The sequence below is a fragment of the Mycobacterium sp. D16Q16 genome (genome assembly GCF_002013745.1).
Taxonomy (GTDB): domain Bacteria; phylum Actinomycetota; class Actinomycetes; order Mycobacteriales; family Mycobacteriaceae; genus Mycobacterium.
Genome location: NZ_MAEY01000019.1, coordinates 114,783 through 158,182 on the forward strand (window position 1 = coordinate 114,783; position 43,400 = coordinate 158,182).

Below are 43,400 nucleotides of genomic sequence, written 5' to 3' on the forward strand. Positions count from 1 at the left end.
CACCGCGGGCTGGCCTGCACCCGGATCGCGTCGAACACGGCCGGATCTACCAGCGCTGTGGTGTCACCGGGATCGCGCCCCTCCGCGATGTCCCTGAGCAATCTGCGCATGATCTTGCCGCTACGGGTCTTAGGCAGCTCTGGCACGACATACAGGTCCCGCGGCCTCGCGATCGGTGATATCTGGCGAGCCACCTCGCGACGCAATTCACCAACCATGTCTTCCCGAGGCATGCCGTCATGATGGGACTTGAGGATGACGAACGCGCAGATGGCTTGGCCGGTGTGGTCGTCCGCGACACCGACAACCGCAGCCTCGGCGACCCCGGCATGCCCCACCAGCGCGGACTCGACCTCCGCCGTCGAGATCCGGTGGCCGGACACGTTCATGACGTCGTCGATGCGGCCCAGAACCCAGATCTCCCCGTCGCTGCCGTAGCGGGCACCGTCGCCGGCGAAATACCAACCCTGCTCGGCGAATCGTGACCAGTAAGTCTCCACGAACCGGTCCGGATCACCCCAGATGCCGCGGGCCATCGCCGGCCATGGCTGGTCGAGGACGAGGTATCCGGTGCCCTGCGCGGCATCACCGGAATCGACGGGCAGCCTGTTGCCATCGTCGTCAACGATCATCGCCGAGATGCCCGGCAACGGCCGCATCGCCGAGCCTGGTTTACAGAAGGTGACGCCGGGCAGCGGCGAGATCATCGCCGCTCCGGTCTCGGTCTGCCACCAGGTGTCCACGATCGGTGCGGTGTCGTTGCCCAACACCGTCCGGTACCAACGCCACGCCTCCGGGTTGATGGGCTCCCCTACGGAACCGAGCAGTCGCAGACTCGAGAGGTCGTGCGCGCCCGGGATCTGCCTGCCCCATTTCATGAAGGTGCGAATCATCGTCGGCGCGGTGTAGTACAGGGTGACACCGTACTTCTCGATGATCTGGAAATGCCGACGCTCGTCTGGCCAGGCGGGTGTCCCCTCGTACACCACCTGGGTGGCGCCGTTAACCAGCGGACCGTAGACGATGTACGTATGCCCCGTGATCCACCCGATATCGGCTGTGCACCAATAGATATCGGCATCCGGCTTGATATCGAAGATGGCACTGTAGGTGAACGCCGCCTGTGTTAGGTATCCACCGCTGCTGTGCACGATGCCCTTTGGCTTTCCCGTCGTGCCCGAGGTGTACAAGAGGAACAGCGGCTGCTCGGCGTCGAAGGCTTGCGGGCGATGCTCGATGGAAGCGCACCCGACGGTCTCGTGCCACCACGAGTCGCGCGAGCCGTTCCAGGCCAACGCGATACCCGTGCGGCGGACAACCAGAACATGCTCGACGCCCGGCTGCTCGACAATCGCCTCGTCGACGGCCTCCTTGAGTGGAGCCGCCTTCCCGCGCCGGTACTGACCATCGGCGGTGATGACAATCTTGGCCCCGGCATCGGCGATGCGGGCACGCAGCGCGGACGCGGCGAATCCCGCGAAAACGACCGAGTGCATGACGCCGAGCCGTGCACACGCCAGCATCGCAACAATCGCCTCGGGGATCATGGGCATGTAAATCACCACACGGTCACCGGTGACGGCCCCCAATTCCGTGAGCACATTGGCCGCTCGGGATACCTCGTCCTTCAGCTCGGCGTACGTGATGGCACGCGCTTCGCCCGCTGGCTCACCCACCCAGTGGATCGCCACCCGGCCGCCGTGGCCTGCCTCGACGTGCCGATCGACACAGTTGTAGGCCACGTTGAGGGCGCCACCCACGAACCACCGCGCGAACGGAGGGTTCGACCAGTCGAGTACCTCGGTGAATGCGCTGTGCCACGAAAGTCTTTCGGCTTGATCGGCCCAGAACTGCAGCCTGTCGGCCTCTGCCTGGGGGTACAGCTCCTCGGTCGCGTTGGCCTGGGCGGTGAAGTGCGGCGCCGGCGGATAGTGGGCAACGCCCGAGCAGGGTGTGTTGGCGTGACGAATAGAGGTTTGCGCGGGCACCGGATCTCCTTGAGTCGCCTCGTTGACAGCACCCGGCAGGGGAAATCGCCAGGCCGGCGGCCCACGGGTTATGTCATTGGTGGCGGCACGTTATCGCCGGAAAGGTTGCAACAAGGCTGCACATCACGGCGGCGAGAACGTGCCGCCGTGTACACCCGGCAGCCGGCTAGGCCGTGGATTGATCCGTGTACTTGACGACCAGCCCGCGCAGCGCATCCATCGCGTCGACTGCACGCTGCTTGTCGACCGCCTGAATGGCCATCATCGGCTCGTATTCGTAGTCATCCAGATCCAGCCGCGCCCATTGCGCACCGGCCGGAAATGAGATGCCGACCACCTCCGGCCACGGAATGAGCTTGGGGCCCAAAACATTGCGAACCTCGATGCCTGCCGCACCGGCGCGTACCCGAGGGCGAGCGAACATGAGCACCACGCCCGCGATGACGAAGCCCACCAGAGCGATTCCAACCTGGTCGGAGGTCTTGAAGATCACCCCGCTATTGGGCGAGATCTTCAGCAGCAGGCCCACCGCGACATGCGCAGCCGCGATGACGAACGCAGCCGCGTATACGAAGTACGGCGACAGGTGGGGTTTCAGGACGAGCTCCCATTCACGGTCACCCGGCGATTTGGTCACGCCTCAGTCCAGGGCTGACGGAGCCGGCGCAGCGTCAGCGCGGTATCCAGTGCAGCGGCTGCCGCCTGAGCGCCCTTGTCCTCAGACGACCCCGGCAGGCCGGCACGATCGAGTGCCTGCTGCTCGTTGTTCACGGTCAACACCCCGTTGGCGACCGGAGTGCTGGTATCCAGGGAAACACGGGTCAGCCCGGTGGTCACCGCATCGCAGACATAGGTGAAATGCGGTGTCTGGCCTTGGATCACAACTCCGAGCGCGACAACGGCGTCATGGGTACGGGCCAGGGCCTGTGCCACCACCGGTATCTCGATGGCGCCGAGTACCCGCACCACCGTCGGACGGTCGATGCCCGCATCGGTCGTGACACGCTTGGCGCCTTCCAGGAGCGCGGTGCAGATTTGGTCATGCCAGGTGCTGGCAACGATCGCCACGCTCAGCCCCGATGCGTCACCAACTTTCAGTGACGGGATGCCATCGCCGCCGCTCACGCGCCGTCTGCCTCGGGGTGATCGTCCAGATCAGCCAGATCGTGCCCCATCCGGTCCCGCTTGGTGCGCAGGTATCGAATGTTCTCCGAGTTGGCACGCACCGGCAGCGGCACCCGCTCGATGATGTGCAGCCCATACCCGTCCAACCCCACGCGCTTGGCGGGGTTGTTGGTCAGCAGCCGCATGGACTTCACGCCCAAGTCGACCAAAATCTGCGCACCCAAACCATAGTCGCGCGCGTCGGCGGGCAGGCCGAGCTTGAGGTTCGCATCTACGGTGTCCTCGCCGGCATCCTGCAGCTGGTAGGCCTGCAGCTTGTGCATCAGTCCGATGCCTCGCCCCTCGTGGCCGCGCATGTACAGCACGATGCCACGCCCCTCCTTGGCCACCATCTCCATCGCGGCGTCCAGCTGCGGACCGCAATCGCAACGGCGCGAACCGAATACATCGCCGGTCAGGCATTCGGAGTGCACGCGCACCAGCACATCGTTTCCGTCGCCCTCGGGTCCGGAAATGTCCCCCAGCACCAGCGCCACGTGCTCGACGTCGTCGTAGATACTCGTGTAACCCACCGCCCGAAACTCGCCATGCTGGGTGGGAATCCGCGCCTCGGCGATCCGCTCCACGTGCTTCTCGTGCTTGCGGCGCCACTCGATCAAGTCCGCGATCGAAACCAGGGCGAGGTTGTGCTCGTCGGCGAAGACCCGTAATTCCTCGGTCTGCGCCATCGCGCCCTCGTCCTTCTGGCTGACGATCTCACAGATCACCGCGGCCGGCCGCAGCCCGGCCAGCTTGGCCAGGTCGACGGACGCCTCGGTGTGGCCGGGTCGCCGCAGCACCCCACCTTCCTTGGCGCGCAACGGAACAACGTGTCCTGGCTTGGTGAAGTCATCGGGGGCGCTCGCCGCGTCGGCCAAGAGCCGCATCGTCGCCGCGCGGTCGGAAGCCGAAATCCCGGTCCCAATACCGTTTTTCGCATCGACGGTGACCGTGTACGCGGTTCCGTGCTTGTCCTGATTCACCGCGTATTGGGGAAGCAGCCCGAGCCGGTCACAGTCCTCCCCGGCCAGCGGCACACAGAGGTACCCCGACGTGTACCGCACCATAAACGCCACCAATTCCGGGGTGGCCTTCTCCGCGGCGAATATCAGATCGCCTTCGTTCTCCCGATCCTCATCGTCGACGACGACGATGGCCTTACCGGCGGCGATATCGGCGACAGCGCGTTCGATGCTGTCCAACCTGGTCATGGGGACCACTCTCGTTAGGGGCGTGTGGGCAACTCAATTATGAACCACCGGGAATTCAATGATTCGAGCGCTGCTCACTCAGCGGAATCAGGAGCTAAGAACGGTGCTCGAGCAGGCGTTCGACGTACTTGGCGATGACATCCACCTCGAGATTCACCGTCGTCCCCACCACCGCCGATCCGAGCGTCGTCAACCCCAGCGTGGTGGGAATGAGCGATACCTCGAACCAGTCCGGCCCCAGCCCGGACACGGTCAGCGACACCCCGTCCACCGTGATCGAGCCCTTGTGGACCACATAGCGGGCCACGGCCTCCGGCAGTGAGACGCGCACCACTTCCCAGTTCTCCGACGGTGTACGGGTGAGCACCTCTCCGGTGCCGTCCACGTGTCCCTGCACGATGTGCCCGCCGAGCCGGCTGTTGACGGCGGCGGCTCGCTCCAGATTGACCTTGGTGCCGGTCACGATCTTGTCCAGGCTCGACCGCGACAGCGTCTCCCCCATGACGTCGGTGGTGAAGACGCCACCGGCGCGCACATCGACAACCGTGAGACAGACCCCGTTCACGGCGATCGAGTCGCCATGTTTCGCATCCTCGACAACGAGCGGGCCGAGCACGGTGAGACGGGCAGAGTCGCCGAGATCTTCTCTACCCAGGATCTCGCCAAGCTCCTCAACGATTCCAGTGAACATGCAACAAGAGTAGGGCGCGTGCCGCCGAGTTAGGCGTGCGTCCCCGCCTGAGCACAGGCCATCTGGACATTGTGCGCATCGGTGTTCAGGTCGTTCGCCTTGCCGTTCACACCATCGACCGAGGCACGAACGCCCATGAGAATCATCAGCTTGTTCGCGTTTGTCGCCCATGAGCGCATCGGATCGGCAATCGCCGGGTCCAGCTCCGGGGTGTTCGCCGCCTCATTGGCGAACGATGCGGCCTCACGGAGAGCGGTCCGGCCCGTGCCATTGCTCGAGTTCACGTAGACGTCGCTGTAGTTGCCTTCCATGCCGGCCAAGTTCTCGGCGAAGTCGGAATAGTTGGTCGCCGCGTAGTCGAGTGCCGTCGCGAACTTCGCGCACGCCTCGATGGCTGCCGGGGCGGCGCTATCGGAGGTCGGGGCAGGTGCGGACACCACGGCGGGGCCGGGCGCCTGAACGGTCTGCTGAGCCGGCTGTTCGACTTGATCCTGGCCATCTGGCTCGGCGTACGCCACGGGAAGTGTTGCCAACCCCATGCCGATCGCCAGCAGCGACGGCACCGCCGCCTTCCGGCAGAGATGTAATGGCCTCATCGATTCCTCTCCAGATTCTCTGGTGCTGTTCGGCCGTGACCGTACCGGTAATTCGATACGGAGTCGCGTCGTGACAGCACCAATATCTGATAGTGAGTTGCGGAATTGTCACGAGTCTGAACGACCGTTGAACAACTGGTATACGAAGAGAAATTCGACTGACCGTTGAAAAGTGTGCTGGATACCCCTACCGGGTAGTCCCAAACGGCCTCGCTCAGGCAGTAGCGACACCAGTGGTTTTCGTCACAATCGCCGAGGCAGAAGGCTTTTCACGTTTCAAATCATCGCGGTTGGAACGGTGTGTACCGACGTACGAAATGGATAGACATTGGGCGATAACTGTTGTCCGTCCATTCACCCTTTGGAAACACAGCACCCCCAACATTCGTCGGGACAGCTTCCTCACAGAAGTCACACGGACATCACCAACAATTGAGAGGCGCTACCGCACCATGCTGAAAAGTCTTGTCACTCTGACTGCAGTCTGCGCGCTTGCTGCTTCGGCGCCCCTCGCCTTAGCAGAACCCGGTGATGATCCGGCCCCAGTCCAGCCGGTGGCCGACGCACCGCCGCCCCCTCCTGGCGATCCTGGCTTCATGCCCTCGGCAGAGCCAGGTACCTTGCCCACTCCGGATGGCTGGATCCTCGCTGTCGCCGCTAAGGACGAGAGCATTCTGCCGGTGGCTCCACTGACCACCGCGCTGTCCTCACGCGAGTACATCGTCGGTGGCACGTTCATCGGTGGAGTGAAGGGTTCGGGTAAGACCAAGCTCGCTGGTGGAACACTCGAAGCCGGGTACCAGATCGGCTGCGGCATCACCGGTGGTCCCGTGGAGCTCATGGGTGGTGTCAGCCTCCAGCCATCGATCAGCATGGCGGGTGTCCCGAGCGCCAGCGCCGGCATCGTCGGCCAGATCAAGGTCGGCCTGAAGCCCGGTACGGTGACCATCGTTCCGGTCAACAAGAAGACCTTCGAGGGCACCACCACGCGCACCACCATCACCGGTTTCCGTATCAAGATCGACGGCTGCGTCGGTCAGTCCTTCATCCGGTCATACGCCACCTTCACCAGCTCAACGGAAAACACCGATGACGTGGTCACCTACATGGGTATCACCAAGGCCGTCTGACGTCGATGCCCCACACGCTTACAGCCACCCCAATGCAAAAGACCACGAGAGGCCTCACTCCCATGTTCAAGAGTCTCGTCACCCTGACCGCCGCGTGCGCGCTCGCCGCGTCGGCGCCGCTCGCCCTGGCGGACCCGGACGACCCACCACCCGTGCAGCCCGTGGCAGATGCCCCGCCGCCCGCGGACGGCCCGCCGCCCGACAATGGCGTGGTGGGCTCTGAGGACCCGGGCATCGTCAAGACACCCGACGGCTGGGTACTGACCGTCGGCGCCAAGGATGAGACGCAGCTGCCCATCCCGCCGCTGACCACCGCCACCTCGTCCCGTGAATACCTCGCCGGTGGCACGTTCACCGGCTCAGCTAAGGGCGGCGGCAGCACCAAGCTGTCCGGCGGCACCCTGGAAGCCGGCTACCAGATTGGTTGCGGCATCAGCCTGAACACCGTGAAGCTGAACGGCTCCATCGGCCTCAACGCCGGCCTCGGTACGGCCGGTATCACCAGCGTCGGTATGCCCATTCAGGGCCAGATCGAGGTGCACCCCCAGCCCGGTGAGGTCATCAACGTCTCGGTCGACAAGAAGAAATACAAGGGCAGCGAAGTGCGCATCACTCTCAAGGACGTGCACATCAAGATCGACGGTTGCATCGGGCAGTCGTTCCTGCGCTCGTACGCCGTGCTGACCAGCTCGTCAAAGGACAACGACGATATCGTCGCGTACTACGGCGTCACGAAGACCGTCTAGCTAGACCGTCCGAACCACATTCAGTACAGAGGAGAGACGCAGCCATGAGGAACCCCGATCGTCCGTCCATCGTGAAGGTCGGGGTGGCTGCGGCTCTAGCCGCCAGTGCGCTGCTCGCGTCGGCGGCCACCGCCACCGGCGATCCCGGGGAACCAGACCCGGCGCCGGCGCCCGCGGCCGCCCCTGCCCCTCCCGGTCCGCCAGAACCACCGCCGGCATCGCAAATCGGCAACCCGCTCGCGCTATCCGGAACCGAACAAGGCCCCGGCGGCATACCCAACAACCTCGCTATTGTGGGTAATCCCAACCTGATTGGGCAGAACCCGGTACCGGCGGCGCCGACGGCCCCGGGCGCCGAGGCTCCGGTCATCACTCCGAACACCAGGGCGCTGAATAACCAGTACCTGCTGCCGCAGAACCTCAAGCCCGCGGAGCCCGGCAAGGGCGAGATCTACGGGGTAAACCCCGGCGAAGAGAACGCTGATATCTCGGGCGGCGACTACCTGGGGCGGCTCGTGCGGGGTGTTCAGGACGGCCAGTGGCGAGGCGGCATCGTGGGGCGAGGAACCAAGGAGTCGCTGAACCAGCCGTTGCCCGGAACCGCCCCACCTCCCGGCACACGCATCCCCGGCCTGGGTGATGACTCGCAGGGTCCGGCGCCTGATCAGTGGCACTGGACCCCGCCCGAGGCACCCGAGGGCGCCGCACCCGGTGCGCCCCCTGCGCCGGTGGCACCGGCAGTGCCGGCACCTCCCGCCTAACTATCGCCGAAGCGCCTTGCGCGCCAGATAGTTTCCCAAGAACTGTGCTGCCTGCACCAGCGCGATGATAATGACGGTCGACACGATTGTCACCTGCCAGTTGAAGCGCTGATACCCCTGCACGATCGCGAAGTCGCCAAGCCCGCCGCCGCCTACCAACCCTGCCATCGCGGACATGTCGACAATCCCGATCAGCACAAAGGTGTAGCCGAGAATCAAGGGCCCCAACGCTTCCGGCACCAAAAGCGTCAGGATGATTCGCAGCGGGCCAGCGCCGACGGCGCGCGCCGCCTCGATGACCCCGGGGTCGATGGTCACCAGATTCTGTTCGACGATGCGGGCGATCGCGAACGATGCCGCGACGATCATTACGAACACCACCGCCGTGGTGCCGATGGTCGTCCCCACCACTCCCAGCGTGATCGGCCCAAGGGCGGCGATCAGCACCACGAACGGTATGGGCCGGACGATGTTGACCACCACGTTGAGGAGTGTGTGCAGCACCCGGTTCTGCAGCAACCCACCGGATCTGGTGGTATACAACAACACTCCCAACCCCAGGCCGATGAGGCCGCCCACCACCAGGGTGATCGACACCATGTACAGGGTGTCACCAAAAGCCTCGAACAACTGTGGCCGCAGCCGCTCCCAATTCGTCGTCATCGCCTCACCGACTGGATGGTTGTCACTGCCGACAGATCCGAAATAATCTGCGCCACTTGATCATCAGGGCCTTCGAGTTCGAGCGTCAGATTGCCGAAGGAACGCGACTGCAGCGTGGTGATGCCGCCGTAGACCACCTCGAAGCGCACCCCGAGCTCGGTGGCACGTGCCAGCGCCGGGCCGATCTGTACGCCCTCGCTGATCTCGACCGAAACGATGCTCCCCTTGTGCCGCTGGACTATTCGTGCCACATCTGCGGCGCTGGGGGTGTTCTGCAAGACGGTGCCCACGAAGCGCTTACCCGCCTCACTCTGGGGGGTGGAGAACACATCGAACACGGTTCCCACCTCGACAACCCTGCCATCGGCGAGAACCGCGACTCGATCGGCGACGGTACGCACCACGTCCATCTCGTGGGTGATCACCACGATGGTCACCCCGAACTCGTCGTTGACCGCGCGCAGCAGCTGCAATACATCACCGGTGGTTTCGGGATCCAGGGCGCTGGTGGCCTCGTCGGCCAACAGAATGGACGGTGACGTCGCGAGCGCCCGCGCGATGCCGACACGTTGCTTCTGCCCACCGGAGAGCTGATCTGGATAGCTCTTGGCCTTATCGCCGAGTCCCACGAACTCCAACAGTTCGGCGACCCGTGCGTTGCGCTTCTCGGGGGTCCATCCCGCCACCCGCAGCGGATACGCGATGTTTCCCGCGACGGTTCGGGACCGGAAGAGATTGAACTGCTGAAAGATCATGCCGATATCGGTGCGCAGACGCCGCAGTTCACGCTCTCCCAACGCGCTCACCTCGGCTCCGTCCACGACGACGCGACCAGAGCTGGGCCGCTCCAGCCCGTTGATGAGACGCACCAGCGTGCTCTTGCCGGCTCCCGAGTAACCGATCATGGCGAACACGTCACCCGCGGCGATATCGAGCGACACATCGTCGACGGCGGTCACGGTCTTCTTGCCCACCCGAAAGGTCTTGCTGACGTTCTCGAATCGGATGAGCGGTGTCGCGCCGGTCATTTCCGTCGTCATTTTTCGCTGCGGATCTGCTGCTCGATCCTGGCCAGGATCGACGCGCAGTCCGCGCCACTCTTTGTTACCGTCAGTTGAGTTCCCTTGCTCTCCTTGGCATATGCCTCGGTGACGGCCGGGGAATGGAACACCTCGACAAGTTTCTGGTACGTCGGGTTGTCCTTCTCTTCGGCGCGCGCAACGATGACGTTGATGTACGGCTCGGCGCCCGGACTCGCTGGATCATCGGCGTAGAGCGCGCTCTTGGGGTCAATATTCGACTGCGCCAGATAGGTGTTGTTGATGACGGCTCCGTCGATCGACTTGAGCGACAGCGCCGTCTGCGCCGCGTCCACTAGCGTCACCGTGACTCTGGAAGCGCCCTTGTCGATATCGGCGGCACTCGGCGTCACCCGTCCGCCCTTGAGCGTGATGAGCCCGGCGGCCTTCAGCACGAACAGCGCGCGTGCCTGATTGGGCGGATCGTTAGGGATGGCGATCTGCCCACCCTGTGGAATGTCGGCGAGGGTCTTATGCTTCTGCGAATAGAGACCGAGCGGCACGATGTAGGTGGCGCCGACCGGTGCAAGTGTTGCGTTATCGGCGACGTTGTATTCAGCCAGAAAACGTAGATGCTGAAACAGATTCACATCGATCTGTTTTTGGGTGAGTGCCACATTCGGCTGGCTGTAGTCGGTGAAATTGGTGGTGACGAGCTTGATTCCCGCCTTCCCTGCCTCATCGACGAAAACGTCCCAGGATTCCTTACCAGCCTCTGACGTGCCGATACGAACGATGTTTCCGCCTTGGCCATCGCCTCCAGAACACCCGACGCTCCCCATGGCTATCGCGAATGCGGCGAGAGCAATGGCAATGCGTTTCATGTCTACCTTCCAAAATTCAGTGTGATCACAATGATTGACATTGTGGAATTTCTGAAGGCACAGCAAATTTCTTAGTGGCCCCAGAACGGCGCCACAGTACCAGAATGGAAAGCGCAATGCGCCCTACACGAATACGAAAATGAGCCGGCTGCGCCTAGGACGCCGCAGGGGCCGCGGCGGTCGCCGTGACAGGCACGCTAGGCAGCTCGGGACCACCATTGCCCGGTCCGGCAGCAGGAATCTGCGCCACCAGCTGCGACTGCATCTGAGCCGATATCGCCGACCAGGACATGGCCGCCGGCTTCCCTCCCCAGCGCAGCGAATAGATTCCCACCAGCAAGGCCTGGCCAGGCTGGGTGATGGTGTACACCGGGCCACCCGAATCACCGTGTTGCCCACCGATATCCGACATGGTGAACCAACCGTTGTTAATCGCGTCGACCTTGCCGCACGTCTCGCCTGACACCGATCCCATGAGGCATACCGGCAGCCCCGGCTCCGGCCCGGCGTTCTGCGCCATCCGCAGCGCAAGACCATTGGGCAGGGTGCTGCTCAACTCCACCCCGGGCGCGAACGAAATGCCTTCGTAGTCCGAAACGACATCTCCGGGACCGATCGCGCCTCCGGTGGGCAGGTTCCGGCTCATCAGCAGCACTTCGCCGACACGGTTCCCGCCCAGGTCGGTCACCGATCCGGTGGCATTGCAATGGCCCGCCGTCAGGCCGATTCGAGATGCCGGGTCGACGTAGCCAAGAGTGCAACGGCTATCCCCCTGGACAATCGACATGCCCGGGAAAGCGACAATCTTCGGAGGAGTTTCCGAGGCTGGATCGGCGGCCGAAAGCGCAGGTGAAGCAACAAGTATGCCGACTACCGCGGCGACCGCGGACACACCACATGCCAGAGCTCTGCTCACGTTTTTCACAACAACCAGCCCTCGGTTGACAATCCCGCCCTGCAAACGAGCATGGCGGCGGATTGCTGGAGTGTCAATTTCATCGCCAGCAACGCTGCCGTGTCGCGAGCCTCCCCCGGGGTCGCACTCAGCCTCTACGATCGGACGCATGCGCAACCGCATCCGCCTCGCCCTTATCCCTGTCGCAGTCGCCGCCATCGCCCTGGCCGGCTGCTCCAAGACCGAGAAGGCCGACGTCAACTTGCCCGAGGCCGCCACACTCCTGAGTGAGTCGGCAGCCACCACCAAGACACAGACGAGTACTCACCTCGTCCTCAAGGTCACCGGCGACAAGCCGACCATCAAGCTCTCCGAGCTCACCGGCGATCTGACCACCACGCCTGCCCTTGCCGCCAAGGGCACCGCCAAGACCGGTGGACTGGAGCTGCCCTTCGTGGTGGTCGACGGCGAGCTGTTCGCCCAGCTCGGCAGCGCTTACTCCAGCATGGGCCCCGTCAAGGATGTCTACGACGTCGGGATCATTCTCGATCCCAACAAGGGGTTGGCCAATCTGCTCTCGAACTTCACCGGCGCCAAGTCGGAGAAGACCGAGACCGTCGACGGTGTCGATTCCGTGCTCGTGACCGGGACCGTGAACAAGGACGCCATCAACACCTTCGCCGGCTCCAAGCTCACCTCGGACATCCCGGGCAAGGCCTGGATCGCGAAGGACGGCAATCACGCACTGACCAAGGTCAGCGTCGACACGTCCCCGGGCAACACCATTGAGATGTCGTTGTCCGATTGGGGCAAGCCAGTCACGGTCGACAAGCCCGCCTCGTGATCGATACAGCCAAGGAGACAACTCTCCCGCTGCGGCATCGCGGCATCGCGATCGGCGCCGGAAGCCTGGCGGTGCTGTTGGGCGCCCTCGACACCTATGTCGTGGTCAGCGTTATCACCGACATCATGCGCGACGTCGGCATTGCGCTGAACAACATCCAGCAGGTCACCCCGATCGTCACCGGGTACCTGCTGGGCTACATCGCCGCAATGCCGCTCTTGGGGCAGGCCTCCGACCGATTCGGCCGCCGGTTGATCCTGCAGCTGGCACTGGTGGGCTTCGCGATCGGCTCTGTTGTCACCGCGATGTCGACCGATCTCACGATGTTGGTCACGGGCCGGGTCATCCAGGGTGTCGCGAGCGGCGCGCTGCTGCCCGTCACCCTGGCTCTGGGAGCCGATCTCTGGGCGGCACGCAACCGCGCGACGGTTCTCGGCGGCATCGGTGCCGCGCAGGAACTGGGCAGCGTGCTGGGCCCGCTCTACGGCGTTCTGTGTGTATGGCTGTTCGGCTCCTGGACCGCGATCTTCTGGGTCAACGTGCCGCTGGCGATCATCGCCATCGTGTTGGTTCAGTTCAGTGTCCCCGCGCACCAGCACGACGCGAACCGCCCGAAGGTCGACGTCATCGGAGGCGCACTGCTTGCCATCGCCCTGGGCCTGCTGGTCGTGGGCCTGTACAGCCCCGACCCCAAGGTCTCCGCGCTACCGGACTGGGGTCTGCCGGTACTGACCGGGGCCGCGGTCGCGTTCGTGGCATTCATCCTCTGGGAATCGCGCGCCAAGACTCGGTTGATCAGCCCCGAAGGGGTTCGGTTCGGTCCGTTCTTCGCGGCGCTGGCCGCATCGCTGGCCGCCGGAGCCGCCCTCATGGTGACGCTCGTGAACATCGAGCTGCTGGGGCAGGGCGTGCTGCAGATGGACAAGGCCGACGCCGTGTTCCTGCTCTCGCGGTTCCTCGTCGCACTGCCGATCGGCGCGGTGATCGGAGGCTGGCTGGCGACACGATTCGGCGACCGGATCATCGCGGTCGCCGGTCTGTTGATCGCCGCATTCGGTTATTACCTGATATCGGGCTGGCCGGTGGATGTGTTGGCCGCCCGGCACGATTTCGGGTTCTTCACACTGCCCCGGCTCGATACCGACCTGATCGTCGCCGGCGTGGGTCTGGGCCTGGTGATCGGCCCGCTTTCCTCGGCAGCGCTACGCGTGGTGCCCGCCGTACAGCACGGCATCGCGTCGGCGCTGGTGGTGGTGGCTCGAATGACGGGCATGCTGATCGGGATGGCGGCCCTCGGCGGCTGGGGCATCCATCGCTTCTACCAGAACTTCGACGCACTGGCAGCCAAGGAGCCCAAGCCGGAAGGAAAGCCGAATCTCCTTGTGCTGCAACAACAGCTCCTGGACCGATCCATTCACGCCTACAGCCAGATGTATAGCGAGATGTTCGCGATCACGGCCGTCGTCTGCGTGATTGGTGCGGCCATCGCGATTTTCGTTGGCTCACAACGCAAGTCGGGGGACGAGGCTCAGTAGCACATCGGGCCCCATTCGCTCGATGTGGTCGTACTCCCAGCGCAACGCGCGCGACAGGGTGGTGACGCCCACGTCCTCCACGGCGGGGACGTTGCCACCCAGGAGCATCGGGGCGAGGTAGGCCAGGATCCTGTCCACCAGACCGGCGCGCAGGAAGGCCCCGGCCAGCGTCGGTCCACCCTCCAAGAAGACGTCGGTTCGGTCCGCCAGCGCCGCGATCACCTCGGCCGGGTCGTGCGTCCGGATCACCATGGTGTGCGAGTCATCGTTCAATACCTTGGCGTCCGAGGAGACCTCGCGCATACCGACGACGACGCGCAATGGCTGATGCGGGCACAACACGTTCTCGGGGGTGCGGGCGGTGAGTTGTGGGTCGTCGGCGAACACGGTGCCGGTACCCACCAGAACGGCATCGGCGAACGCCCTGCGCCGATGCACGTCGGCCCGTGACTGCTCACTGGTGATCCATTGACTGGTGCCGTCATTGGCGGCACTGCGCCCATCCACACTGGCGCCGTACTTCCAGGTGACATGCGGCCGTCCGGTGCGTTGTTTGTGCAGCCATTCTCGCAGTGGACCTGCCGCCACCCGGTCGGCAGCCACGCCTCCGAGAACGTCCACACCCAGCGCGCGCAAACGCTGGGCTCCCCCGGCCGCCTGCGGATTGGGATCATCGACTGCGTAGACAACACGTGAAACGCCAGCCAATGCAAGCGCATCCACACATGGCCCGGTTCTCCCCTGGTGATTGCACGGCTCCAGGGTGACGACGGCAGTACCCCCTGCCGCGGCATCTCCGGCCTGGGCCAGCGCGACCACCTCGGCGTGCTCCTGCCCGGGCGGGCGAGTACCGCCTACCCCGACGACCACGCCAGTGGCATCCAGGATTACCGCGCCGACAGGCGGATTCGGATAGGTGCTGCCCTTGACCTGCTCGGCGGCCCGGATCGCCAGATCCATCGCGGCATCAAGACCGATCGGGTTGGTCATATCAGCGGGCCAAATGTGTTGCTGCCCTGGCGGCTTGTTCACGCAGCGCCCGCACCGCCGCTTGGGGGTCCTGCGCGCCATAGACAGCCGAACCCGCGACGAAACAGTCGACGCCCGCCTCGGCGGCTTGCTCGATAGTGTCGGCATTGATGCCGCCGTCAATCTCCACAAGCACGGTCAGCTCGCCGGAGTCTACGAGCTTGCGCACCGCGCGCACCTTGTCGAGTACGCCTGCGATGAATGATTGTCCACCAAATCCTGGTTCCACCGACATCACCAGGAGCGTGTCAAAGTCCTTGAGCACCTCGAGATATGGGTCCAGGGGTGTGCCCGGTTTGATGCTGAGACCGGCCTTGGCACCCGCGGCACGAATGTCACGGGCGACGGCGACGGGATTATCCGTGGCCTCGGCGTGGAAGGTCACGTTGTGTGCCCCCGCCTCGGCGTATCCGGGTGCCCAACGATCCGGGTTATCGATCATCAGGTGGCAATCAATGGGGATATCGGTTGCGGCCAGCAGACTGTCGACGACGGGAAGACCCAGCGTCAGATTGGGTACGAAGTGCCCATCCATGACGTCCACATGCAGCCAATCGGCCCCTTCCACGGCCGCCATCTCGTCGGCAAGACGTGCGAAGTCGGCGGACAGGATCGATGGGGCGATCATGGGAGCGCGGTGAGACATGCCGTTCAGCTTATGTGCCGCTTTATGCGTGTTTGCGCAGGAGGGCAGTGAACATGGCATCGGTGCCGTGCCGGTGCGGCCACAATTGCACCGCATCGGCATCGCCGAGCCCATCCACACCGGGGAACGCCGCACGGGCGTCCTCGGCGGTTACCGGGTGACGCCGCACCGCATCGGACACCACACCCACTGTTTCCGCCAGGTGCGGCGAGCAGGTGCTGTACACGATGACGCCGCCCGGTCGAGTCAATTCGATGGCGCTGGAGAGCAATTCGCGTTGCAGCTTGACTAGCGCCGGGATGTCGCCTGGTTGACGCCGCCAGCGAGCCTCGGGGCGGCGGCGCAGCGCACCGAGCCCCGTGCACGGTGCGTCAACCAGCACGCGGTCGAAGGATGCGGGCGCCAGCCCGCTTTGACGCCCATCCGCGGTGAGCACCGTCACCGGCAACGATTTCGCGGCGGTGGCCACCAACCCGGCCCGATGCGCGGCGATCTCGACCGCCGTGACATGGGCACCGCGCTGGGCAGCCAGGGCTCCCAGTAGCGCCGTCTTGCCGCCCGGCCCGGCACACAGATCAAGCCATCGTTCGTCGGTGCCGTCGAGCGGAGCCAGCGCTGTCGCGCGCGCGACCAGCTGGCTGCCTTCGTCTTGTACCTGTGCCTGGCCGTCGCGGAGGGCCTCCAGTCGGCCCGGGTTTCCGCCGGGTAGATACACCGCGTAGGGCGAGTAGCGGCCGACGGTGCCGCCCACCTCTTCGGCCAGCGTTTCCGCATCCATGTGGCCCGGACGTGCGGCGAGGTGAACGACAGGGCGCTCGTCGTCACTGGCGAGCACGTCACCGAGCTCAGCGGCCGCTGGGCCCAGCGCATCGGAAAACGCCTGTGCGATCCACCGCGGGTGGGCGGTCGCGAAGGCGAGCCGGCCGATCCTGTCGGATTCCGGCGGGGCCAGCTCCTGTACCCATTCTTCTTCGCTGCGGCGGGAGATCGTCCGCAGTACCGCATTCACGAAACCGGCTCTGCCCTGGTCGAATTCGACGGCTACCGCATCGACGGTGGTGGACAGTGCCGCATGGGGTTCTACGCGGGTGCGTAGCAGCTGATAGGCACCCAGCCGCAGCGGATCGCGCAGCCCCTCGTCCACCTCGTCGATCGAGCGGCCCGCTGCCGAGGCGATCACCGCGTCGAGAAGGCCACGGGCCCTCGATGTTCCATAGGTGAGCTCGGTGGCGAAGGCCGCGTCGCGCCCGGCTATGCCGCGCTCACGCAGCAACGCGGGCAGCGCCAGATTGGCATACGCGTCGTGACGAGATACCGCGCGCAGCACATCGAGCGCTGCCTGACGTGCCGGATCGAGCTTGCGGCGCGCACGCTCGGGCGGACGTGCATCCTGGTTGGGCCGCCTACGCGGCGGTCGTGTGCTCACAGTGCGCGAACCTCCGCATCCAGTCTGGCGCCGCGCGCCCAGTCGACAGCGTTCATCAGCTTCTTACCTTGGGGCTGCACCTCGTTGAGCGCGATCGCCGTCGTGCCGGTGCCGACCAGTACGTCTCGTTTGCGAACCGCGAGCACTCCGGGCGGCAGTTGTTCGGCGTGCTCGTCAACATCGACCCGCACCGGCCCCACCTTGACCCGCGTCTCGCCGATGGTTGTCCAGGCGCCGGGTTCGGGGGTCATGGCTCGCACATGGCGATCGATCGCATGCGCCGGAAGCTCCCACCGGATTCGAGCGTGCTCCACGGTGATCTTCGGTGCGGTGCTCACTCCGTCGGCTACCTGCGGAACGGCGATCAGTGCCCCGTCTTCGATCCCGTCCATTGTCGATTCAAGAAGGCCCGCACCGGTTTCGGCGAGCCTGCCCAGCAACGCACCAGCGGTGTCGCCGGCGCTGATCCGCTCGGTGACCACGCCGTAGACAGGCCCGCTGTCCAATGCGGGCTCGATAAGAAACGTGGTGGCACCGGTTATCTCGTCACCAGCGGCGATGGATGCCTGCACGGGCGCGGCGCCACGCCACGCGGGCAACAGTGAGAAATGCAGATTCACCCAGCCATGCGTGGGCACGGCGAGCAACTCGGATTTCAGCAGGGCCCCGTAGGCGACCACCGCGCAGCAGTCCGGAGCGAGTTCAGTGAGCTCACTGACGAACTCGGGGGCGTTCGGGCGCGATGGGGCAAGCACGGTGATCCCATGCTCGTGGGCCAGCTCGGCCACGGGCGACGCCGCCGAGGCTCGTCCCCTGCCTGAGCGGGCGTCGGGCCGGGTCAGTACCGCGACCACCTCATGACGGGAGGCCAACAGCCTTCGCAGAGACGGCAACGCCGGGGCCGGAGTACCGGCGAACACTATGCGCACCGCGTCAGTCTAGGAACGATGCGCCGTCTACATCGAATCCCCGGTGGACCGGCCGCGCCCGGGACGGCCCGTTGCGTTCGCCGAGGATCGCGATCCCAAGTCTGGATACATCCGATACCATAATCTTGATGGCTACCAGAGGACGAGGCCGGCCGAGTGGCGCTCCCTACGATCGCAAGTTGCGAACTGAGGACCTGCTCGACGCCGCGGAGCGCGCGATTCGCAACAGCGGGGGCAGCGTGTCCATTGCCGAGGTCGCCAGGGAGGCAGGATTCGCCCGGTCCGCCTGCTACGCGATCTTTCCCACCAAGGCGGACCTGCTGCGGGCGTTGAGCCGCCGTCACGCAGATCGGCTGATCGCCGGTTCGTGGCGCGACAGCATGGTCGGCGATATACGCGATCAAACCCGGGCTTTTTCGGACATCGTTATCGACTGGATCATCGCGGAACCGGAGCTGTACGTCGCGCTCGATCGCGACCTCACCGCCCAGGAACGACTCGACCACGGCGTCTTCGACCTCATCGCGCAGGTGACCGAAGAGCATTTGCAGGCCGAGTTCCCCGGCGCACACATGCGACAGCTGGCGCCTATCTGGTCACGGCTCGCGGTCGGCGGCGTGCTCATGACCATCAACTGGTGGACAAACACGAGCGATATGACTCGCGAGGAGCTCCTGGGCTACATCGTCGATACCTTCGCCCACGGTATCGGTGGTGGCCCAGCGCTCACCGCCGCTAATGCCTGACGTTCGCCGGATCAACCCACGTGGAGCGGATCGATCTGGATTCTGACGGGCTCGGCGTCACGTCGCGCACTCAGCGTTGCCACTCCCCGGCGCAAAGCCGCGGCCATCTCAAGTCCCGCCGTGCGCTCGACCCGAATGAGCATGCGCACCACCTCGACGCCATCGGATATCCCGGCCGGGCGGCGTGCCCCTACCGGTAGATCGACGGGTCCCAACAGCTCGGCACCCTCGGGAAGATCAGCAGTGTCGATGAGGGCCGCCACCGCCACGGCGGGCCCGTCGATGGCCGCGATATGCACCTGCGGCGGCAATCCCACCTCCGCACGGGCAGCCAGTTCGGCGGCGGCATGCCCCACCGGATCCCACCGGATCAGTGCCTGCACCGTCGGTAGGGTCGAATCCGCCACGACAACGACGGTTCCGCCCTCGTCGGCTCCGCGCACCAGCGCGGCGGCAGCCATCCACTTGCGCAAGGTGTCTTCCGCGGCCCGCAGGTCCTGACGTCCGAGCAATGCCCACGCATCCAGGAGCAGTGCCGCGCCATATCCGTTGGGTGTCAGGGGTTCTGCCCCTGGCGTGCACACCACCAGGCTCGGCGGCCCGGTGACCGTGGTGTGCACCTCGCCGCCGCCGGATGTCACCACCGGAACTCCCGGCAGTGCTCTACCGAGCTCCTCGGCGGTCCTGCGCGCGCCCACCACCACGGCGCGCACCGCACCCGAGCCGCAGCGGGCGCAACGCAGATCGGCATCGACGCGTCCGCACCAGCGACAGCTGGGGCTCGAGGTATCACTTGGTCCTTCCAGCGCCAGCGGGCCGGTGCAATGACGACACCGCGCGACAGTGCGGCAGCGAGTGCAGGCCAACGCGGGCACATACCCACGGCGCGGGACCTGCACGAGCACCGAATGCCCACGCTTCAACGCATCCCGTGCGGCAGTCAGCGCCACCATGGGGAGTCGAGCCGAACGTGCTGCCGGATCGCGTTCCTGCGCATATCCACTGTCGTCGAGGGCACTGATCCGGGCGGAGGCCTTGCGTACCACCGCACGGGCCGCGACCAAGTCATGCGCCCAGCCGCTCACCACCAGTGCCTGAGACTCAGCGGTGCGCGCATACCCCCCGATCACCGCAGCACACCGCAGCTGATGCGCACGCAGCATCGCCACCTCGCGGGCGTGCGGATAAGGAGAACGGGGCTCGGCGAGGTTGTCATCACCGTCGTCCCAGACCATCACGAGCCCCAGATCGGACACCGGCGCGAACACCGCGGCCCGGGTACCGATCACCACCGTGGCGTCTCCGCGCAGCACCGCGAGCCAGCGCCGATACCGCTCAGCGGGGCCGAGCTCCGCCGAAAGTGCGATAACACGTTGTGCACCAACATGTTTCACACATTCAGCGGCCAACGCATCGATATCGCGCTGATCCGGGACGACCGCGAGCACTCCCCTGCCGGTACTCACCGCGGCTACCGCGGCCTCGGCGAGCCGGGTGCACCACGCCTCCCCGGGCAGTGCCTGCCACACCGCACGCGCGGCGCGGCCCTGCGCGAGCGCCTCGAGAAATCGCTCACCACGTTGATAGCGGCCCCATCCCGAGCCGTCGACCGGCGCCGCCACGACATCATCGGCCGCCGCCGCGCGGATTTCCTTTTCGACGCGCGCGTGACGAGGCGGCAGCGCCAGACGCAACACGTCCGCGCGGGTTCCCGCGTAGCGGGCCGCCACCGCGTCGACGAGCCTGCGCACATCCGGCGTCAGCACTCGCGTAGGCGATACGACACGATCCAGCCACCCGAGCTTGCCGGGGTGATCAGTTTCCGAGCGGCGTTCCAGCAGGATCGCGTCCACCAGCCGACCGTGGAATCGCACCCGCACCCGCACTCCCGGCTGGGCGTCGTCGGACTGCTCCGCCGACACCAGGTAGTCAAACTCGCGATCCAGATGAGGCACGGTGAGCAGCGGCAGTACCCGAGCCACCGGCTCGTGCTCGGCCACCACCCGCGTCGCAGTCACCTGGTGGTTCTAGCAGACGCCCCCGACTCGCAGGTCAGCACCCGATACAGTGACGACATGACCGCCACCGAAACCGGCATCGACCCGATCATCCTGAAGATCCTGGAAGCTGTTCCGATTCAGCTCGTTTCGCCGGACGGCCCGCAGGCTTCCCGGGACGCCTATCGGGCGATCGCCACCGCACGCCCACCGTGGATCGAGGTCGCCAAGGTGGAGGACCGCACCATCCCCGGCCCCGCCGGTGAGATACCGGTGCGTATCTACTCCCCGTCCGCGGACGGGGTACACCCGGTGTTCGTGCTGATCCACGGGGGTGGCTGGGTAATCGGCGACCTGGATACCCATGATGCGGTCGGCCGTGCGGCGGCCGTGCAGGCCGACGCCGTGGTCGTGTCGGTGGACTATCGACTGGCACCGGAGCATCCCTATCCGGCCGCGGTCGAGGACTGCTGGGCCGCGTTGCAATGGGTGCACGAACATGCCGCCGACATTGGCGGCGACCCTGATCGTCTTGCCGTCGGTGGCGATTCCGCCGGCGGAAACCTCTCCGCGGTGCTGGCCCAGCTGGCCCGCGATCACGGCATTCCATTGGCTTTCCAGGTGCTGTGGTACCCAGCGACCACCTTCGACGTGACGCTGCCATCGATGATCGAAAATGCCGAGGCGCCCGTCCTGGACGTCAAGGCAGTCGCCGGGCTGAGCAAGTGGTATCTCGGAGACACCAATCCCGCCACCGCCGGCCCGACGCTGGTGCCGGCCCGCGCCGAAAGCTTCGAGGGGCTGGCCCCGGCATTCATCGGTACCGCACAGTTCGATCCGCTGCGCGATGACGGCGCCAAGTACGCCGAGCTGCTCAGCGGAGCTGGCGTGCCGGTCGAGCTGCACAACGCCCCCACGTTGATTCACGGCTACCTGGGGTACGCCGATATCGTGCCCGCCGCCACCGAAGAGCGGGATCGGTCATTGGCCGCTCTGAGGGCGGCGCTGCACGGCTAGCCCGATGCGCGACAAGCTCAACACGTACATCAGCACGCCCCCCAACAGCGCACCGGCGGGCCATGACAGCGCGGTCAGGCTCTGCGACGAGGGCACAAGCGCAAGAGCGACCGCTGCCGCACCCGAAACACCCAGCGCGATCAAGGCCGCGGGGTTGAACCCGCGAATGTAGTAGTAGGCGCCCTCGGTGGACTCGGAGTACAGGTCGGCCGTATTGGTGCGTTGGCGGCGCAGCAGGTAGTAGTCGACGACGAGGATCCCGAACACCGGCCCCATCAGTGCGCCGACCCCGCCGAGGAAGTACACGATGGCGGCTTCGTTTCCCCAGATCTTCCAGGGAAGCACCGCGACCGAAAGGACCGCGGTGATGATGCCCCCGGTGCGAAATGAGATGTACTTCGGTGCGACGTTCGAGATGTCGTACGACGGCGAGACGAAATTGAGCACCACATTGATGCCCACGGTGGCGACGGCAAAGAGCACCGCCGCGACAATCACGACGGCATCCGAATCGATATCGGCGACCAGCTCCACCGGATCGGTCATCACACTGCCGTATTTCTTCAGCGCGGCAAGCGAAATGACGATCGAGATCACCACGAACGCGGTCTCGTTGAGCGGGATGCCCAGCGCATTCCCGCGCAGGATCGCCCCGCGGCTGGGCGCAAACCGGGCGAAGTCCGCGTAGTTGACCAAGGGACCGGCCATGAAGGCAACCATCAAGAACGCCACTCCGGTGAAGGCGAGCACCGTGGCTCCCGGTGTGAGCGGCGCTCCGACGCGCGCACCGAAGTCGATGCTCCAGTCCACCCGGGCCAGCATCCATATCGCCAGGGCGATCATCCCGATCCACACGACCGGACCCGCCACGTCGGAGGCCTTGCGGACTATCTCCATGCCGTAATTGAGGATCACCAGCTGCACGGTCCACAGCGTCAGGAAGGCGGCCCACCCCAAGACGTGTAGGCCCAAGAATGTCGGCTCGGTCCACGCCCGCAGCCCGGGATCCAGCCGCAAGAGCAGCACGATCACCGCCGTGGACGCCAGGTAGGTCTGGATTCCGTACCAGAAGATCGCGACCATTCCACGCAGCAGCGCCGGGACATTGGCGCCGAAGATCCCGAACGTGGCGCGCGCGAACACCGGGAACGGCACCCCCAGCCGTTGGCCGGCGATCCCGATCAGGTTGCTCCCGAACCAGAGCACCAGCACCCCGGCGAAGAGCGCCAGCATGGTCTGCCAGCCCGTCAGCCCCAGGGCCAACATGCCCACAGCGAAGCCGTAGCTGCCCAGGCTGTGTGCCGAGGTCATCCAGAGGCAGAAGATGTCCCAGGTGCGCCAGGTCGCCTGCGCCGCGGTGGTGGGCGCCAGGTCCTCGTTAATCAGCCGGCTCGCGGCCGCTGCCGGCACCAGCTCCCCCTCTGCTGTCGTCATCAGCTCTTCGCCGTGATGTGTTGTGACAGAGCGGGAATAACCGTTTCCCCGTATACGCGCAGTGTTTCCTCCTTGTTGTCGTGCTGCAGGTATCCAGCGAACTGGTCCACCCCGAGCGCCTTGAGCTCCAACAACTTTGCGATGTGGTCTGCCGCGGTGCCGAGCACACAGAAGCGCTCGACGATGTCGTCGCTCACGAACTCCGCATGGGTATTCCCTGCCCGACCGTGCTGGTTGTAGTCGTATCCCTCACGGCCGGCGATGTAGTCGGTAAGCGATTGTGGTACCTGACCGTGGGAGCCATACCTGGTCACGATGTCGGCCACGTGATTGCCCACCATGCCACCGAACCATCGGCATTGGTCGCGCATATGCGTCCAGTCCGATCCCACATACATGGGTGCGGCCACGCAGATCCGCACATCCGCCGGATCACGCCCGGCCGCCACGGCCGCTTCCCGCACGGCGCCGATCATCCACCGCGCGATGTCGATATCGGCGAGCTGCAAGATGAAACCGTCCGCTACTTCGCCGGTCAGGGCGAGGGCCTTGGGCCCGTATGCCGCGACCCATACCTCGAGCGTGGAGGAGCGGCTCCACGGGAATTGCATAGTGGCACCGTGGTATTCGACGGGTCGCGAGTTCGCGAGCTCTCTGATGACGTGGATCGAGTCACGCAGCGCGGCCAGGGTCGTGGGCGCGCCGCCGGTCACCCGGACGGCCGAATCGCCGCGGCCGATGCCGCAGATAGTGCGATTGCCGTACATGTCGTTCAGGGTCGCGTACAGCGATGCGGTCACGGTCCAGTCCCGGGTGGCGGGGTTGGTGACCATGGGCCCCACGACGATCCGCTTGGTCTCATGCAGAATCTGGCTGTAGAGCACATAGGGCTCCTGCCACAGCAAGTGCGAATCGAAGGTCCACACATGGCTGAAGCCATGTGCCTCGGCAAGTTTGGCCAGCTGCACCGTTCGCGCGGCCGGTGGATCACATTGCAGGACTACTCCGAAATCCATCGCGGGCCCTCTCTATCGACCAGCCTCAGATGAGGTATTGACACAGGCCGCGGCGCAGAAACGCACCGTCTCCCTTGCTGCCCAGATACTCGTCGCCGTCGACGATCACCTTTCCACGGGAGAGCACGGTGTCGACGTGTCCGTCAATCTCGTACCCCTCCCACGCCGAGTGGTCCATGTTCATGTGGTGGGTCTTGCCCAACCCGATCGAGGTGTGCCCGTGGGGGTCGTAGACAACGATGTCCGCGTCGGCACCTGGCGCGATCACTCCCTTGCGGCCGTAGAGCCCGAACATCCGGGCCGGAGTCGTCGAGGTGATCTCTACCCACCGCTCCACGGTGATCCGGCCGTCCACAACTCCCTGGTACAGCAGATCCATCCGGTGCTCGATCGAGCCGATCCCGTTGGGAATCTTCGAGAAATCCCCGACGCCCATGTCCTTCTGTCCCTTCATGCAGAACGGACAATGATCGGTCGACACCATCTGTATGTCGTTGGTCCGCAGCGCGCGCCACATCTCATCCTGGTGATGTTCATGTTTGGACCGCAGCGGTGTCGAGCAGACCCACTTGGCGCCCTCGAACCCCGGCGCACCCAGGTTGTCCTCGAGGGACAGGTACAAGTACTGCGGGCAGGTCTCCCCGTATACGTTCTGGCCCGCGTCTCGCGCGGCGGCCAACTGGGCGACGGCCTGTTTCGCCGAGACGTGCACGACGTACAGCGGCGCGCCCGTCAGGTTGGACAGCATGATGGCGCGGTGCGTCGCCTCCTCCTCGAGCTGCCAGGCCCGCGCGATCCCGTGGTAGTACGGATCGGTCTTGCCCGCCGCGAGCAGCTGAGCCACCAAAACATCTATGGCAGGACCATTCTCGGCGTGCATCATGGTCATCAGCCCGGTGTCGGCACCCACCTGCATGGCGCGCAATATCTGCGCGTCGTTGCTGTAGAAGACCCCCGGGTACGCCATGAACATCTTGTAACTCGTGATGCCCTCGTCGGCCAGGCCGCGCAGGGCCGTCAGCGAGGCATCGTTGACGTCACCCACAATCTGGTGAAAGGAATAGTCCACCGCGCACCGGCCCGCCGCCATCTCATGCCATGTCTGCAGCGAATCTTGCAGCTGCTCACCGTATTTCTGCACAGCAAAGTCGATGATGGTAGTGGTGCCGCCCCAGGCCGCGGCCCGCGTCCCCGTCTCGAAGTCATCCGAGGCGGTCGTGCCACCGAAGGGCATCGACATATGAGTGTGCGCGTCAATCCCGCCCGGGATGACGTACTTGCCGGCCGCCTCGATCACGGTGTCGACGGCGCGGGCCAGATCCACCCCCAGCAGCGTGCTGCCGGGTTGCAGCACGGCAGCGATCTTCTCGCCGTCGATCAGGACATCCGCGTCGCCACGTCCGGTCGCCGTCACTACGGTGCCGCCTCGGATCAGGGTCGTTGTCATCGACAGCCTCCTACGGAGCGACGATCGGGCCGTACGTGTCGGGCCGGCGATCCCGATAGAACTGCCAGTCGGCCCGCACCTCACGGACCACGGACAGGTCCAGGTCCCGTATCACGATCTCCTCGGCACTCTCGGAGGCGATCTCGCCGACGTAGTTGCCGCGCGGATCGACGAAGTAGGAACTGCCGTAGAACGTGACGGCCTGATCCCCGAATTCGCCGTTCTCAGTTCCTATTCGGTTATTGGCACCGACGAAGTACTGGTTGGCCGCCGCCGCGGCAGGCTGCTCCAGCTCCCAAAGTCTGTTGGACAGACCGGGTTTGGTGGCCGAAGGGTTGAAAACCAGCTCTGCTCCGGCGAGCCCGTAGTTACGCCAGCCTTCCGGGAAATGCCGGTCGTAACAGATGTAGACGCCGATCTTCCCGACCGCGGTGTCGAACACGGGGTACCCGAGGTTCCCGGGCCGAAAGTAGAACTTCTCCCAAAATCGGTCGAGATGCGGAATGTGGTGCTTGCGATATTTGCCCAGGTAGGTGCCGTCGGCATCCACCACCGCGGCGGTGTTGTAGAGAACACCCGGCCGCTCCTCCTCATATACCGGCAGCACCATGACCATGCGGTGCTCCCTGGCGAGCGCCGCGAACCTCTCGGTAACCGGTCCGGGCACTGACTCGGCGTATTCGTAGTACTTCTTGTCCTGCACGATGCCGAAGTAGGGACCGTAGAAGAGCTCCTGGAAGCAGATCACCTGAGCGCCCTGGGACGCTGCCTCGGCGACAAAGCGCTCGTGCTTGGCCAGCATCGATTCCTTGTCGCCAGTCCAAGTCGCTTGCGTCAGTGCGGCTCTGATCACCGACGAGCCGCTCGCACGAAGAGCATCAGACACCGTCATTGGCAGACTCTATGCGCACCTCGCCCGGCGCGCGCGCCAATCCGCACAACACCGGCGCAGAGGCCCGGCGGTTGGCCACTTCCGTCCGGGCCCGATACGCGCGTGGTAGAACACGTTACAGTTCTGCGATTCGCATCCGGGCGATGCCGCCCGCTCACCGAGGGAAACGTCATGCACTGGTACACCGGCAACACCGTTTACGACACCGTGCTGACGGCGGCACTCGGCTTCGCGGCATTCGTGATCATCGGAGGCCTCTTCGCCCAGAGTTCGTATGGGCGCTTCTCGACAACAAAACTCGGGCTCAATCTGAATCCGAAACTCGGTTGGTGGCTGATGGAGATTCCGGCGACCGCGGTATTTCTCATCTGCTATCTGACCGGACCGGCCCGCTTCGAGCCGACGTCACTGGTTCTTGCCGGGATATGGATGCTGCACTACGCCAACCGCGGCTGGTACTTCCCTCTTGCCATCCGCCAGGTACCCGGCAAGCGCAGCACGTTCAACGTCTCGGTTGTCGTCATGGGCATGCTCGTGACGTCGATGCATGGGTACCTCAACGGAACGCTCTTCAGCCACGACTTCTTCGGGCAATACGACAGCGCCTGGCTGCGGGACCCACGATTCCTGGCGGGCCTGGCCATCTACCTGTGCGGATTCGCGCTCCTACTCAGCTCTGAGTCGATCGTCCGTAACCTTCGTAACAAGCAGAACCCCGGCGGTGTCGAGTACCGCATCCCGTTCGGCGGCGGGTTCCGATGTGTCACCAGCCCCGCGTATCTGGGCGAGCTGATCGCCTGGTCCGGATTCGCCCTCCTCACCTGGGCGCTGCCCGGGATCGCCATCCTGCTGATCACCGCCGGCAATCTGATTCCGCGCGCGCTGGCCACCCACCGTTGGTACCACGAGAAATTCACCGACTACCCGACCGACCGGAAAGCCCTGATTCCCTATCTGATCTGAGTGCCGGTGCGACAAAAACGCCGAGTGTGAGCAGTTCTGCTCACACTCGGCGTTCTTTGTGGGAAAGCTAGATGGCGGCTTTGAGCGCGTCGACCCGGTCGGTTCGCTCCCATGGCAGGTCGACGTCGGTACGGCCGAAGTGGCCGTACGCGGCGGTCTGCGCATAGATCGGCCGCAGCAGGTCCAGATCGCGGATGATCGCTCCCGGCCGCAGGTCGAACACCTCGTTGATGGCCTTCTCGATCTTGACCTGGTCGATGGTGTTCGTGCCGAAGGTGTCGATGAACAGGCCCACTGGAGCGGCCTTACCGATCGCGTAGGCGACCTGTACCTCTACCCGGTCCGCCAGCCCGGCGGCCACCACGTTCTTGGCCACCCAGCGCATCGCGTACGCGGCCGATCGGTCCACCTTTGAGGGATCCTTACCGGAGAACGCGCCGCCGCCGTGCCGGGCCCAGCCGCCGTAGGTGTCGACGATGATCTTGCGGCCGGTCAGGCCGGCATCACCCATCGGGCCACCGAGCACGAACTTGCCGGTCGGGTTCACCAACAGCCGGTAGTCGGAAATGTCCAGCGACTCCTGGTCCAGCTCGTCCAGGACCGTGTTGACGACCTTCTCCCGGATATCCGGGGTCAGCAGGTTGTCCAGGTCGATATCGGCGGCGTGCTGTGTGGAGAGCACCACCGTGTCGAGCCGCACGGCCTTGTAGCCGTCGTATTCGATGGTGACCTGGGTCTTGCCGTCAGGACGCAGGTACGGCAGCAGGCCTTCCTTGCGGACCTCGGTCAGCCGGCGCGCGAGGCGGTGCGCCAGCGCGATGGGCAGCGGCATCAGCTCGGGGGTGTCGTTGATGGCGTAACCGAACATCAGACCCTGGTCACCGGCGCCCTGAGCGTCCAGCGGGTCGGCGGCACCCTCGACACGGGCCTCGTGAGCGGTGTCGACACCCTGGGCGATATCAGGAGACTGCGCGCCGATGGCGATGTTCACACCGCAGGAGTGCCCGTCAAAGCCCTTGGATGACGAGTCATAGCCGATCTCCAGAACGCGATCACGCACGATCTTGGGGATGTCGGCATACGCGGAGGTGGTGACTTCACCGGCGACGTGCACCTGACCGGTGGTCACCAGCGTCTCCACCGCGACACGGGACTTGGGGTCCTGTGCGAGCAGCGCGTCGAGGATCGAGTCGCTGATGGCATCACAGATCTTGTCCGGATGCCCCTCGGTCACCGATTCGCTGGTGAAAAGCCGTCCCGCTGAGCTCACAGCGCAGCCCCTTTCAGATCGTTACGTGTCCTAATCATTATGGCCGACGAATTGAGATCGGGGCCACACCCGGTTGTCAGGTTCACTGACAAAGCCCGGCGACGGCATCCACAATACGGCTTGCCATCAGAACTTTGGTGCCGTGCTCGAGGACAACTTCAGAGACCGCACCGCCGCTTTGGACCGAGAGCAGCCAACCATCGTTGCTATCCACTTCGAACGCTCGTCCTTCACCAACGGCGTTGACTACCAACAGATCACAGCCCTTGCGCTTTAACTTGGTGCGGGCGTGGTGGAGCACATCGCCGTTGGCGTCGCCGGTTTCGGCGGCGAATCCGACGATGGCCCGCATCTTGGGCAGCTGCCCGTCTGTGCGCGCACGGACCACGCCGGCCAGCACGTCAGCGTTGCGCAGCAATTCGATGGGCGCATCGACGGGGTTCTCACCGTCGGGACTGTGGCTCTTTTTGATCTTGCTGGTCGCAACGTGGGCGGGCCGGAAGTCGGCCACGGCCGCGGCCATAATCAACGCCTCTGCCTCGGGAGCATGTTTGGTGACCGCGTCCTGCAGTTGCGCCGCGGAGCTGATGTGCACCACATCGACCCCGGCCGGATCTGGCAGCCCAACGGTGTGCGCCGCGATAAGCGTGACCTCGGCTCCGCGTTGGGCGGCGACCCGGGCTATCGCGTATCCCTGCTTACCGGAGCTGCGGTTCCCGATGAAGCGCACGGGATCCAGCGGCTCGCGCGTGCCACCGGCGGTGACAAGGACGCGTACCCCGGCCAGATCGTGCGGCAGCGCGTCCGCGCGGGCCAGTAGCAGTTGCGCCAGGGTGGTGATTTCTTCCGCCTCGGGCAGACGGCCAGGACCGGTGTCGGCACCGGTGAGCCTCCCCGACGCGGGCTCGAGGACAACGGCGCCGCGCTCACGCAGTGTCGACACGTTGTGCTGGGTCGCGGCGTGCAGCCACATCTCCGTGTGCATGGCAGGGGCGAAGAGCACCGGACAACGCGCAGTCAGCAGGGTCGCGGTCAGCAGATCGTCGGCGCGACCCGTGGCCGTGCGGGCCAGCAGATCCGCGGTGGCAGGCGCGACCACGACCAGGTCCGCGTCCTGCCCGAGCCGTACGTGCGGAACCTCCGGAACGTCATCGAAGACCCCGGTTCGGGCCGGCTCACCCGAGAGCGCCTCGAACGTTGCGGCACCCACGAACTGCAGGGCCGACTCGGTGGGAATGACCCGGACGCTGTGTCCGGCCTCCGCGAGCTGGCGTACCACGGTGCAGGCCTTGTAGGCGGCAATTCCCCCGCCCACTCCGACGATGATCCGCTTACGGTCGGCCATGACCGGCGTCCTGGCTTCTACTCGCCTTCGGTGTGCTCAAGCAGGTCGCCGTGGATCTCGCGCAGCGCGATCGACAGCGGCTTCTCCTGCAGACCCGGCTCGACCAGCGGACCCACGTACTCGAGGATGCCGTCGCCCAGCTGGTTGTAGTAGTCGTTGATCTGGCGGGCGCGCTTGGCTGCGTAGATCACGAGCGCGTACTTGCTCGATGCCCGCGCCAGCAGCTCGTCAATCGGCGGGTTGGTGATACCCAGCGGCGTGTCGAGAGCGGCGTCGTAGCTTTCGGTGCCCGGTTCGACGATGACGTCGGTCTGGGAGGTGCTCACTAAGAAATCTCCTGGATAGGTAGATGGCGCTGAGTATGGCTGGCGCGGTGTTCGCAGTGTCTGTTGATGCGCTGCCGGTTAACGTCCGACCAATAACGATACCAACTGTGCGCAGGCATTTTCCAACTGGTCATTGACGACGACGACATCAAAGTCACTTTGAGCCGCCATTTCGACCTCGGCAGTTTGCAATCGCCGGGCGATCACGGCCTCTGATTCGGTGCCTCGGCCGGTAAGGCGCTGCACCAGCGCGTCCCAGCTCGGCGGAGACAGGAAGACCGTCAGAGCCTGCGGAAGTGCGGCCTTGATGGCACGGGCCCCGGCCAGGTCGACCTCGATGAGGGTCGGGCGACCGGCCTCCATCGCTTCGCGGACCGGCGCGGCCGGAGTTCCCGAACGCTGCAATCCACCGTGGATATCGGCCCATTCCAGCAGCGCACCGGTGTCAATGAGCCGCTGGAACTCTTCGGCGGTGACGAAGTGGTAGTCGACGCCGTCCACTTCCCCGGGCCTCGGGGCCCTGGTCGTGGCGGAGACGCTGAAGAAGAGGCCTTGTACGTCATCGCGCAGGCGACGCACGACGGTGGACTTGCCGACGGCTGAGGGGCCGGATAGGACTACTACCCGGCCCCTCATCGAAGCTGTCATCTGGAGAAGATCAGGAGAAGTCGAACCGCTCCAACAGCGCCTTGCGCTGACGGTCACCAAGACCACGCAAACGGCGGGTCGGGGCGATCTCCAGCTCGGTCATGATCTCCTGCGCCTTGACCTTGCCGACCTTGGGCAGGGCTTCCAGCAGTGCAGAAACCTTCATCTTGCCCAGGACCTCATCGGTCTCGGCGTCCTTGAGCACCTGCTTGAGATTGGTGCCACCTTTCTTGAGCTTTTCCTTGAGCTCGGCCCGGGCGCGGCGGGCGGCAGCCGCCTTCGCCAACGCGGCGGCACGCTGCTCGTCAGTCAACTGTGGAAGGGCCACGATTCCTCCGTCTCATACGAAACTCGTCGGTTTTTCTGATCGGCTGGAAAACAACCAGCCAGCGACAGCGACCGTACCCACGCCAACCGACATATGTGAACCCCACCCCCCTGTTCTCGGTGAAAATCGCCTGCTAGAGGGGCCGCGGGCGATCCTGCCGAGCAACCATCGCGTTCACCCGTTCCCACCCGGCATTTCTGCAGGTCGCCAATGAAAGCTATTGCCTCCCTGCGTATTTCGGTCAGAGTTGACAATACCAGTAATTCTTGTCCCTGAACCGGAGACAAGCAAACCGTGATTGCCGTGAGGGCAAACTGAAAATCTTGTGTGAATCTCGTGTTGCGCGTGTCGCGACCCGTCAACGTCCAGTTGAAGAGACGCAGGTGAGAAAGCCGGCGACGAGGCACCCCGTGAAGCTGCTGAGCAAGGCACGGCAGTTGCTGGGTAGGGTGCGCCATATGGGTGACGTCATGCACCCATCACGTGAGCGTGATCGGGTATTGGATGCCGTGAGGCTCGTGTCACTGGCCACGGTCGTGGCCTACCACGTCCTCGCGGGCAGCCCTACCCTCATCAAGGGCAAACCGGCTATGTCAGCGAATTACAACGTGCACTGGCTGTTTTGGCTGATCCCACTGATGCCCCTGTTCTTCTTCGCGGGCGCCGCAGCTAATCTTCACTCCTGGGAGTCCGGTAGGTCGTGGGGGCAGTTTCTGATGAGCCGGACGACGCGGCTCTTCCGTCCGGTCTTCTACTTCCTCGCATTCGTGGCGCTGGTGACCACCTTGCTGCGCATCACCATGGGCAACTCCCGACAACTCTTGTATCTCGAGATGCGCCATATCGAGCTGCTCTGGTACGTCGGCGCCTATCTGCTGACGCTGGCGTTCATGCCCTGGCTGGCCCGCATTCGCACGGGACGCCGACTCGGCGGGTTCATCGCGGCAATGTGCCTGTTCACGGCCCTGATCGACACCATCAGCGTCGTTACCGACACCTGGGTGATGACCGGCTGGATCAACATGATCTTCATGTGGCTTGTCCCCGCCGCGTTGGGCATCGCCTATCAGCGCAGGCTCATCCCCCGCCGGGTGGCGCTGGCAGCCGCGGCCGTCGCCCTCGGCGCCACCGTGGCACTGGCCATCCTGGGGCCGTACCCGACGGGACTGATCGCCAACATGCCGCCGACCTTGCTCCTCGCGACGAGCGCAATAGTCGAGTGCCTGGTGGTGATCGCGCTGGCACCGGCCATCAATCGCCGGCTACAGGGGGCACGCACCTGGAGATTCGTGGAGCTGTGCACCAGCGGCAGCATGACGATCTACCTGTGGCACTGGGTGGTCACGTTCCTGTTGTCCTACGGGGTCTACCTGGCCCTGCATATCGGATTGGTGAGCCCGCGCGATGGCTGGTACTGGCCCGGAAACGTGCTGCGCCTGGCGATCGTATGCGCCATCGTGGCCGTCTTCTTCGTCCCGCTGCGGGCCACCGAACGCCGCGCGCTGCCGTGGTGGGACCGCCCCATCCCGCCGATGAGTAAGGGGCGCGATATCGCGGTCGGCGTCCTCGTGCTGATCGGCGCCATCCTGACGCTTGTCTATACCCGGATCTACGTCATCAATCCGGGCTGGGGCGGATTCACACCCGCAGGACGGTGGGTCGTTGTCGCGTCACTGATACCACTGGCCGCTGCGCGCATACTCTGCCGAAAGACGTTGCCCGGCACAGTGAATAGATCAGAAGCTCAGCTTCCGCTTGTTCACTCGTCAAGCAGATAGGCCACGCTGTCCCGCAGCCGTGACACCGCCGCACGCAGCGCCGAGACGTCAGGGCCTTCGCGTAGCACCTCGCGCGAGACCGCGGGCAGCAGAAGCGATCCCGGCGCCCCGCCTAAGCCACGCAGATCGCCGGGCCTACCCCCCTGGGCGCCGAGCCCCGGGACAAGCACGGGGCCGCCAATCGACGACAAGTCCGGCGGATCGGTGACGGTTACCCCGACCACCACACCCATGGATCCCGGACCGGTCTCCTCGGCGTTCAGCGCGGCCACCTGATCCACCATCGCTTGCGCGACGGTCGCGTCTCCGGTGCGCGCCCGCTGTACGGGAGGTGCTTCCGGATTGGAGGTCGCGGCGAGGACGAAGACACCACGATCGCGTTCACGCGCCAGGTCCAGCAGCGGAGATAACGACCCGAAGCCCAGATACGGCGAGGCGGTGACGGCATCGGAGCTCAACGGAGAATCACCCAGCCAGGCCTGCGCATATGCAGCCATGGTCGATCCGATGTCGCCGCGCTTCGCGTCGGCCAGCAGCAACACCCCGGCCTCACGCAGCCCGGCGATAACTCGTTCGAGTACCGAATACCCTGCCGCACCATAGGTTTCGAAAAACGCCACCTGCGGTTTGACGATCGCCACCTCGGCGAAGGCCTCCACGCAGATATCGCTAAATCTGGCCAGGCCCGACGCATTGACATCCAGCCCCCAGGCGCGCAGCAGCTCCGGATGCGGGTCGATGCCCACGCACAGCGGGCCGCGGGATGCGGTGGCCGCCCGCAGCCGTGCGCCGAACGTCACCGCAGGCCCGCGTGGAGTTCCTGCAGCGAGCGCACGCCGATGTCGCCGCGGATACCCGCCTCGATCCCCTGCACCGCGGCCGAGGCGCCCTGCACCGTCGTAATGCACGGGATGTTCATCGACACCGCGGCCGATCTGATCTCATAACCGTCGACGCGGGGGCCCGAGTTCCCGTAGGGAGTATTGATGACCATCGCGACCTTGCCGGACTTGATGACGTCTACTGCCGACTGGACCGGACGTCCCTCCCCCGCGCTCTCATAGTGCTTACGCACCTCTTCGCACGGTATTCCATTGCGGCGCAACATCTCTGCCGTGCCCTCGGTGGCCAGCACCTTGAATCCGAGATCCGCCAGACGCTTCACCGGGAACACCAGGGAGCGCTTGTCGCGGTTGGCCACCGAGACGAAGATCGTGCCCTCCTTGGGCAGCGAACCGTATGCGGCGGTCTGGCTCTTGGCGAAGGCGCTGCCGAAATCGGCGTCGATGCCCATGACCTCGCCGGTGGACTTCATCTCCGGTCCCAGCAGGGAATCCACTTGGCTACCGTCGGCCTTACGGAATCGGTGGAACGGCAGCACGGCTTCCTTGACCGCGACGGGAGCGCCGGGCGGCATCGTCGCCCCATCGCCGGCGGCCGGCAACAATCCCTCCTCGCGCAGACCGGCGATGGTGGCGCCCAGCATGATCCGCGCGCATGCCTTGGCCAGCGGCACGGCCGTGGCCTTGGAGACGAACGGCACGGTGCGGCTCGCACGCGGATTTGCCTCCAGGACGTACAGCACGTCGTCCTTGAGCGCGTACTGCACGTTGAGCAGGCCGACCACACCAATTCCGTGCGCGATGGCCTCGGTGGCGGTGCGCACCTTTTCGACATCGCTGCGGCCCAGGGTGACCGGCGGCAGCGCGCACGCCGAGTCGCCGGAGTGAATGCCGGCCTCCTCGATATGTTCCATCACGCCGCCGAGGTAGACCTCGGTCCCATCGCATAACGCATCGACGTCGATCTCGATGGCGTCCTCGAGGAAGCGGTCCACCAGCACCGGGTGCTCCGGCGAAAGCTGAGTAGCGCGAGTGATGTAACCGTGCAGGGTGTCCTCGTCATAGACGATTTCCATGCCCCGACCGCCCAGCACGTAGGACGGTCGCACCAGTACCGGGTAGCCGATGTCCGCCGCGATCTGCCTGGCCTGCTCGAAAGTCGTCGCGGTGCCGAACCGTGGCGCCGGCAGACCAGCCGACACCAGCAGGTCCCCGAACACGCCCCGGTCTTCGGCGCGGTCGATGGCCGCCGGGCTGGTGCCCACCACCGGCACACCCGCATCGGCCAAACGCTTGGCCAGGCCCAACGGGGTCTGCCCGCCGAGCTGCACGATCACACCGACGACACCCGGTCCACCGCGGCCGGATTCACTTTCGGCGTGGTAGACCTCGAGCACGTCCTCGAAGGTCAGCGGTTCGAAGTACAGGCGGTCAGCGGTGTCATAGTCGGTGGACACCGTCTCCGGGTTGCAGTTGACCATGATGGTCTCGAACCCGGCCTGCGACAACGTGGTTGCCGCGTGCACGCAGCTGTAGTCGAATTCGATGCCCTGCCCGATGCGGTTGGGGCCCGAGCCCAGAATGAGCACCTTGGGCCGCTCGGTCTGCGGGGCCACTTCCGACTCCGCCGCCGGATCCAACTCGTAGCTGGAGTAGTGATACGGGGTCCTGGCCTCGAATTCGGCGGCGCAGGTGTCGACGGTCTTGTACACCGGCCGGATACCCATCCGGTGCCGCAACGACCGCACTCCGTCCTCCCCTGCCAGTTCCGGTCGCAGCGCGGCGATCTGGCGGTCCGAGAGTCCATAGTGCTTGGCACGGCGCAGCAGTTCCTCGTCAAGGATCGGCACATCACGCAGCTCAGCACCGAGGTGGTGAATCTGCGCTATTTCTTCGACGAACCACGGATCGACGCCGGTGATCTCGGCCACCTGCTCGACGGGTACACCAGCGGCCAGCGCGTGTTCGATGCCGTAGAGGCGCCCGTCACGTGGCACCCGCAGCTCCTGCAGGAACGTGTCCAGATCCTCGATGGGACCGGCGTTGTCGGTCCAGAAGCCCGCCGCGGAGGTCTCCAACGAGCGCATGACCTTCCCGAGTGCCTCGGCGAAGTTCCGCCCCAGGGACATCGCCTCACCCACCGATTTCATGGTGGTGGTCAATGTCGCGTCGGCACCGGGGAACTTCTCGAAGGCGAACCGCGGTGCCTTCACCACGACGTAGTCCAGAGTCGGCTCGAAACAGGCCGGGGTCTCCTTGGTGATGTCGTTGACGATCTCGTCGAGCGTGTACCCGATGGCCAGCTTGGCGGCGATCTTGGCGATCGGGAACCCGGTTGCCTTGGAGGCCAACGCACTGGAGCGCGACACACGCGGATTCATTTCGATGACGATCAAGCGACCGTCCCGCGGGTTGATGGCGAACTGGATGTTGCAGCCACCGGTGTCGACACCGACCTCGCGCAAGATCGCGATACCGAGGTCGCGCATCTTCTGATACTCGCGGTCGGTCAGCGTCATCGCGGGAGCCACCGTCACCGAGTCTCCGGTGTGCACACCCATCGGATCGACGTTCTCGATCGAACACACGACCACCACATTGTCGCGGCTGTCGCGCATCAGTTCGAGCTCGAATTCCTTCCACCCGTAGATGGATTCTTCGATCAGCACATTCGCCGAGGGAGACGCCGAGAGGCCCTCCCCTGCCATCCGCTCAACGTCCTCAGGGGTGTACGCCATGCCGGAACCCAAGCCGCCCATGGTGAACGACGGCCGTACCACCACCGGCAATCCGAGGTCCGAGACGGTGTCGCGGACCTCGTCCATGGTGAAACAGACGCGGGACTTCGCCGACTCGCCACCCACCTTGGCGACGATGTCCTTGAACCGCTGCCGGTCCTCACCGCGCTGGATGGCCTCGAAGTTCGCGCCAATGAGCTCCACGTCGTACCGGTCCAGTGCGCCGTTCTCGTAGAGGGCGACCGCGGTGTTCAACGCGGTCTGACCGCCCAGCGTCGGCAGCAGGGCATCGATCTTGTTGCCCTTCTCTGCCTGTGCGGCAAGGACTTTCTCGACGAACTCGGCGGTGATCGGCTCGACGTAGGTGTTGTCGGCGTACTCCGGGTCGGTCATGATCGTGGCCGGATTCGAGTTGACGAGACTGACCTGCAACCCCTCCGAACGCAGCACACGACAGGCCTGAGTGCCCGAGTAGTCGAACTCGCAGGCCTGGCCGATCACGATGGGCCCGGAGCCGATGACCAGGATGTGGTTGAGGTCTGTGCGACGTGGCATCAGCGGTTACCCCGATTCTCAAGTGACGTAACGAACTGATCGAACAGGTACTCGGCGTCATGAGGTCCGGCCGCCGCCTCCGGGTGGTACTGCACCGAGAAAGCCGATCCGTCCAACAGCCGGATCCCTTCCACCGTGCCATCGTTGGCGCAGGTGTGGCTGACCTCGGCGCGCCCGAACGGCGTGTCGAACTGCTCGCCTGCTTCACCTTCGAGGGCGAAGCCGTGGTTCTGCGCGGTGATCGCGACCCGGCCGGTCGAGTGGTCGATGACCGGGATGTTGATGCCGCGATGCCCGAAGGTCATCTTGTAGGTGGACCGACCCAGTGCCCGGCCCAGCAGCTGATTGCCGAAGCAGATGCCGAACAGCGGGATCTTCTGTTGCAGCACCGCCTGCGTCACCGCCACCACATGATCCGCGGTGGCCGGGTCGCCCGGCCCGTTGGACAGGAACACGCCGTCGGGCGCCAACGCGAGCAGCTCGTCCGGGCTGATGGACGAGGGCACCACCTGCACCCGGATACCGCGTTGCGTGAAGTTGCGTGGAGTGTTGGTCTTGATCCCCAGGTCCAGAGCCGCCACGGTAAACCGATGCGCACCTTCGGGTTCCACGATGTAGGTGTCGTCGGTGCTCACCTCGCCGGCCAGGTCCGCACCCAGCATTGAGGGCTGGCCGTTGACGCGCGAGAGCAGGAAGTCGGTGGGCGCGTCGGCGACGGTACCGCTGAAGATCCCCGCCTTCATCGAACCGCGGGTACGCAGGTGACGGACGACGGCGCGGGTGTCGATTCCGGCGATGCCGACGACGTGCTGCTTCTTGAGGGCATCGTCGAGGGAACCCGTGGCCCGCCAATTCGATACCCGGTTGGAGGGATCTCGCACCGCGTATCCGGCAACCCAGATCTTGCCGCCGCGACTCTCGTCATCCTCGTCGTTCCACCCGGTGTTGCCGATCTGCGGCGCTGTCGCCACCACAATCTGCCGGTGATAGCTCGGGTCGGTCAGGGTTTCTTGATAACCGGACATGGCCGTGCAGAACACCGCCTCGCCGAGGGTTTCACCCACCGCACCGAACGGCTTACCGGTGAACACCCGCCCGTCTTCGAGAACGAGCACCGCCTTGTCACTCATGACGCCTGCTTCCATTCCTCGTATTCGCTTCGCGGTCGTGCCAAAAATCCGGTGTCGATCTCGACGCCCGAGGGCAGCCGCCACCGAATCGCGAGAATTCCGTCGTGGGTAAGTACCTTGCCCGCCAGCGCCTTTGCCGTACGGATCTCGGTGATGACATCCGCGGGTATCCAGATGTCTGCGGTTCCGCTGCGCTCCAGCAGGACTCCGCCGGTGTATCGAGTCAAGGTGGCGCTCGCCCGGTAGCCCAAGTCGCCCACCGCGATCCGATCTTGCCAGTCCGGCGCGATGGTACTGCCGACGTAGAGACCGTCGGCGGGTTCGATGACGATGTCACCGCGCTCGGCGGGCACGGCGGGCAGCTCTCCGACGCTGTCGGCCTGGCGCTGCGCGCGCGCCCGCCAGCCGCGCCACATCAATCGGAAGAGCAGCACGGACAAGGTAAGCGAGGCGCCCGCCATGATGAGTGCACCAACGAAGTCTCCGTGGTTCACAGCGCCACCTTGCCGTCCCGCGCAGTCACCCGGCCGCGCAGCAGCGTCGCAGTCACGGTGGCAGGCAACGTCATCGATTCGAATGGGGTGTTGGCCGACTTACTGGCCAATCCATCACCCGTGACGGTCCAGGTGGCGTCGGGGTCAACGATCGCCAGGTTGGCGGGCTCGCCGACGGCGATCGGGCGCCCCTGATCCGGCAGGCCGACGATCTGCGCCGGACGCTCGCTCATCACCCTGGCGATGTCGCGCCAGGTCAGCAACCCGGGTTTCACCATGGTCTCGACGACCACGGACAGCGCGGTCTGCAACCCGAGCATGCCGGGGCGGGCCGCGGCGAACTCGCAACATTTCTCGTGGTCGGCATGCGGCGCGTGGTCGGTCGCCACACAGTCGATCACGCCATCGGCGAGGGCCCGACGCAATGCTTCGGCGTCGGTGGACTCCCGCAACGGCGGGTTCACGCGGTACACACCGTCGTAGGAGGCGAGCCGGCTGTCGTCAAGTAGCAAGTGATGCGGAGTCACCTCGGCGGTGATGGAAATTCCTTGCCCCTTGGCCCATTTGAGCAACTCAACGGTGCCGGCGGTGGACGCGTGACAGATGTGCACCGGGGCACCGCTGTCACGGGACAAAATCGCATCCCGCGCGACGATGGATTCCTCGGCGGCGCGGGGCCATCCGGTCAGGCCCAGCTTGGCCGCATGGGCGCCCTCGTGCGCCACGGAGCCGACGGTCAGCCGCGGTTCCTCGGCATGCTGAGCGATGAGCACACCCAAACCCTTGGCATATTCGAGAGCGCGTCGCATGATCAGCGGATCGTGCACGCACTTGCCGTCATCGGAGAACATCCGTACCCGGCCCGCGCCACGCGCCATCATCGCCATCTCGGTGAGCTGCTTGCCTTCCAGCCCGACCGTGACGGCACCCACCGGATGCACATCGACAAGTCCTACCTGCTGGCCGCGCTGCCACACGTGATCGGTCACGACGGGGCTATCCGCCACGGGGTTGGTGTTGGCCATCGCGAAGACGGCGGTGTAACCACCCAAAGCCGCTGCCGCCGAACCGGAATCGATGGTCTCGGTGTCTTCACGGCCAGGCTCGCGCAGATGCGTGTGCAGGTCGACGAATCCGGGCAGCAGCACCTGACCGAGCGCTTCGATGGCCGTGTCGACCTCCGTCTCGATGCCCGGCCCAATACCGGCCTCGATGCGGGCGATCTGGCCGTCCTCGACGAGGACGTCAACCTGCTCGCCCTCCCCGTACAGCAGTACGCCCTTGATCAAGACACTCATGCGGGCACCGCCTCATCCGAACCCACCAGGAGGTGGAACAGCACGGCCATACGAATATGCACTCCATTCGATACCTGTTGCAGAACAGCGGATTGCGAAGAATCAGCCACGGAGGACGCGATTTCCATACCGCGCAGCATCGGGCCGGGATGCAGCACCACCGCGTGTTCGGGAAGAAGCCGCTGCCGCGACTCGGACAAGCCGTACAGCACCGAGTACTCGCGCGCCGACGGAAAGAAGCCGCCGGTCATACGTTCGGCCTGCACCCGCAGCATCAGCACCGCATCGGCGCCGGGCAGCTCGGCATCCATGTCATGAGTGACCGTCACCGGCCAGGTCTCAATACCCACGGGCAGCAGCGTGGGTGGCGCCACCAGCACCACCTCTGCGCCGAATGTACTGAGCAGCAAAGCATTCGACCGGGCAACTCGGCTGTGCAGGATATCCCCGACGATGACGATGCGGCGGCCTTCCAGGCCGCCCAGCCGCTGCCGGATGGTGAGCGCGTCGAGCAGCGCCTGGGTGGGATGTTCGTGGGTACCGTCGCCGGCGTTGATGACGGCCGGGCCGCCCTCACCTTCGGCGGTCCACTGAGCCAGCTGGGCGGCGACACCCGACGCTGGGTGACGGACGATCAACGCGTCCGCACCGATCGCGCGCAGGGTCAAGGCGGTATCGCGCAGTGACTCGCCCTTGGCCACTGAGGAACCCGATGCGCTGACGTTGATGACGTCGGCGCTCATCCATTTACCCGCGACCTCAAAGGAAACTCTTGTCCGCGTGGAGTTCTCGTAGAACATCGTGATGATGGTGCGCCCGCGCAGGGTCGGCAGCTTCTTGACCTCGCGCCCCGCCAGAGCCTGAAGGAACCGGTCGGCGTCATCGAGGATGGCGGTGGCCTCGTCGCGAGTCAGGTCGGCCGCCGACAGCAGGTGTTTCACGAGGCCGCTCCCTGCCCGCTGTTGATCACCACGGAGTCGCGGCCGTCATGCTCGGTGAGCAGCACTTTGACGTCTTCGGAGCGTGCGGTCGGCACGTTCTTACCCACGTAATCCGCACGCAGCGGCAGCTCCCGATGCCCGCGATCCACCAGCACTGCCAGCTGCACCGCGCGGGGCCGGCCCAGATCGCGCAGCGCGTCGAGGGCCGAGCGCACCGTACGGCCGGAGAACAACACGTCGTCAACCAGGACAACCAGGGCGCCGTCCACTCCGCCCTCGGGAATCGAGGTGCGTTCGAGCGGGCGGTGGGGTTTGTTGCGCAGATCGTCGCGGTAGAGCGTGATGTCCAGGAATCCGGCCGGCACCTCGACACCGGAGAACTCGGTGATGTGGGCGGCCAATCGCTTGGCGAGGGTGGCACCGCGGGTGGGGATCCCGACCAATACGACGCGAGGCGCGTCACCGGAATCGGAAAGTGCGGTCTTTTCGATGATCTGATGCGCGATACGCGAGATGGTCCTGCCGACATCTGCGGCGGACAACAGTTCGCGTCCCTCTGGTAATACGCCCACGCTTACGCGAGACCTCCTTCTCCGCCTCACTGGACGGATCGTTAAAGGATGTCACTTATCGCCAGGGATCTTAGCATCCGGGCACCCGACGGCCACGACTGACAGGATGGAGTCATGCCCGAGTCTGACGACACGTTTGATACAGCTCTCGCTCCGATTCGCGCCGCGGTCAATGACCGCATACTCGCCGGAGCGGTAACGCTGGTGTGGCAAGGCGGGCAGCTCAAGCACCTGGGCGCCGTGGGCTATCGCGACGTCGACGCTGGTCTGCAGATGGCCGACAACACCATTTTTCGCATCGCTTCCATGACAAAGCCGGTGATCAGTGCGGCCGCCATGGCTCTTGTCGACGACGGCACGATCCGCCTGAACGACCCGATCACCACCTGGTTGCCGGAGTTCTCCCAGATGCGGGTACTCGCAAATCCAGACGGCCCATTGGATGACACATTCCGGGCACCGCGCGCCATCACGGTCGAAGACCTGTTGACCCACCGCAGTGGGCTGACCTACGACTTCATCGCGACCGGGCCAATAGCGAAGGCCTACCAGCCGCTGCACACCGCGGCGTTCAGTGAGCCCGACGAGTGGATCGGGGCCATCGCCGCGCTGCCGCTGGTCTACCCGCCCGGTGAACGCTTCCACTACAGCCATTCCACCGATGTGCTCGGCTTACTCATCGCACGCGCGGCCGGGCTGCCACTCAACGAGCTGCTACGTCAACGAATCCTGGATCCGTTAGGCATGTCCGATACCGATTTCTTCGTTCCCGAGCGCAAGGCCAGCCGATTGGCACGCCTGTACGGCCTCGGCGATGACGACCAGATCGTGGTGGCCGACCGCGGCTATCTCACCTCGATGCCGACGTCAGCACCGGCGCTGTGTCGCGGTGGCGGCGCTCTGGCCAGCACCGCGCACGACTACCTCACCTTCGCGCGGGCGCTCCTCGGCGGTGGCGAGGCCAACGGAGTACGCATCCTGTCCCCCGAATCGACGGCCGCGCTGCGCACCAACCGGCTCACCCCGGCCCAGCGGAAGCTGCCGTCCTTCGGCCTGCCGTACTGGACCGGACGCGGGTTCGGCCTGGGATTGTCGGTCGTGCTCGATCCGAACGAGGCCGCACTGTTCGGTCCGGGCGGTGCCGGAACCTTCGGCTGGCCGGGAGCATTCGGCACCTGGTGGCACGCCGACCCGAAGGCCGACGCGATCCTGATGTTCCTGCCGCAGTGGCGCATGCCGGAACTGGACCCCAAGGCCGCCCTGGGGCGCACATCCACGCTGCGACTACAGCTTCTCCATGTTCAGTTCGCGCAGGCGGTGTACGCCGCGCTCTAGCGGCGAGCTCTGTAGGCATTCTTGAGCCTTTGACAACACCATGGAACACAACGCTGTTCTGCAGTCCACGCCAACCGATACCGAGGTGCGAAGATGACGATCCTGGCTCCCCAGGCCAGCAGCGATCCCAG

The 43,400-nt window shown here is 65.1% G+C and carries 41 protein-coding genes (1 of these 41 only partly in view); 10 read left to right on the forward strand and 31 right to left on the reverse strand.

All coding sequences use genetic code 11. The features are described from left to right. From acs to B4394_RS18535, 6 genes are all read right to left on the reverse strand, one after another. Positions 1 to 1,988, reverse strand: partial view of an acetate--CoA ligase gene (gene acs / locus B4394_RS18510; protein ID WP_286142111.1) — the 5' portion only. It extends 1 nt beyond the left edge of the window; the window shows 1,988 of its 1,989 coding nt (coding positions 1-1,988); it begins with the start codon at positions 1,986 to 1,988; its stop codon straddles the left edge of the window (only 2 of its three bases are visible, at positions 1 to 2). Between the two features lie 166 nt (positions 1,989 to 2,154). After that, positions 2,155 to 2,625: a PH domain-containing protein gene (locus B4394_RS18515; protein WP_078311918.1), complete on the reverse strand. Its 471-nt coding sequence runs from the start codon at positions 2,623 to 2,625 to the stop codon at positions 2,155 to 2,157. After that, the gene (ribH, locus tag B4394_RS18520; protein ID WP_078311916.1) at positions 2,622 to 3,113 is read right to left on the reverse strand and encodes a 6,7-dimethyl-8-ribityllumazine synthase; all 492 of its coding nucleotides are present in this window, start codon (positions 3,111 to 3,113) and stop codon (positions 2,622 to 2,624) included. Before ribH ends, B4394_RS18515 begins: the two co-directional genes overlap by 4 nt. Then, a complete protein-coding gene (locus B4394_RS18525; RefSeq protein WP_070939561.1) occupies positions 3,110 to 4,363 on the reverse strand; it encodes a bifunctional 3,4-dihydroxy-2-butanone-4-phosphate synthase/GTP cyclohydrolase II in 1,254 nt (417 codons plus the stop codon). The genes ribH and B4394_RS18525 overlap by 4 nt, the downstream gene beginning before the upstream one ends. A gap of 94 nt (positions 4,364 to 4,457) precedes the next feature. Continuing rightward, positions 4,458 to 5,054 (reverse strand): riboflavin synthase, encoded by a 597-nt coding sequence (locus B4394_RS18530; protein ID WP_078311915.1) that lies wholly within the window; start codon positions 5,052 to 5,054, stop codon positions 4,458 to 4,460. 29 nt (positions 5,055 to 5,083) lie between these two features. Further along, positions 5,084 to 5,650 carry an Rv2240c family protein gene (locus B4394_RS18535; RefSeq protein ID WP_078311912.1) on the reverse strand — a complete coding sequence of 189 codons (567 nt, stop codon included), beginning with the start codon at positions 5,648 to 5,650 and terminating at the stop codon, positions 5,084 to 5,086. A gap of 452 nt (positions 5,651 to 6,102) precedes the next feature. On the opposite strand from B4394_RS18535, the gene B4394_RS18540 reads away from it, so the two are divergent. The 3 genes from B4394_RS18540 (at position 6,103) to B4394_RS18550 (ending at position 8,287) form a co-directional block, all read left to right on the forward strand. Next, the gene (locus B4394_RS18540; protein ID WP_078311909.1) at positions 6,103 to 6,780 is read left to right on the forward strand and encodes an MspA family porin; all 678 of its coding nucleotides are present in this window, start codon (positions 6,103 to 6,105) and stop codon (positions 6,778 to 6,780) included. Between the two features lie 62 nt (positions 6,781 to 6,842). Next, complete coding sequence (locus B4394_RS18545; protein ID WP_078311907.1) at positions 6,843 to 7,526, forward strand: MspA family porin; 684 nt, start codon at positions 6,843 to 6,845, stop codon at positions 7,524 to 7,526. A 44-nt stretch (positions 7,527 to 7,570) separates the two neighbouring features. Next, a complete protein-coding gene (locus B4394_RS18550) occupies positions 7,571 to 8,287 on the forward strand; it encodes a hypothetical protein (protein WP_078315909.1) in 717 nt (238 codons plus the stop codon). On the opposite strand, the gene B4394_RS18555 is transcribed toward B4394_RS18550, so the two are convergent. From B4394_RS18555 to B4394_RS18570, 4 genes are all read right to left on the reverse strand, one after another. Continuing rightward, on the reverse strand, positions 8,288 to 8,950 hold the full coding sequence (locus tag B4394_RS18555; RefSeq protein WP_078277901.1) for a methionine ABC transporter permease: 663 nt from the start codon (positions 8,948 to 8,950) through the stop codon (positions 8,288 to 8,290). Next, complete coding sequence (locus tag B4394_RS18560) at positions 8,947 to 9,978, reverse strand: methionine ABC transporter ATP-binding protein (RefSeq protein WP_078315922.1); 1,032 nt, start codon at positions 9,976 to 9,978, stop codon at positions 8,947 to 8,949. The genes B4394_RS18555 and B4394_RS18560 overlap by 4 nt, the downstream gene beginning before the upstream one ends. Positions 9,979 to 9,986: 8 nt before the next feature. After that, positions 9,987 to 10,853 (reverse strand): MetQ/NlpA family ABC transporter substrate-binding protein, encoded by an 867-nt coding sequence (locus B4394_RS18565; protein ID WP_078311900.1) that lies wholly within the window; start codon positions 10,851 to 10,853, stop codon positions 9,987 to 9,989. Positions 10,854 to 11,007: 154 nt separating this feature from the next. Then, positions 11,008 to 11,745 carry an Rv1815 family serine proteinase gene (locus tag B4394_RS18570; protein ID WP_078311899.1) on the reverse strand — a complete coding sequence of 246 codons (738 nt, stop codon included), beginning with the start codon at positions 11,743 to 11,745 and terminating at the stop codon, positions 11,008 to 11,010. A 172-nt stretch (positions 11,746 to 11,917) separates the two neighbouring features. Here B4394_RS18570 and B4394_RS18575 point away from each other — a divergent pair, with 172 nt between their 5' ends. Continuing rightward, positions 11,918 to 12,592 (forward strand): LppX_LprAFG lipoprotein, encoded by a 675-nt coding sequence (locus B4394_RS18575; RefSeq protein ID WP_078311897.1) that lies wholly within the window; start codon positions 11,918 to 11,920, stop codon positions 12,590 to 12,592. After that, positions 12,589 to 14,127 carry an MFS transporter gene (locus tag B4394_RS18580; RefSeq protein WP_078311895.1) on the forward strand — a complete coding sequence of 513 codons (1,539 nt, stop codon included), beginning with the start codon at positions 12,589 to 12,591 and terminating at the stop codon, positions 14,125 to 14,127. Before B4394_RS18575 ends, B4394_RS18580 begins: the two co-directional genes overlap by 4 nt. Here B4394_RS18580 and ribD read toward each other — a convergent pair. From ribD to fmt, 4 genes are read right to left on the reverse strand one after another with little or no spacing between them, the layout of a single operon-like run. Then, complete coding sequence (ribD, locus tag B4394_RS18585) at positions 14,095 to 15,117, reverse strand: bifunctional diaminohydroxyphosphoribosylaminopyrimidine deaminase/5-amino-6-(5-phosphoribosylamino)uracil reductase RibD (protein ID WP_078311893.1); 1,023 nt, start codon at positions 15,115 to 15,117, stop codon at positions 14,095 to 14,097. The two genes, B4394_RS18580 and ribD, sit on opposite strands and share 33 nt — an antisense overlap. 1 nt (position 15,118) lies before the next feature. Next, positions 15,119 to 15,802 carry a ribulose-phosphate 3-epimerase gene (gene rpe / locus B4394_RS18590; RefSeq protein ID WP_099051837.1) on the reverse strand — a complete coding sequence of 228 codons (684 nt, stop codon included), beginning with the start codon at positions 15,800 to 15,802 and terminating at the stop codon, positions 15,119 to 15,121. 22 nt (positions 15,803 to 15,824) lie between these two features. Further along, positions 15,825 to 17,228 carry an RsmB/NOP family class I SAM-dependent RNA methyltransferase gene (locus B4394_RS18595; protein ID WP_078315910.1) on the reverse strand — a complete coding sequence of 468 codons (1,404 nt, stop codon included), beginning with the start codon at positions 17,226 to 17,228 and terminating at the stop codon, positions 15,825 to 15,827. Continuing rightward, the gene (gene fmt, locus B4394_RS18600) at positions 17,225 to 18,157 is read right to left on the reverse strand and encodes a methionyl-tRNA formyltransferase (protein WP_078315911.1); all 933 of its coding nucleotides are present in this window, start codon (positions 18,155 to 18,157) and stop codon (positions 17,225 to 17,227) included. The genes B4394_RS18595 and fmt overlap by 4 nt, the downstream gene beginning before the upstream one ends. Positions 18,158 to 18,336: 179 nt before the next feature. Between fmt and B4394_RS18605 the strand changes: the two genes are divergently transcribed. After that, positions 18,337 to 18,903 (forward strand): TetR/AcrR family transcriptional regulator, encoded by a 567-nt coding sequence (locus tag B4394_RS18605; protein WP_078315923.1) that lies wholly within the window; start codon positions 18,337 to 18,339, stop codon positions 18,901 to 18,903. A gap of 11 nt (positions 18,904 to 18,914) precedes the next feature. Here B4394_RS18605 and B4394_RS18610 read toward each other — a convergent pair whose 3' ends face one another. After that, positions 18,915 to 20,921, reverse strand: coding sequence for a primosomal protein N' (locus tag B4394_RS18610; RefSeq protein WP_139360293.1), 2,007 nt, complete (start codon positions 20,919 to 20,921; stop codon positions 18,915 to 18,917). Between the two features lie 57 nt (positions 20,922 to 20,978). Between B4394_RS18610 and B4394_RS18615 the strand changes: the two genes are divergently transcribed. After that, positions 20,979 to 21,917, forward strand: coding sequence for an alpha/beta hydrolase (locus B4394_RS18615; RefSeq protein ID WP_078312069.1), 939 nt, complete (start codon positions 20,979 to 20,981; stop codon positions 21,915 to 21,917). On the opposite strand, the gene B4394_RS18620 is transcribed toward B4394_RS18615, so the two are convergent. The 4 genes from B4394_RS18620 to B4394_RS18635 are packed head-to-tail and all read right to left on the reverse strand — an operon-like array spanning position 21,882 to position 26,667. Next, complete coding sequence (locus B4394_RS18620) at positions 21,882 to 23,351, reverse strand: NCS1 family nucleobase:cation symporter-1 (RefSeq protein WP_078311885.1); 1,470 nt, start codon at positions 23,349 to 23,351, stop codon at positions 21,882 to 21,884. The two genes, B4394_RS18615 and B4394_RS18620, sit on opposite strands and share 36 nt — an antisense overlap. After that, positions 23,351 to 24,367 (reverse strand): TIGR03842 family LLM class F420-dependent oxidoreductase, encoded by a 1,017-nt coding sequence (locus B4394_RS18625; RefSeq protein WP_078315912.1) that lies wholly within the window; start codon positions 24,365 to 24,367, stop codon positions 23,351 to 23,353. The genes B4394_RS18620 and B4394_RS18625 overlap by 1 nt, the downstream gene beginning before the upstream one ends. A gap of 25 nt (positions 24,368 to 24,392) precedes the next feature. Continuing rightward, the gene (gene hydA / locus B4394_RS18630) at positions 24,393 to 25,814 is read right to left on the reverse strand and encodes a dihydropyrimidinase (RefSeq protein WP_078311882.1); all 1,422 of its coding nucleotides are present in this window, start codon (positions 25,812 to 25,814) and stop codon (positions 24,393 to 24,395) included. Between the two features lie 10 nt (positions 25,815 to 25,824). After that, positions 25,825 to 26,667 (reverse strand): nitrilase-related carbon-nitrogen hydrolase, encoded by an 843-nt coding sequence (locus B4394_RS18635; protein ID WP_176138339.1) that lies wholly within the window; start codon positions 26,665 to 26,667, stop codon positions 25,825 to 25,827. A 210-nt stretch (positions 26,668 to 26,877) separates the two neighbouring features. Between B4394_RS18635 and B4394_RS18640 the strand changes: the two genes are divergently transcribed. Further along, positions 26,878 to 27,669 (forward strand): phosphatidylethanolamine N-methyltransferase family domain-containing protein, encoded by a 792-nt coding sequence (locus B4394_RS18640; RefSeq protein WP_078311879.1) that lies wholly within the window; start codon positions 26,878 to 26,880, stop codon positions 27,667 to 27,669. A 67-nt stretch (positions 27,670 to 27,736) separates the two neighbouring features. On the opposite strand, the gene metK is transcribed toward B4394_RS18640, so the two are convergent. The 5 genes from metK to mihF form a co-directional block, all read right to left on the reverse strand. Then, a complete protein-coding gene (gene metK, locus B4394_RS18645) occupies positions 27,737 to 28,939 on the reverse strand; it encodes a methionine adenosyltransferase (RefSeq protein WP_078311878.1) in 1,203 nt (400 codons plus the stop codon). A gap of 82 nt (positions 28,940 to 29,021) precedes the next feature. Next, positions 29,022 to 30,284, reverse strand: a complete 1,263-nt coding sequence (gene coaBC / locus B4394_RS18650; RefSeq protein ID WP_078311877.1) for a bifunctional phosphopantothenoylcysteine decarboxylase/phosphopantothenate--cysteine ligase CoaBC — start codon at positions 30,282 to 30,284, stop codon at positions 29,022 to 29,024. Positions 30,285 to 30,301: 17 nt separating this feature from the next. Then, positions 30,302 to 30,610: a DNA-directed RNA polymerase subunit omega gene (gene rpoZ, locus B4394_RS18655; RefSeq protein ID WP_030093542.1), complete on the reverse strand. Its 309-nt coding sequence runs from the start codon at positions 30,608 to 30,610 to the stop codon at positions 30,302 to 30,304. A 78-nt stretch (positions 30,611 to 30,688) separates the two neighbouring features. Next, complete coding sequence (gene gmk, locus B4394_RS18660) at positions 30,689 to 31,258, reverse strand: guanylate kinase (RefSeq protein ID WP_078287980.1); 570 nt, start codon at positions 31,256 to 31,258, stop codon at positions 30,689 to 30,691. 10 nt (positions 31,259 to 31,268) lie between these two features. Next, the gene (gene mihF, locus B4394_RS18665) at positions 31,269 to 31,586 is read right to left on the reverse strand and encodes an integration host factor, actinobacterial type (RefSeq protein ID WP_030093544.1); all 318 of its coding nucleotides are present in this window, start codon (positions 31,584 to 31,586) and stop codon (positions 31,269 to 31,271) included. 458 nt (positions 31,587 to 32,044) lie between these two features. On the opposite strand from mihF, the gene B4394_RS18670 reads away from it, so the two are divergent. Beyond that, complete coding sequence (locus tag B4394_RS18670; protein ID WP_078312068.1) at positions 32,045 to 33,364, forward strand: acyltransferase family protein; 1,320 nt, start codon at positions 32,045 to 32,047, stop codon at positions 33,362 to 33,364. Here B4394_RS18670 and pyrF read toward each other — a convergent pair. Genes pyrF through pyrR form a run of 7 tightly spaced genes read right to left on the reverse strand, consistent with a single transcriptional unit; the run spans position 33,346 to position 41,934 of the window. Further along, positions 33,346 to 34,164, reverse strand: a complete 819-nt coding sequence (gene pyrF, locus B4394_RS18675; protein WP_078311875.1) for an orotidine-5'-phosphate decarboxylase — start codon at positions 34,162 to 34,164, stop codon at positions 33,346 to 33,348. The two genes, B4394_RS18670 and pyrF, sit on opposite strands and share 19 nt — an antisense overlap. Further along, entirely contained in the window at positions 34,161 to 37,499 is a 3,339-nt protein-coding gene (gene carB / locus B4394_RS18680; RefSeq protein WP_078311872.1) for a carbamoyl-phosphate synthase large subunit, read from the reverse strand. Before carB ends, pyrF begins: the two co-directional genes overlap by 4 nt. Beyond that, positions 37,499 to 38,629, reverse strand: coding sequence for a glutamine-hydrolyzing carbamoyl-phosphate synthase small subunit (carA, locus tag B4394_RS18685; RefSeq protein ID WP_078311870.1), 1,131 nt, complete (start codon positions 38,627 to 38,629; stop codon positions 37,499 to 37,501). The genes carB and carA overlap by 1 nt, the downstream gene beginning before the upstream one ends. Next, the gene (locus tag B4394_RS18690) at positions 38,626 to 39,123 is read right to left on the reverse strand and encodes a PH-like domain-containing protein (protein ID WP_078315914.1); all 498 of its coding nucleotides are present in this window, start codon (positions 39,121 to 39,123) and stop codon (positions 38,626 to 38,628) included. The genes carA and B4394_RS18690 overlap by 4 nt, the downstream gene beginning before the upstream one ends. Then, complete coding sequence (locus tag B4394_RS18695) at positions 39,120 to 40,421, reverse strand: dihydroorotase (RefSeq protein ID WP_078315915.1); 1,302 nt, start codon at positions 40,419 to 40,421, stop codon at positions 39,120 to 39,122. Before B4394_RS18695 ends, B4394_RS18690 begins: the two co-directional genes overlap by 4 nt. Then, the gene (locus B4394_RS18700; RefSeq protein WP_078315916.1) at positions 40,418 to 41,362 is read right to left on the reverse strand and encodes an aspartate carbamoyltransferase catalytic subunit; all 945 of its coding nucleotides are present in this window, start codon (positions 41,360 to 41,362) and stop codon (positions 40,418 to 40,420) included. Before B4394_RS18700 ends, B4394_RS18695 begins: the two co-directional genes overlap by 4 nt. Continuing rightward, on the reverse strand, positions 41,359 to 41,934 hold the full coding sequence (gene pyrR / locus B4394_RS18705) for a bifunctional pyr operon transcriptional regulator/uracil phosphoribosyltransferase PyrR (protein ID WP_170915021.1): 576 nt from the start codon (positions 41,932 to 41,934) through the stop codon (positions 41,359 to 41,361). The genes B4394_RS18700 and pyrR overlap by 4 nt, the downstream gene beginning before the upstream one ends. 114 nt (positions 41,935 to 42,048) lie before the next feature. Here pyrR and B4394_RS18710 point away from each other — a divergent pair, with 114 nt between their 5' ends. Then, the gene (locus tag B4394_RS18710) at positions 42,049 to 43,269 is read left to right on the forward strand and encodes a serine hydrolase domain-containing protein (protein WP_078315917.1); all 1,221 of its coding nucleotides are present in this window, start codon (positions 42,049 to 42,051) and stop codon (positions 43,267 to 43,269) included. The last annotated feature ends 131 nt before the right edge of the window (positions 43,270 to 43,400 follow it).

Coding starts and splice junctions, on each gene's coding strand:
- B4394_RS18565 (WP_078311900.1), bottom strand. CDS start 10,853: ATGAAACGCATTGCCATTGCTCTCGCCGCATTCGCGATAGCCATGGGG.
- hydA (WP_078311882.1), bottom strand. CDS start 25,814: ATGACAACGACCCTGATCCGAGGCGGCACCGTAGTGACGGCGACCGGA.
- B4394_RS18555 (WP_078277901.1), bottom strand. CDS start 8,950: ATGACGACGAATTGGGAGCGGCTGCGGCCACAGTTGTTCGAGGCTTTT.
- B4394_RS18620 (WP_078311885.1), bottom strand. CDS start 23,351: ATGACGACAGCAGAGGGGGAGCTGGTGCCGGCAGCGGCCGCGAGCCGG.
- B4394_RS18640 (WP_078311879.1), top strand. CDS start 26,878: ATGCACTGGTACACCGGCAACACCGTTTACGACACCGTGCTGACGGCG.
- B4394_RS18525 (WP_070939561.1), bottom strand. CDS start 4,363: ATGACCAGGTTGGACAGCATCGAACGCGCTGTCGCCGATATCGCCGCC.
- ribD (WP_078311893.1), bottom strand. CDS start 15,117: ATGACCAACCCGATCGGTCTTGATGCCGCGATGGATCTGGCGATCCGG.
- B4394_RS18670 (WP_078312068.1), top strand. CDS start 32,045: ATGGGTGACGTCATGCACCCATCACGTGAGCGTGATCGGGTATTGGAT.
- B4394_RS18575 (WP_078311897.1), top strand. CDS start 11,918: ATGCGCAACCGCATCCGCCTCGCCCTTATCCCTGTCGCAGTCGCCGCC.
- coaBC (WP_078311877.1), bottom strand. CDS start 30,284: ATGGCCGACCGTAAGCGGATCATCGTCGGAGTGGGCGGGGGAATTGCC.
- gmk (WP_078287980.1), bottom strand. CDS start 31,258: ATGACAGCTTCGATGAGGGGCCGGGTAGTAGTCCTATCCGGCCCCTCA.
- B4394_RS18545 (WP_078311907.1), top strand. CDS start 6,843: ATGTTCAAGAGTCTCGTCACCCTGACCGCCGCGTGCGCGCTCGCCGCG.
- B4394_RS18710 (WP_078315917.1), top strand. CDS start 42,049: ATGCCCGAGTCTGACGACACGTTTGATACAGCTCTCGCTCCGATTCGC.
- B4394_RS18535 (WP_078311912.1), bottom strand. CDS start 5,650: ATGAGGCCATTACATCTCTGCCGGAAGGCGGCGGTGCCGTCGCTGCTG.
- carB (WP_078311872.1), bottom strand. CDS start 37,499: ATGCCACGTCGCACAGACCTCAACCACATCCTGGTCATCGGCTCCGGG.
- B4394_RS18695 (WP_078315915.1), bottom strand. CDS start 40,421: ATGAGTGTCTTGATCAAGGGCGTACTGCTGTACGGGGAGGGCGAGCAG.
- B4394_RS18625 (WP_078315912.1), bottom strand. CDS start 24,367: ATGGATTTCGGAGTAGTCCTGCAATGTGATCCACCGGCCGCGCGAACG.
- B4394_RS18560 (WP_078315922.1), bottom strand. CDS start 9,978: ATGACCGGCGCGACACCGCTCATCCGATTCGAGAACGTCAGCAAGACC.
- carA (WP_078311870.1), bottom strand. CDS start 38,629: ATGAGTGACAAGGCGGTGCTCGTTCTCGAAGACGGGCGGGTGTTCACC.
- B4394_RS18615 (WP_078312069.1), top strand. CDS start 20,979: ATGACCGCCACCGAAACCGGCATCGACCCGATCATCCTGAAGATCCTG.
- rpe (WP_099051837.1), bottom strand. CDS start 15,802: ATGTCTCACCGCGCTCCCATGATCGCCCCATCGATCCTGTCCGCCGAC.
- B4394_RS18530 (WP_078311915.1), bottom strand. CDS start 5,054: ATGTTCACTGGAATCGTTGAGGAGCTTGGCGAGATCCTGGGTAGAGAA.
- B4394_RS18550 (WP_078315909.1), top strand. CDS start 7,571: ATGAGGAACCCCGATCGTCCGTCCATCGTGAAGGTCGGGGTGGCTGCG.
- B4394_RS18540 (WP_078311909.1), top strand. CDS start 6,103: ATGCTGAAAAGTCTTGTCACTCTGACTGCAGTCTGCGCGCTTGCTGCT.